49 protein-coding genes, 1 tRNA gene, 1 pseudogene and 1 riboswitch (1 of these 52 running past the window's edge) are annotated in these 56,645 nt (G+C 74.3%); of the genes and pseudogenes, 25 read left to right on the forward strand and 26 right to left on the reverse strand.

Translation table 11 applies throughout. From position 1 onward, the window contains the following. From AB0O53_RS12665 to AB0O53_RS12675, 3 genes are all read left to right on the forward strand, one after another. A protein-coding gene (locus AB0O53_RS12665; RefSeq protein ID WP_350992232.1) for a GNAT family N-acetyltransferase crosses the window boundary here: on the forward strand, positions 1–555 show its 3' portion. It extends 3 nt beyond the left edge of the window; 555 of the gene's 558 nt are visible here — the last part of the coding sequence; its start codon lies off the left edge, out of view; its stop codon occupies positions 553–555. Between the two features lie 80 nt (positions 556–635). Next, a complete protein-coding gene (locus AB0O53_RS12670; protein ID WP_350992230.1) occupies positions 636–1,535 on the forward strand; it encodes an arginase family protein in 900 nt (299 codons plus the stop codon). 64 nt (positions 1,536–1,599) lie between these two features. Next, entirely contained in the window at positions 1,600–3,567 is a 1,968-nt protein-coding gene (locus tag AB0O53_RS12675) for a DUF5107 domain-containing protein (protein WP_350992228.1), read from the forward strand. 37 nt (positions 3,568–3,604) lie between these two features. Here AB0O53_RS12675 and AB0O53_RS12680 read toward each other — a convergent pair whose 3' ends face one another. Further along, complete coding sequence (locus tag AB0O53_RS12680) at positions 3,605–4,435, reverse strand: methyltransferase domain-containing protein (RefSeq protein WP_350992226.1); 831 nt, start codon at positions 4,433–4,435, stop codon at positions 3,605–3,607. A 191-nt stretch (positions 4,436–4,626) separates the two neighbouring features. Between AB0O53_RS12680 and AB0O53_RS12685 the strand changes: the two genes are divergently transcribed. From AB0O53_RS12685 to AB0O53_RS12700, 4 genes are all read left to right on the forward strand, one after another. Further along, a complete protein-coding gene (locus AB0O53_RS12685; protein ID WP_350992224.1) occupies positions 4,627–5,199 on the forward strand; it encodes a TIGR03086 family metal-binding protein in 573 nt (190 codons plus the stop codon). A 135-nt stretch (positions 5,200–5,334) separates the two neighbouring features. After that, positions 5,335–6,552 carry an aminotransferase class I/II-fold pyridoxal phosphate-dependent enzyme gene (locus AB0O53_RS12690; RefSeq protein ID WP_350992222.1) on the forward strand — a complete coding sequence of 406 codons (1,218 nt, stop codon included), beginning with the start codon at positions 5,335–5,337 and terminating at the stop codon, positions 6,550–6,552. Between the two features lie 85 nt (positions 6,553–6,637). Then, positions 6,638–7,774 (forward strand): MBL fold metallo-hydrolase, encoded by a 1,137-nt coding sequence (locus tag AB0O53_RS12695; protein WP_350992221.1) that lies wholly within the window; start codon positions 6,638–6,640, stop codon positions 7,772–7,774. Between the two features lie 180 nt (positions 7,775–7,954). Further along, complete coding sequence (locus AB0O53_RS12700) at positions 7,955–8,926, forward strand: virginiamycin B lyase family protein (protein ID WP_350992219.1); 972 nt, start codon at positions 7,955–7,957, stop codon at positions 8,924–8,926. Between the two features lie 37 nt (positions 8,927–8,963). Here the strand turns inward: AB0O53_RS12700 and AB0O53_RS12705 are convergent, their stop codons facing one another. Together AB0O53_RS12705 and AB0O53_RS12710 are read right to left on the reverse strand one after the other, a co-directional pair. After that, positions 8,964–9,599, reverse strand: a complete 636-nt coding sequence (locus tag AB0O53_RS12705; RefSeq protein WP_350992655.1) for a DedA family protein — start codon at positions 9,597–9,599, stop codon at positions 8,964–8,966. A gap of 20 nt (positions 9,600–9,619) precedes the next feature. Continuing rightward, complete coding sequence (locus tag AB0O53_RS12710; RefSeq protein WP_365195063.1) at positions 9,620–10,396, reverse strand: MBL fold metallo-hydrolase; 777 nt, start codon at positions 10,394–10,396, stop codon at positions 9,620–9,622. A gap of 143 nt (positions 10,397–10,539) precedes the next feature. Between AB0O53_RS12710 and AB0O53_RS12715 the strand changes: the two genes are divergently transcribed. From AB0O53_RS12715 to AB0O53_RS12740, 6 genes are all read left to right on the forward strand, one after another. Continuing rightward, positions 10,540–10,944: a hypothetical protein gene (locus AB0O53_RS12715; protein ID WP_350992215.1), complete on the forward strand. Its 405-nt coding sequence runs from the start codon at positions 10,540–10,542 to the stop codon at positions 10,942–10,944. A gap of 113 nt (positions 10,945–11,057) precedes the next feature. Next, positions 11,058–13,307, forward strand: a complete 2,250-nt coding sequence (locus AB0O53_RS12720; RefSeq protein WP_365195065.1) for a phage holin family protein — start codon at positions 11,058–11,060, stop codon at positions 13,305–13,307. A gap of 75 nt (positions 13,308–13,382) precedes the next feature. Continuing rightward, positions 13,383–14,756 carry an amino acid permease gene (locus tag AB0O53_RS12725; RefSeq protein ID WP_350992211.1) on the forward strand — a complete coding sequence of 458 codons (1,374 nt, stop codon included), beginning with the start codon at positions 13,383–13,385 and terminating at the stop codon, positions 14,754–14,756. A 54-nt stretch (positions 14,757–14,810) separates the two neighbouring features. Next, the gene (locus AB0O53_RS12730; protein ID WP_350992209.1) at positions 14,811–15,245 is read left to right on the forward strand and encodes an SRPBCC family protein; all 435 of its coding nucleotides are present in this window, start codon (positions 14,811–14,813) and stop codon (positions 15,243–15,245) included. Between the two features lie 94 nt (positions 15,246–15,339). Then, complete coding sequence (locus AB0O53_RS12735) at positions 15,340–16,401, forward strand: ATP-binding protein (RefSeq protein WP_350992207.1); 1,062 nt, start codon at positions 15,340–15,342, stop codon at positions 16,399–16,401. After that, positions 16,344–18,221, forward strand: a complete 1,878-nt coding sequence (locus AB0O53_RS12740; RefSeq protein WP_434094370.1) for a vWA domain-containing protein — start codon at positions 16,344–16,346, stop codon at positions 18,219–18,221. The genes AB0O53_RS12735 and AB0O53_RS12740 overlap by 58 nt, the downstream gene beginning before the upstream one ends. Positions 18,222–18,286: 65 nt before the next feature. Here AB0O53_RS12740 and AB0O53_RS12745 read toward each other — a convergent pair whose 3' ends face one another. Both AB0O53_RS12745 and AB0O53_RS12750 read right to left on the reverse strand, forming a co-directional pair. Continuing rightward, positions 18,287–19,882 carry an RNA polymerase sigma factor gene (locus tag AB0O53_RS12745; protein WP_350992203.1) on the reverse strand — a complete coding sequence of 532 codons (1,596 nt, stop codon included), beginning with the start codon at positions 19,880–19,882 and terminating at the stop codon, positions 18,287–18,289. Between the two features lie 216 nt (positions 19,883–20,098). Further along, positions 20,099–20,860, reverse strand: coding sequence for a methyltransferase domain-containing protein (locus tag AB0O53_RS12750; protein ID WP_350992201.1), 762 nt, complete (start codon positions 20,858–20,860; stop codon positions 20,099–20,101). A gap of 57 nt (positions 20,861–20,917) precedes the next feature. Then, positions 20,918–21,020, forward strand: a riboswitch (ZMP/ZTP riboswitch). Between the two features lie 89 nt (positions 21,021–21,109). Here AB0O53_RS12750 and AB0O53_RS12755 point away from each other — a divergent pair. After that, positions 21,110–21,955 carry a bifunctional 5,10-methylenetetrahydrofolate dehydrogenase/5,10-methenyltetrahydrofolate cyclohydrolase gene (locus AB0O53_RS12755; RefSeq protein WP_350992653.1) on the forward strand — a complete coding sequence of 282 codons (846 nt, stop codon included), beginning with the start codon at positions 21,110–21,112 and terminating at the stop codon, positions 21,953–21,955. 63 nt (positions 21,956–22,018) lie between these two features. Here the strand turns inward: AB0O53_RS12755 and AB0O53_RS12760 are convergent, their stop codons facing one another. From AB0O53_RS12760 to AB0O53_RS12775, 4 genes are read right to left on the reverse strand one after another with little or no spacing between them, the layout of a single operon-like run. Next, positions 22,019–23,161 carry a DUF6545 domain-containing protein gene (locus AB0O53_RS12760; RefSeq protein WP_365195070.1) on the reverse strand — a complete coding sequence of 381 codons (1,143 nt, stop codon included), beginning with the start codon at positions 23,159–23,161 and terminating at the stop codon, positions 22,019–22,021. Beyond that, positions 23,158–24,681, reverse strand: a complete 1,524-nt coding sequence (locus AB0O53_RS12765) for an NAD(P)/FAD-dependent oxidoreductase (RefSeq protein WP_365195073.1) — start codon at positions 24,679–24,681, stop codon at positions 23,158–23,160. The genes AB0O53_RS12760 and AB0O53_RS12765 overlap by 4 nt, the downstream gene beginning before the upstream one ends. A gap of 16 nt (positions 24,682–24,697) precedes the next feature. Then, the gene (locus AB0O53_RS12770; protein ID WP_350992195.1) at positions 24,698–25,339 is read right to left on the reverse strand and encodes a toxin-antitoxin system, toxin component; all 642 of its coding nucleotides are present in this window, start codon (positions 25,337–25,339) and stop codon (positions 24,698–24,700) included. Next, the gene (locus AB0O53_RS12775; protein ID WP_365195076.1) at positions 25,336–26,361 is read right to left on the reverse strand and encodes a hypothetical protein; all 1,026 of its coding nucleotides are present in this window, start codon (positions 26,359–26,361) and stop codon (positions 25,336–25,338) included. The genes AB0O53_RS12770 and AB0O53_RS12775 overlap by 4 nt, the downstream gene beginning before the upstream one ends. A 258-nt stretch (positions 26,362–26,619) precedes the next feature. On the opposite strand from AB0O53_RS12775, the gene AB0O53_RS12780 reads away from it, so the two are divergent. Continuing rightward, complete coding sequence (locus AB0O53_RS12780) at positions 26,620–27,036, forward strand: hypothetical protein (RefSeq protein ID WP_350992191.1); 417 nt, start codon at positions 26,620–26,622, stop codon at positions 27,034–27,036. On the opposite strand, the gene AB0O53_RS12785 is transcribed toward AB0O53_RS12780, so the two are convergent. Both AB0O53_RS12785 and AB0O53_RS12790 read right to left on the reverse strand, forming a co-directional pair. Then, entirely contained in the window at positions 27,022–27,816 is a 795-nt protein-coding gene (locus tag AB0O53_RS12785) for a helix-turn-helix domain-containing protein (RefSeq protein ID WP_350992189.1), read from the reverse strand. The two genes, AB0O53_RS12780 and AB0O53_RS12785, sit on opposite strands and share 15 nt — an antisense overlap. Before the next feature lie 46 nt (positions 27,817–27,862). Then, positions 27,863–29,674, reverse strand: coding sequence for a hydroxysqualene dehydroxylase (locus AB0O53_RS12790; RefSeq protein ID WP_350992187.1), 1,812 nt, complete (start codon positions 29,672–29,674; stop codon positions 27,863–27,865). A gap of 175 nt (positions 29,675–29,849) precedes the next feature. Here AB0O53_RS12790 and AB0O53_RS12795 point away from each other — a divergent pair, with 175 nt between their 5' ends. Beyond that, complete coding sequence (locus AB0O53_RS12795) at positions 29,850–30,155, forward strand: 4a-hydroxytetrahydrobiopterin dehydratase (protein WP_350992185.1); 306 nt, start codon at positions 29,850–29,852, stop codon at positions 30,153–30,155. 29 nt (positions 30,156–30,184) lie between these two features. Continuing rightward, positions 30,185–30,919, forward strand: coding sequence for a class I SAM-dependent methyltransferase (locus AB0O53_RS12800; protein WP_350992651.1), 735 nt, complete (start codon positions 30,185–30,187; stop codon positions 30,917–30,919). A 61-nt stretch (positions 30,920–30,980) separates the two neighbouring features. On the opposite strand, the gene AB0O53_RS12805 is transcribed toward AB0O53_RS12800, so the two are convergent. The 7 genes from AB0O53_RS12805 to AB0O53_RS12835 form a co-directional block, all read right to left on the reverse strand. Beyond that, positions 30,981–31,406, reverse strand: coding sequence for an RICIN domain-containing protein (locus tag AB0O53_RS12805; protein ID WP_350992183.1), 426 nt, complete (start codon positions 31,404–31,406; stop codon positions 30,981–30,983). 10 nt (positions 31,407–31,416) lie between these two features. Next, entirely contained in the window at positions 31,417–32,265 is an 849-nt protein-coding gene (locus tag AB0O53_RS12810; RefSeq protein WP_350992181.1) for an aldo/keto reductase, read from the reverse strand. A gap of 134 nt (positions 32,266–32,399) precedes the next feature. Then, the gene (locus AB0O53_RS12815; RefSeq protein WP_350992179.1) at positions 32,400–33,185 is read right to left on the reverse strand and encodes an ABC transporter ATP-binding protein; all 786 of its coding nucleotides are present in this window, start codon (positions 33,183–33,185) and stop codon (positions 32,400–32,402) included. Beyond that, entirely contained in the window at positions 33,182–35,950 is a 2,769-nt protein-coding gene (locus AB0O53_RS12820) for an ABC transporter permease subunit (protein WP_350992177.1), read from the reverse strand. Before AB0O53_RS12820 ends, AB0O53_RS12815 begins: the two co-directional genes overlap by 4 nt. Positions 35,951–35,959: 9 nt before the next feature. After that, positions 35,960–37,228 (reverse strand): ABC transporter substrate-binding protein, encoded by a 1,269-nt coding sequence (locus tag AB0O53_RS12825; protein WP_350992175.1) that lies wholly within the window; start codon positions 37,226–37,228, stop codon positions 35,960–35,962. 124 nt (positions 37,229–37,352) lie between these two features. Continuing rightward, positions 37,353–39,176, reverse strand: coding sequence for an AMP-dependent synthetase/ligase (locus AB0O53_RS12830; protein WP_350992173.1), 1,824 nt, complete (start codon positions 39,174–39,176; stop codon positions 37,353–37,355). A gap of 330 nt (positions 39,177–39,506) precedes the next feature. After that, positions 39,507–40,358, reverse strand: a complete 852-nt coding sequence (locus tag AB0O53_RS12835; RefSeq protein ID WP_350992171.1) for a LysR substrate-binding domain-containing protein — start codon at positions 40,356–40,358, stop codon at positions 39,507–39,509. 154 nt (positions 40,359–40,512) lie between these two features. Here AB0O53_RS12835 and AB0O53_RS12840 point away from each other — a divergent pair, with 154 nt between their 5' ends. From AB0O53_RS12840 to AB0O53_RS12850, 3 genes are read left to right on the forward strand one after another with little or no spacing between them, the layout of a single operon-like run. Beyond that, a complete protein-coding gene (locus tag AB0O53_RS12840; RefSeq protein ID WP_365195084.1) occupies positions 40,513–41,553 on the forward strand; it encodes a bile acid:sodium symporter family protein in 1,041 nt (346 codons plus the stop codon). Positions 41,554–41,562: 9 nt separating this feature from the next. Beyond that, the gene (locus AB0O53_RS12845) at positions 41,563–41,994 is read left to right on the forward strand and encodes a (2Fe-2S) ferredoxin domain-containing protein (RefSeq protein WP_350992167.1); all 432 of its coding nucleotides are present in this window, start codon (positions 41,563–41,565) and stop codon (positions 41,992–41,994) included. A gap of 1 nt (position 41,995) precedes the next feature. Beyond that, positions 41,996–42,454: a hypothetical protein gene (locus tag AB0O53_RS12850; protein ID WP_350992165.1), complete on the forward strand. Its 459-nt coding sequence runs from the start codon at positions 41,996–41,998 to the stop codon at positions 42,452–42,454. On the opposite strand, the gene fdhD is transcribed toward AB0O53_RS12850, so the two are convergent. After that, positions 42,444–43,274: a formate dehydrogenase accessory sulfurtransferase FdhD gene (gene fdhD, locus AB0O53_RS12855; protein ID WP_350992163.1), complete on the reverse strand. Its 831-nt coding sequence runs from the start codon at positions 43,272–43,274 to the stop codon at positions 42,444–42,446. The two genes, AB0O53_RS12850 and fdhD, sit on opposite strands and share 11 nt — an antisense overlap. Before the next feature lie 206 nt (positions 43,275–43,480). Here fdhD and AB0O53_RS12860 point away from each other — a divergent pair, with 206 nt between their 5' ends. Further along, the gene (locus AB0O53_RS12860; protein ID WP_350992161.1) at positions 43,481–44,422 is read left to right on the forward strand and encodes a beta-ketoacyl-ACP synthase III; all 942 of its coding nucleotides are present in this window, start codon (positions 43,481–43,483) and stop codon (positions 44,420–44,422) included. Here AB0O53_RS12860 and AB0O53_RS12865 read toward each other — a convergent pair. Next, entirely contained in the window at positions 44,409–45,608 is a 1,200-nt protein-coding gene (locus AB0O53_RS12865; RefSeq protein WP_365195088.1) for a low temperature requirement protein A, read from the reverse strand. The two genes, AB0O53_RS12860 and AB0O53_RS12865, sit on opposite strands and share 14 nt — an antisense overlap. Before the next feature lie 278 nt (positions 45,609–45,886). Between AB0O53_RS12865 and AB0O53_RS12870 the strand changes: the two genes are divergently transcribed. Next, a tRNA-Leu gene (locus AB0O53_RS12870) sits at positions 45,887–45,971 on the forward strand. Between the two features lie 404 nt (positions 45,972–46,375). Here the strand turns inward: AB0O53_RS12870 and AB0O53_RS12875 are convergent. Then, positions 46,376–47,095, reverse strand: a pseudogene (locus tag AB0O53_RS12875) (IclR family transcriptional regulator domain-containing protein); the annotation flags it as partial. A gap of 800 nt (positions 47,096–47,895) precedes the next feature. After that, positions 47,896–48,453, reverse strand: a complete 558-nt coding sequence (locus AB0O53_RS12880; protein ID WP_350992157.1) for a sigma factor-like helix-turn-helix DNA-binding protein — start codon at positions 48,451–48,453, stop codon at positions 47,896–47,898. 462 nt (positions 48,454–48,915) lie between these two features. On the opposite strand from AB0O53_RS12880, the gene metG reads away from it, so the two are divergent. Beyond that, entirely contained in the window at positions 48,916–50,631 is a 1,716-nt protein-coding gene (metG, locus tag AB0O53_RS12885; RefSeq protein WP_350992155.1) for a methionine--tRNA ligase, read from the forward strand. Between the two features lie 111 nt (positions 50,632–50,742). On the opposite strand, the gene AB0O53_RS12890 is transcribed toward metG, so the two are convergent. Beyond that, positions 50,743–52,434 (reverse strand): protein kinase domain-containing protein, encoded by a 1,692-nt coding sequence (locus AB0O53_RS12890; RefSeq protein ID WP_365195093.1) that lies wholly within the window; start codon positions 52,432–52,434, stop codon positions 50,743–50,745. A gap of 148 nt (positions 52,435–52,582) precedes the next feature. Here AB0O53_RS12890 and AB0O53_RS12895 point away from each other — a divergent pair, with 148 nt between their 5' ends. Further along, positions 52,583–53,170 (forward strand): hypothetical protein, encoded by a 588-nt coding sequence (locus AB0O53_RS12895; protein WP_350992151.1) that lies wholly within the window; start codon positions 52,583–52,585, stop codon positions 53,168–53,170. A 46-nt stretch (positions 53,171–53,216) separates the two neighbouring features. Continuing rightward, on the forward strand, positions 53,217–53,993 hold the full coding sequence (locus tag AB0O53_RS12900) for a bestrophin-like domain (protein WP_365195097.1): 777 nt from the start codon (positions 53,217–53,219) through the stop codon (positions 53,991–53,993). 98 nt (positions 53,994–54,091) lie between these two features. Here AB0O53_RS12900 and AB0O53_RS12905 read toward each other — a convergent pair whose 3' ends face one another. The 3 genes from AB0O53_RS12905 to AB0O53_RS12915 all read right to left on the reverse strand — a co-directional run bounded on the left by AB0O53_RS12905 (position 54,092) and on the right by AB0O53_RS12915 (position 56,548). Beyond that, positions 54,092–55,261: an MAB_1171c family putative transporter gene (locus AB0O53_RS12905; protein WP_350992148.1), complete on the reverse strand. Its 1,170-nt coding sequence runs from the start codon at positions 55,259–55,261 to the stop codon at positions 54,092–54,094. Next, positions 55,258–55,815: a toxin-antitoxin system, toxin component gene (locus tag AB0O53_RS12910; RefSeq protein WP_350992147.1), complete on the reverse strand. Its 558-nt coding sequence runs from the start codon at positions 55,813–55,815 to the stop codon at positions 55,258–55,260. The genes AB0O53_RS12905 and AB0O53_RS12910 overlap by 4 nt, the downstream gene beginning before the upstream one ends. 64 nt (positions 55,816–55,879) lie before the next feature. Beyond that, positions 55,880–56,548 carry a helix-turn-helix domain-containing protein gene (locus AB0O53_RS12915; protein WP_031157952.1) on the reverse strand — a complete coding sequence of 223 codons (669 nt, stop codon included), beginning with the start codon at positions 56,546–56,548 and terminating at the stop codon, positions 55,880–55,882. Between the last annotated feature and the right edge of the window lie 97 nt (positions 56,549–56,645).

Below are 56,645 nucleotides of genomic sequence, written 5' to 3' on the forward strand. Positions count from 1 at the left end.
AGCATGTCGACCTACGCCCGGGAGGGTGGCCGCGTCGGGCTGCGGCCCTACCGGCTCGCCGACGGGCCCGAGTTCACCGCGCGCGTCCGCGAGAGCCGGGACCTCCACCGCCCCTGGCTGTTCCCGCCCGCCACCGTCGAGGAGTACGAGCCCTACGCGACCCGGCTGATCGAGGGCGACGTCCGCACCGGGTTCCTCGTGTGCGAACTCGGCACCGGCGCCCTGGCCGGATTCGTCAACGTCAACAACATCGTGCGGGGTGCCTTCCAGTGCGGGGCCCTCGGCTACGGGGCCTTCGCGCACGCCGCCGGCCGCGGGATCCTGCGCGAAGCCCTCGCACTGGTCCTCGACCACGCCTTCGCGCCCGCCGGGGAGGGCCTCGGCCTGCACCGGCTGGAGGCCAACGTCCAGCCCGGCAACACGGCATCGATCGCACTGGTCCGCGGCGCCGGCTTCCGGCTGGAGGGGCTGTCCCCCGACTTCCTCCACGTCGACGGCGCCTGGCGCGACCACGAGCGCTGGGCCGTCACCGCCGGGATGCCGCGCGCGCGGTGACCCCGACGGCGGCGCCCGGGGCCGGGCCGCGTCCGTGACGGTTCCTTCCGCCGCGGCGCGGCATCGCGCAGGATGAGGGGATGCGCACCCTCGTACTGCTCGACGCCCCGTCCAACCTGGGTCTGCGGCCGCCCGCGCCCGGGACCGTCCCCGGTGTCTACAAGCTCGCGGGCGCCCTGCGCGAGCAGGGCCTGCTCGGCAGGCTCGGGGCGCGCGAGGGCGGTGTCGTGGTCCCGCCCCGCTACGACCGGGGCGACTGGAGGGAGGGCGACGGCGTCTTCAACGCCGACGCCCTCGCCGCATACACCGTGGCCCTCGCCGACCGGATCGAACGCCATCTGAAGGCCGGGGAGTTCCCCGTCGTCCTCGGCGGGGACTGCTCCATCCAGCTCGGCGCCTCCCTCGCCATGCGCCGGACGGGCCGCTACGGCCTGGCCGCCGTCGACGGTTCCGCCGACTTCCGCCACCCGGGCAACACCGCCGTCAACGGGCCGGTCGGGGCCGCGGGCGGCGAGGAGCTGGCCCTGGCCACCGGCCGCGGGCAGGCATCCCTCAGCGACCTGGAGGGGCTCGCGCCGTACCTGCGGGACGAGGACGTCCGGCTGTTCGGCATCCGCGACGGGGACGCGGACCTCAGGGAGCTGGCGGAGGCCGGGATCTTCACCGCCACCGTCGGCGAGATCCGCCGCCGGGGCGCCGCGGCCGTCGCCCGCTCCGCGCTGGACGGCCTGCACCCGCCGGTGACCGACGGGTTCTGGGTGCACCTGGACGCCGACGTGCTCGATCCCGAGGTGATGCCGGCCGTGGACAGCCCCGACCCGGGGGGCCTGCTGCCGCAGGAGGTCGCCGAACTGCTCGGCGTACTGGTGGGGTCACCGCGCTGCGTCGGGCTGAACGTCACCATCTACGACCCGGACCTCGACCCGGACGGCCGTGCGGGCGCGCTCCTCGCGGATCTGGTGGCGGGGGCCTTTGCGTAATCCTGACCGGTGGTGATCTGCGGAACCCCTGTGCACCGGCCGCCGCGGCGTGTTCCATTTCCTCATGGCCACCACCGTCCGACGTGCCGTACTGACCCTCCCCGCAGCCCCGTTGGGCTCCGACAACCCGCTGCCCGCCCTGCGCGCGCCCGACGGCGTGCACGTCCTGGACGAGCGCTCCCGCGACGGCCTGCCGCGCGAGATGGCCCGCCAGATCGGGTACGAGCCGCTGCGCTCGCTGCTGCCCGTACGCATCCGCGACGGGTACCGGCGGGAGCGCACGGAGCGCGAGTTCGAGGCCGTCGTCATCGAGAACGAGCACCTGCGGGTCACCGTGCTGCCGGGCCTGGGCGGGCGCGTCCACTCGCTCGTGCACCTGCCGACCGGGCGCGAACTGCTCTACCGCAACCCGGTGTTCCAGCCCGCCAACTTCGCGCTGAACGGCGCCTGGTTCTCCGGCGGCATCGAGTGGAACACCGGCGCGACCGGCCACACCACCCTGTCCTGCGCCCCGCTGCACGCCGCACTGGTACCCGCCCCGGACGGCGGCGTGATGGTCCGGCTGTGGGAGTGGGAGCGGCTGCGCGACCTGCCCTTCCAGGTGGACCTGTGGCTGCCCGCGGACTCGCAGTTCCTCTACGTCGGCGTCCGCGTGCGCAACCCGCACGAGCGCCCCGCCCCCGTGTACTGGTGGTCCAACATCGCCGTCCCCGAGGACCCGGGCAGCAGGGTCCTGGCACCGGCCGACGAGGCCTGGCACTTCGGGTACGAGCGTTCGCTGCGCCGCATCCCGGTGCCGGAGTGGGAGGCCGCGGACCGCACGTACCCGCTGCGCAGCGAGTACCCGGCGGACTTCTTCTACGAGGTCCGGGACGGGGACCGGCCCTGGATCGCCTCCCTGGACGCCGACGGGCGCGGGCTGGTGCAGACCTCCACCGCCAGGCTGCGCGGGCGCAAGCTGTTCGTGTGGGGCGCGGGCGGCGGCGGCCGGCGCTGGCAGGAGTGGCTGACCGAGCCGGGCACCGGCGGCTACGCGGAGATCCAGGCCGGGCTGGCCCGGACCCAGCTGGAGCACGTACGGCTGGAGGGCGGGGCGGAGTTCAGCTGGCTGGAGGCGTACGGCCCGCTGTCGGCGGAGCCTGCCGCGGTGCACGGCGCCGACTGGCCGGCGGCCCGCGGTGCGGCGCAGGACGCCCTGGAGGCGGCCCTGCCCCGGGAGCGGGTGGACGCCGCGTACGAGGCGTGGCGCGGCAGCGCCGACACGGAACCGGGGGAGAGGCTGGCGGCCGGCTCGGGCTGGGGCGCGCTGGAGGTGCTGTGCGCGGGCCACCGGCTGCCGGGCACGCCCTTCGAGGAGTCCACGCTGGGCGAGGAGCAGGAGCCGTGGCTGGAGCTGTGGCGCACGGGCGTCCTGCCCGCCCCGCGCCGGGTGGTGCCGCCGGGGCCGAGCCTGGTCGCGGCGCACTGGCGGGACATGCTGGAGACGGCTCCCGCGGACCCGCTGACGGAGTACCACCTGGGGGTGGCGCAGTGGCACGCGGGCGACACCGCCCAGGCGGTACGCAGCTGGGAGCGCGGGCTGGCGCTGGCCCCGTCGCAGTGGCCGCTGCTGCGCTGTCTGGCGGCGGCGGACGCGCTGGCGGGCGACGCCGCGCGGGCCGCCGACGGCTTCGCGGCGGCCTTCGAGGACCTGGCGGGGGAGAGCCGCGGCGGCGAGCCGTGGACGGCCGCGGAGTCGGCCCTCGGCCAGGAGGCGATGGCCGCGCTCCTCGCGGCGGGCCGGCCGGCCCAGGCCCGGGCCGTCTGGGACCGGCTCCGGCCGGCGCTGCGCGAACAGGGCCGCTTCCGGCTGCTGGCGGCCCGGCTGCTCGCGGCGGAGGGCCACGTGCGGGCGGCCCGCCGGGTCTTCGAGGACGGCTTCGAACTGCCCGACCTGCGGGAGGGCGAGGAGACCCTGTCCGAGGTCTGGTCCGCCCTCACCGACTGCCCGCTCCCCACCCACTACGACTTCCGCATGCGCCCGCCGGTCTGATCCCCGGCCCGGGGGCTGCGGGCCGGCCGCCGCGGGGTCAGGCTCGGCACAGGACCTCGGCGTTCAGGACCGAGAACCAGGCGTCCGGGTCGGCGCCCCAGGTGTGCCAGGCCTGTGCGGCCGCTTCCAGGTCCGCGGGTGTCGCATGGCCGCCGCGGACGGCGATGTCCGCGTACGAGGAGGCCTTCGTCCGGTCGGCCCACAGGGCAGACCACCAGGCGGTCTCCTCCGGGGTGGCGAAGCACCACGCGGTCGCCGAGGAGGTCACGTCCGTGAAGCCGGCCCGCCGGGCCCAGGCCCGCAGCCGGCGGCCCGCGTCCGGTTCGCCGCCGTTGGCACGGGCCACCCGCCGGTACAGGTCCAGCCACCCGTCCAGCCCCGGCGTCGCCGGGTACCAGGTCATCGCCGCGTAGTCGGCGTCGCGGGCGGCGACGACCCCGCCCGGCCGGCACACGCGCCGCATCTCGCTCAGTGCCCGTACTGGATCCCCGACGTGCTGCAGCACCTGGTGGGCGTGGACCACGTCGAAGGAGTCGTCGGGGAAGTCCAGGGCGTGCACGTCCGCGACGGCGAAGGACACCGCGTCGCCCAGCCCGCGCTCCGCCACGTGGGCGCGGGCCTGGGCCAGGACGTCCTCGGCCGCGTCCACGGCGGTGACCCGGCCGCCCGGTGCGACCCGTTCCGCCAGGTCCGCCGTGATGGTGCCCGGTCCGCAGCCGACGTCCAGCACCGACAGCCCGGGGCGCAGCTCGCCGATCAGGTAGGCGGCGGAGTTCTCGGCCGTGCGCCAGCGGTGCGAGCGCAGGACCGACTCGTGGTGGCCGTGCGTGTAGACGGCGGTCTCCTTGGCGGCGTTCGTGGCGTCCATGGCTCTGCCCCTCCTCGTCGAAGCGTTGGTGCCACCGTAGGCGATCTGTTCGTCATCTGAGATATGCGTTTTGACATGTGGACACCATTCTTGATTCGCAAGGAGGAGGCGAGGGTCGGTGGCAGGGCCGTGCGGGGGCGAGGAGAGTGGCACCAGGGGGATGTCACCCCGGGTTGAGGGCGGTGGGAGCCATGTCCGACACGCTGCTCGAACGGCACGCCGAAGCGCTGAGGCTCTTCGGCGAGCGGGTGCGCGCCGTGCGGGACGACCAGTGGGGGGCGTCCACCCCGTGCACGGAGTGGACGGTGCGGGACCTGGTCAACCACGTCACCGGGGAGCAGCTCTGGATCCCGCCGCTGATCACCGAGGGCCGCACCCTCGACGAGCTGGGGGACGCCTTCTCCGGGGACGTACTGGGCGACGACCCGGTCGCCGCGTGGGACAGGGCCTCGGGCGCCGCGCACGCCGCCTTCGCCGCGTCCGGTGCGCTGGAGCGGACCGTACGGCTCTCCTACGGGCCCGCGCTCGGCTCGGCGTACTGCTCGGAACTGACCGCCGACTGCGTCGTGCACACCTGGGACCTCTGCCGCGGCATCGGCGCCGACGACCGGCTGCCCGACACCCTCGTCGAATTCTCGATCAAGGAGGTCATGCCGTACGCAGACGCCCTCGCGGCCGGCGGCATGTTCGCCGAGCCGGTCGAGGTCCCGGCGGGCGCGGACGCGCAGACCCGGCTGCTGGCGATGGTGGGGCGGACGGGCTGAGGCGGGCGGGCGGTGGCCCGACCGGCCCGACCGGGTGCGTACGACAACGGGCATATGCGGCTGAATAATCGTATAAAGGTCAGGGTTGGCGGAGTGCGACGCGGCGAACGCGGAAGGCGGACAGCGGTGGAGGGGATGCAGCGCACGGCGGCGGAGGGCCGCGGCCCGGTCCGCTACGGCCCGCCCGCGCCGCAGCCGGGCCTGCCCGTGCTCGCCGAGCTGATCTCCGTCCTCGGCGCGGCCGCCGGACGCTCCTCCCCGCAGCCCCCGGGCGGCGGGCCGTCGCTGCGCGAGGCGGCCTGCCGGTACTGGCGCCGGCGCGGGCTGGCCACCTCACCGGAGAACGTGGCGGCGGGCCCCGGCGCCCCGGCGCTGCTGCTGGCGCTCATCGGGGCGTACGGGGGCGACGTGATGCTGCCCCGGCCCTGCCCCGCCTGGTGGACGCCCCAGGTCAGGCTGCTCGGTCGGCGGGCCTACCACGTGCCGACCCCGGCCGAGTGCGGCGGCGTGCCCGACCCCTACGCGCTGCTGGAGACCGTACGGCGGGTGCGCGCCGAGGGCGGCGATCCGCGGGTGCTGCTGCTCTCGGTCGCCGACGACCCGACCGCGACCGTCCCGCCGCCCGAGCTGGTGCGCGAGGCGTGCGAGGCCGCCGAGTCCGCCGGGCTGTTCGTCGTCAGCGACGAGAGCTGGCGCGACACCGTCCACCGGCCCCACGACGACCTGGTCCTGAGTCCCGCGGAGATGCTGCCCGAACGGGCGGCGGTCCTCGTCGACCTCTCCGGCGCGTACCTGCCGGCCGGCTGGCCCGCCGCCGTGGTCCGCTTCCCCGCCACCCCGCGCGGGGCCCGGCTGCGCGCCGGCACCCTCGACGTCCTCACCGCCACCGGCGCGGTGGTCGCCGGCCCCGTCGCCGGCGCCGCGGCGCACGCCCTCGACGAACCCGACGCCATCGCCGCGCGCGCGTACGCGGCCGCCCGCCTGCACGGCCTGGTGGCCGCCGCCGCGCACCGCGAGATCCGCGCGGCGGGAGCCCTGGCCCGGCCCCCGCAGGCCGGACGGCACCTGTACGCCGACCTCACCCCGCTGCGCGCCGGGCTCGCCCGGCACGGCGTCGGCGACGCCATGGAGCTGGAGGACTGGCTCGGCGCCCGGCTCGGCGCGCCCACCCCCGGCGGACAGCGCTTCGCGGACGAACTGGGCTCACTGCGGGTCCGGTTGTCCACCGGGCCGCTGCTGGGCGCCACGCCCGAGGAGCGGCTCGCCGTGCTCACCGCCCGGGATCCGCTCGTGCTGCCGCACGTACGCAACTCCCTGGACCTCCTCGGATCGGTCCTGGCCGGGCTGGCCTGACCCCACCGGGCCCGCCCGCCGGCCCGGCCCGCCGCGACCCCGCACCCGCATCCGCGCCCGCGACCAGGTGAACGGAGACCTCCCGATGAGCGACCGGACGGACGCCGCCCCCGCACCCGCCCCGGCCGCCCCCGCCGCGGGGCCCGTATGCCGTGCCGGCACCCGGCCGGCTCCCCGCCCGTCCGGCGCGCGCCCACTCGGCGAACACCGCCGCTGGCCCCGCTCGTTCGCCGACCGGCTGACCACCCCGCTGCCCGGCGTCCGCGCCTTCGCCCGGCTCGCCCGCGAGGGCGCCTTCCGGCCCGGCCCCGAAGGGCTGCGCGGCATCCCGGACCTGCCGTACGAGCCGGGGCCGCTGCCCGCGACGGCCGCCGGCGCGGTGTCCGTCACCTGGGCCGGGCACGCCAGCTGGGTCCTGCGCACCGGCGGACTGACCGTGCTGACCGACCCGGTCTGGTCCCGGCGGATCCTCGGCACCCCCTCCCGGATGACGCCCGTCGGGGTGCGCTGGGAGGACCTGCCGCCGGTGGACGCGGTCGTGATCAGCCACAACCACTACGACCACCTCGACGCCCCCACCCTCAGGCGGCTGCCCCGCGACACCGCCCTCTTCGTCCCGGCGGGCCTCGCGGGCTGGTTCCGCCGCCGCGGCTTCACCCGGGTCACCGACCTCGACTGGTGGGAATGGGCCGAACTGGACGGCGTACGCTTCGAGTTCGTCCCCGCCCACCACTGGTCGAAGCGGTCCCTGATCGACACCTGCCGGTCCCTGTGGGGCGGCTGGATCCTCACCGACACCCTGAGCCCGGTCCCGAGGAAGGTCTACTTCGCGGGGGACACGGGCTACGGCCGGTGGTTCCACGAAATCGGCCGCCGCCACCCCGGCATCGACCTCGCCCTGCTGCCCGTGGGCGCGTACGCCCCGCGCTGGTGGCTCGGCGACGTCCACGCCGACCCGGAGGAAGCCGTCCGGGCGTGCCTGGACCTCGGGGCGCGGAGGATGGCCCCCATGCACTGGGGCGCCTTCGTGCTCTCCGCGGAACCGGTCATGGAGCCCCTGCACCGCACCCTGGCCGCCTGGGACCGGTCGGGACGGCCCCGGGAGGACCTCTGGGACCTCCCGGTCGGCGCCTCCCGCACCCTCCCGGACCCGGAGCCGGACCCGGAGCCGGGCCCGGACGCGGACGCGGACCCGGATCGGGGCCCCGGTCGTCCCGCGTGATCCGGCTCCGCGCCACGGTCGCGTCGATCTCCTCCGCCGGCGCCCCGTCGCCCACGCCACCGGGCATTGGAGTGGCCGGTGCGGCCCCCGGTGGCGTGGCTCCCGCACCCCCGGGCGGCGGTTCCTATGGTCGGCGGGGGTACGGCACCGGGCCGACCGTCCAGATCAGGTGGGTGAGTCGTGGAACGCAAGACGGCCGAGTCGCGAACGATCGATCCGCCGGCCCCCGCGGGCCGCCCGGCCGTCCGGCGGTGGACCCGGCGCCTGGCCGTCGCCGCGGGACTGCTGGCGCTGTGCGCGCTGGCGGGCGGGGTGGCCGGAGCCGCGCAGCCCGGCGGCGCGGGATCGCCCGCCGGTCCGCCCCTGTACGTGTCCGACTACGGCAACAACCGCGTGGTCGCCCTGCCCGCGGACGGCGGCGACCAGAGCACCGTGCCCCTCGACGGCCTGGTGCGGCCGACCGGCCTGGCCTGGGACGCGGCGGGCCGGCTCTACGTCGCCGACACCGGCAACAACAGGGTGGTCGTCCTGCCCCCGGACGGCGGGCAGCAGGCGGTCGTGCCCACCGCGGGCCTCTCGCGTCCGCTGGGGCTCGCCGTCGACCCGGCCGGGAACCTCTTCATCGCCGACAGCTTCAACGACCGGGTCGTGAAGGTGGCCGCGGACGGCAGCGGCCAGAGCACCGTCCCCACCACCGGGCTGCTGCACCCCTGGGGGCTGGCGATCGCGTCCGACGGCGGCCTGTACGTCTCCGACTTCGTCAACGACCGGGTCGTCAGGATCGCCGCGGGCGGTGGCGGTCAGACCACCGTCCCCACCACCGGCCTCTCGCAGCCGACCGGGCTGGCCCTGAACGCCGCCGGCGACCTCTACATCGCCGACAGCGGCAACAACCGTGTCGTGAAGGTGCCCGCCGGCGGCGGCCCGCAGAGCACGGTGCCCGTCACCGGCCTGAGCTCTCCGCTGGGCCTCGCGCTCGACGGGACCGGCGGCCTCTACGTGGCCGACGGCTTCAACAACCGCGTGGTGCGGGTCCGGGAGACGGGTGGCGGCCAGGTCACGCTCCCCTTCACCGGCCTCAACACCCCGACGGGCCTGGCGTTCCCGCCGCCGGCCGCCCGGCCCGACCACGGCCGCCACGACGCGCCCTAGGTCGTGTCGTCGAAGTCCCGTCTGGCCGGCGGCCCGCTCAGGGCCTCCGGCGCAGCCGGCGCCAGGCCGCCGGGCCCGCACTGATCAGCAGTGCCAGGCCGACCGCCACGGCCACGCCCTTCCACGGCTCCGAGAAGAGCGAGCCGCCCAGGATGCCGATCAGCCCGTACGTGGCCGCCCAGGCCAGGCACGCGGGGGCGTCGCCGCGGGCGAACCGGCGCAGCGGGAGTTCCGCCAGCAGGCAGGCCAGCATCACCGGGATCCGGCCCGCCGGGACCAGTCGTGAGAGCACCAGCACCGTCACCCCGTGCTCGTCCAGCCGGGCCTGTGCCTGCGCCAGCCGCTCGGGCGTGGCCCGGCCACGCAACGCCGCCAGCCACCGCGAACCGTTGCGGGACCGCACCCCGCGCTGCCCGAGCCAGTACAGCGCCAGGTCCCCGGTGAAGGCGGCCAGCGCCGACACCGCGAACACCAGCAGCACCCCGTACGGCGCCTGGTGGTGGAACGCGACCACCGCCGCCGAACTCACCAGCGCCCCGGTGGGAATCACCGGTACCAGCGCACCCAGCGCGACCAGCACGAACAACGCCGGATAGCCCACCGCCTGCTGGGTGGTCTCCGGCGGCACCTGGCCGCCGGCCCCCGCCGCCCCCGCGGCCGCCGCCGCTGCCACCGCCGTGAGGTCGTGGAGCGTCACGGCAGCCGCACCCGTTCACCGTGCCCGGGCACCCGTACGGTCACCTTCGGCGCGAGCCGGCGGGCCCGCCGCTCGAACTCCTCGCCCGGCGCGTGGAACTCGTGCGGCCGTACCGCGTCCATCCCCACCGGCCAGTACGTCCCGTAGTGGACCGGCACCGCCGCCGCCGGCGCCAGCTGCGCCAGCGCGTGCGCCGCCCGCCCGGCGTCCAGGTGCCCCGGCCCCAGGTACGGACCCCAGCCGCCCACCGGCAGCAGGGCCACGTCCACCGGCCCCACCTCCTCGGCCATCGTGTCGAACAGCCCGGTGTCCCCGGCGAAGTACGTCCGGGCGGCGCCCAGGACCACGTACCCGAGCGCCGGCGCGCGGTGCGGCCCGAACGGCAGCCGCCGCCCGTCGTGCCGGGCGCTCACCACCCGGACCCGCACGCCCTCCGCCACGCCGACCTCCTCGCCCGGCGCCGTCTCCGTCACCGCCAGCCCGCGCAGCCCGGCGAGCCGGGCCAGTCCCGGGACCGCCCGCCGCGCCCCCCGCGGCACCAGGAGCCTGGTTCCGGGCGCGAGCCGCCCCAGCGACGGCAGGTGCAGATGGTCCGCGTGCAGGTGCGAGACGAGCACCACGTCCGCCACCGCCGCCTCGGGCGGCGGGAGCGCCCCGCGGCGCCGCCGCAGGTGCGCGAGCCGCCGCGTGAACAACGGGTCCGTCAGCAGCCGCACCCCGGAATCCTCGACGGTGCACGTCGCATGGCCCCACCAGGTGATCTCCACCGGCACCAGGCCCTCCCTCCCTCGCCGTCCCGTCGGCCTCGGGGTGTGTCCTACCCATGATGCCGGGCCGGAGGCCCCCGCCAGCGCGTCGGAATCCGAACCCGGCAGCCCCTCCTCTCGGGCGGCGGATCGGAGTAGGGTCCGGCGGCATGGAAGAGTTGCGCGTGGCCGCGATCGCCAGCCTGGCCCCGCTCGAAGACCTGGACGCCGACCCCTTCGCCGTGGACACCCGTGGCCAGCACGCCGTGTGCGCGCGCTGGGCGGCCGACCGGGGCTACACCGTGACCAAGCAGCTGCTGGTCTACGGGATGCGCGCGGACCACTGCGGGTTCTGGTCCGAGATGTCCATCGGGCGCGTCGACCTCTTCGTCGCGGCGAACCAGCGGGTGCTCGCCCGCGCGCTGCGCTGCGTCGAGGAGTTCACCGCCGAGTGCGAACGGCGCGGCGTGCGCCTGGAGACGGCGGGCGGCGAAGAGCCCCGGTACACCTCCGCGATGAAGGCCGAGGTGCACCGGCGGCTGTCCATGCCGACCGCCGGCTACGACGGCACCTGACCGCCGTCGCCCCGCCGCCCCGCCGCCCGCCCCGTAGGCGTCCCCCCGCCGCCCGGCCGCCCCGCCCCCGCTGTGCGAGCCTGGAAGCGCGAGACGAACCAGGGGGTGGCACGGTGCGGCGACGACGGTGGCGGACCACGGGCAACGCCCTGGTGCGGGTGGCCCTCGTCTGGGCCGTCTCCACCCTGACGATGCTCGCCCTGGCCGGGATCCTCCCGGACTTCCGGCTGCAGTCCGACGACGGCGACAGCATCACGCAGATCGGCCTCACCGCGGCCTGGGGCGCCGGCGCCTTCGGCCTGCTGAGCGCGCTGGTCTGGCCCGTGGTCGTGCGGGCCCTGCTGCTGGTGCCCGCCCTCGTGCTCGGGCTGCTCGTCTTCTTCCTCAACGGCTCGCTCCTGCTGCTCGCGCTCAGGCTGATCCCCGACGGGCGGGGCGAGGCCGCCCCCGAGACCGCGGTCGTCGTCGCCGCCGTGATGTCCGCGGTGGCCTCGGCGACCTCCACCGCGCTCGCGGTGCGCGACGACGAGGCCTACCGGCGCCGGCTCTACCGGCTCGCCGACCGGCGCCGCCGCCGGCAGGGCCCCGGGGCGGCGTCCCGGTCCGGGGCGGCCGTGCCCGGCCTGCTGGTCCTCCAGCTCGACGGGGTCGGGTACGAGGTGCTGCGCGAGGCCTGCAACAGCGCGCTGATGCCGACCGTCGCCGGCTGGCTGGAGCGCGGCCACCGCGTCACGTCCTGGCGGACGGACTGGTCGAGCCAGACCGGCGCGAGCCAGCTCGGCATCCTGCACGGCTCCACCTTCGACGTGCCCGCCTTCCGCTGGTACGAGAAGGACACCCGCGAGGTGATGGTCTGCAACCGGCCCACCAGCGCCGCGGAACTCCAGCGGCGGGCCATCGGGCGCACCGGCGACGGCGGACTGCTCACGCTCGACGGGGCCAGCCGGGGCAACCTCTTCAGCGGCGGCGCGGACCAGCTGGCGCTGGTGCTCTCGGTCTCGGCGCGGCGCGGCCGGGCCAACCGGTCCCGCTCCGGGTACTTCGCGTACTTCTCCGACCCGGCCAACGCCGTCCGCACGGCCCTGTCCTTCACCGCCGACGCGGTCCGCGAGATCGTCCAGTCCCTGCGGGCACGGATCCGCGGGGACCGGCCCCGGGTGTCGCGCGGCGGTCTCTACCCGCTGATCCGGGCCTTCGCGACCGTGGTCGAACGGGACGTGGTCGTCGCGGCGGTGATCGGCGACATGCTCGCGGGGCGCTCCGTGGTCTACGCCGACCTCGTCGCCTACGACGAGGTCGCGCACCACTCGGGCCCGCGCGGCCGGGACACCGACCAGGTGCTGGAACGCCTCGACCGCAGCCTCGCGCTGATCGCCCGGGTCGCCGAGCACGCGCCGCGCCCGTACCGGATCGTGCTGCTCTCCGACCACGGCCAGAGCCCGGGGGAGACCTTCCTGGCGCGGTACGGGCTGACCCTGAAGGACCTGGTGCGGGCGGGCTGCGGCCTGCCCGTCTCCCGCAGGGCCGGCCGTACCCGCAGCGGCGCCGAGGCCCGCGCGGCGGTCCTCGCGGCCCTGCACCGGCCGGTGGAGGGCGGCGAGGAGGCCCGCCCGGGACCGGGCTCCGACCCGGTGGTGCTGGCCTCCGGGAACCTCGCCCTGATCTCCTTCCCGGACGTCCCCGGCAGGGCCTCCCGGGCCCGCATCGAGCGCACGCACCCCGCGCTGCTGGCGACCCTGGCCAACCACCCCGGCGTGGGCTTCCTGCTGGTGGACGGGGTGGTACTGGGCCCCGGCGGGGCCGAGGCCCGGCTGGACGTGCCCGGTGAGGCGGAGCGGCTGCTGGCCCCCTTCGGGCCGGGCGCGGCCGCGGCCGTCCGCCGGACCGACGCCTTCCCGCACGTCGCCGACATCATGGTGAATTCGGCGTACGACCCGGACACGGGCGCGGTGCACGCCTTCGAGGAGCAGATCGGCTCGCACGGCGGCCTGGGCGGGGAGCAGGGACACCCGTTCCTGATGTGGCCCGCGGAGCTGTCGGACCCGGGGGAGGAACTGGTCGGCGCGGAGGCCGTGCACGGCGTACTGCGGCGCTGGCTCAGGGAGGCGGACGGCCCCCAGGTACCGGTGGCCGCGCCGGGGGAGGGGTGGGCGCGGGAGCCCGCGCCCCGCGACGCGGAACGCTACGCGGCCGCCCCGCCTGCCCGGGCCGAGGGGCCGGTCCGCGGGGAGGCCTCCGGGCAGGTATCCGACGAGATCTCCGGGGAAGCCTCCCGAGAGGCGCCGCAGGATTCCCCGCCGGGAGGCCACATCAGCGGAATCCTTCCTTCCGAGGGGTCGCCCGCGCGGGACGAAACCCGCTGATTTGGTACGTCCCGCACGGTGGCCGACCATGTGTCGACCCGCCCACCATGTGAGACGACCCGAGGCGCACCACCGATGACCAGCACCGCAGCCCTGCCCGCCGAGGCCACCGCACCCCCCGAGCCGGGCCGCGACCCCCATGCCCGGCGCTTCGGCCTCCCCATCGCGACCTGCCTGGTCATGGGCAACATCATCGGCGGCGGGATCTTCCTCCTCCCCGCCTCGGTCGCCCCGTTCGGCACCATCAGCCTCGTCGCCTTCGCGGTCCTCACCCTCGGCGCGATCGCCCTCGCCCTCGTCTTCGGCCGCCTCGCCCACCGGCACCCGCAGACCGGCGGCCCGTACGTCTACGCCCGCGCCGCCTTCGGCGACTTCGCCGGCTTCCTCGCCGCCTGGAGCTACTGGATCACCTCCTGGGTCTCGAACGCGGCGCTCGCCGTCGCCTCCGTCGGCTACCTTTCCGTCCTCTTCCCCGCCATCGGCGAGCACAAGTGGTCCATGTGCCTGGCCGCCCTGGCCATGCAGTGGCTCCCCGCGCTCGCCAACCTGGCCGGCACCCGCTACGTCGGCGCCGTCCAACTCGTCGCCACCGTGCTGAAGTTCGCCCCGCTGCTGCTGGTGGCCGTCGGCGGCCTGTTCTTCTTCGACCCCGCCAACCTCGGCCCGTTCCAGGCCACCGGCCAGAGCCCGGCCGGCGCGCTCTCCGCCTCCGCGGCGATCCTCCTCTTCAGCTACCTCGGCGTGGAGTCGGCCGCCGTCAGCGCCGGAGAGGTCCGCGACCCCGCCCGCAACGTCGGCCGGGCCACGATCCTCGGCACCACCGGCGCGGCCGTCGTCTACCTGCTCGGCACCCTCTCCGTCTTCGGCCTCGTCGCCCACGAGAAGCTGGTCTCCTCCGAGGCCCCCTTCACCGACGCCGTCAACGCCATGTTCGGCGGCACCTGGGGCGGCACCCTCGTCGCCTGCGCCGCCGTCGTCTCCATGGCCGGCGCCCTCAACGGCTGGACCCTGCTCAGCGCCCAGACGCCGTACGCGGCCGCCAAGGACGGGCTCTTCCCGCGGGCCTTCGAGAAGAAGCGGCGCGGCGTCCCGGTCGTCGGCGTCGTCGTCACGACCTCCCTGGCCTCCGCCCTGACCGTCTACAACTACACGGCCGGCTCCGACGGCGTCTTCGAGATCCTCGTCCTCGTCACCACCTTCACCGCGACCGTCCCCTACCTGCTCTCCACCGCCGCGCAGATCTACTTCCTGCTCTCCGGCCAGGGCGAGCGCGTCCGGCGGGGACGCCTGGTCCGCGACGGCGCCCTCGCCGTCCTCGCCTTCGGCTTCTCCATGTGGCTGGTGGCCGGATCCGGGTACGCCGCCGTCTACCAGGGCGTTCTCTTCCTCTTCGCCGGCGTCGCCGTCTACGCCGTGATGGCCGCCCGCAGGCAGCGGACAGCGGTCTGACCTGCGCGGTAGCGTGGAAGGACAGCGCCTTCCAGGGGGCACGAAAGGGTCGCCATGTCCGCGATCAGAGAAAGCATCGAGATCGACCGCAGTCCCGAAGAGGTCTTCTCCTACGCGTCGGACGCCTCCCACCTGCCGGAGTGGCAGAAGAGCGCCGTGTCCGTCCGGGGCGCCGGGCACCCGGCCGTCGGCTCGCTCATCGCCGTACGGCGGCGGATCGGCCGGCGCGAGTTCCCGACGACCATGGAACTCACCGAGTACGACCCGCCCAGGAGCTGGCACCTGCACGGCATCGACGGCCCGGTCCGAGGCGACGTCCGCGGCACCGTCGAGCCCCTGGGCGACGGGACGCGCTCCCGGCTCACCCTGAGCCTCGACTTCGAGGGCCACGGCATCGGCAAGGTCCTCGTACCGCTCGTCGTGAAGCCGTACGCGCGCAAGGAGATGCCGCTGAACGAGGAGAAGCTCAAGCACCTCATCGAGACCTGAGCCGCACGCCCGGAAAACCGGATGCCGGGCGGTGTGCGGTGCGACCAGACTGGCCGCACCACACACCGCTCCGCCCCGAAGGACATCCCCACCCGTGCAGGCTGCCGTCACCGTCACCCCCGCCCAGATCCCCGAACTGCTGCTCGGCCTCGCGACCGTGCGGCCCGTTTTCCTCTGGGGGGCGCCCGGCATCGGGAAGTCCTCGCTCGTGCGGAAGTTCGCCGACTCCCTCGGCCTGGAGTGCGTCAGCCTCCTCGGTACGCAGCTCGCCCCCGAGGACCTGATCGGCGTACCGCAGATCCGCGACGGCCGCTCCGTCTTCTGCCCGCCCGAGGCCATCGCCCGCGACGAGCCGTACTGCCTCTTCCTCGACGAGCTCAACGCCGCGAGCCCGGACGTCCAGAAGGCCTTCTACTCGCTGATCCTCGACCGCCGGATCGGCTCCTACGAACTGCCCGCCGGATCCATCGTCATCGGCGCGGGCAACCGCGCCACGGACAACGCGCTGGCCCGGCCCATCGCCTCCGCCCTGGTCAACCGCCTCACCCACGTCCACCTCCGGGCGTCCGCGCAGGACTGGCTGGTGTGGGCCGGCGAGCACGGCATCCACCCGTGGGTGACCGACTACCTCACCGACCGCCCCGACCACCTCTGGTCGCAGCCGCCCAAGACCGAGGAGCCCTTCTCCACCCCGCGCTCCTGGCACATGCTCTCCGACGCCCTGCACTCCTTCGGCACGGAACTGGACGAAGCGACCCTCAAGGTGGTCGCCCACGGCACGCTCACCCCCGCGCACGCCGTCTCCTTCTGCGGCTACGCCAAGATCGTCCGCCACACCTTCGGCATCGAGGCCATCCTGAAGGGCGACGCCTCCTGGCCCGCCCGGCTCCAGGACCGCGACCTGCTCTACTACCTCGCGGAGGCCTTCCGCGGCCGCCTGCTCAAGGAGCTCCCGGCCCAGAAGGAACACGTCTCGCCCGCCCTGCGCCAGCACACGTACCGCTTCAAGGCGCTCCTGGTCCAGCTCGCCGAGATCTCCGTCGAGGTGGCGCAGACCGTCATCGCCGACGACGCCGACGGCCTGCCCGTGCTGCCCGGATGGTTCCTGATCGAGGCGGCCCGCGACATGCCCCGCCTCGTCGAGGCCCGCCGGTGAGCCGCGGCGCGAAGGCCCGGGCGAAGGCGGCGGCGGCCAAGCCCGACCCGGCCACCCAGGCCTTCGCCGAGGGCCTGGCCCTCGTCAAGCAGAACCCGGCCCTCGGCGCCCTGAACGGCAAGATCTGCCGCGAGGCCGGCTGCCCGGAAGCCCCCGACGGGGGCCTGGCCGTCATCACCTCCAACGGCGTCGTCCACGTCCACCCCACCCGGCGGGCCGAACCCCGCGAGTGGGCCTGGACGATCGCCCACGCCCTGCTCCACCTCGGCTTCGGCCACGTCCCCGCCGCCGACGACGAGAACCGGACCCAGCCGGACCCCTTCGACCTCGCCGCCCGCTGCGCGGTCGTCAACCGCTTCCTGCTGACCTTCCCCGTCGGCCGCGCCCCCGACCACCTGCCGGCCGAGTACCCCGGCGGCGACGAGGACGAGCTCGCGGCCCGCTGGCGCCGCGACGGCATCCCGGCCGCCTACGAGCACTGCGGCACCGCCGGCCGCGGCCCCGACCAGGTGCTGACCACATGGCGGGCCTGGGGCGGCAGCGCGGCCCCCGACTGGCAGACCGCCTTCGCCGCCGCCCTGACCCGCAGCGTCTCCGCCGCCATGGACGTCGCCGGCGGCCGCCGCGACCGGACCACCGGCGAGCGGGTGGAGCAGCGCCCCTGGGACCGGGCCCTGAACTGGTTCGTCTCCTCCTACCCGCTGCTCGGCGGGCTCGCCGCAGGCCTGACCGTCGTCGCCGACGCCGAGCTGGCCCGCGCCCAGGACATCGCGATCGCCGCCGTCAGTGCCACCGCCGGGGAGATCTACATCAACCCGCTGCGCAGCTTCGAGGACGAGGAGTGGCGGTTCATCCTGGCCCACGAGATGCTGCACGCCGCCCTGCGCCACGGCGAGCGCCGCGGCGGCCGCGACCCCTACCTGCACAACGTCGCCGCCGACTACGTCGTCAACGACTGGCTGGTGGAGATGCGGATCGGCAGCATGCCCGAGGGGCTGCTGCACGACCCGGAGCTGCGCGGGCTCTCCGTCGAGGAGGTGTACGACCGGATCGCCCGCGACCTGCGCCGGATGCGGCGCCTGGCCACCCTGCGCGGCAAGGGCGCCGGGGACATCCTCGGCGAGCCCCTCGCGCACGGCGCGGGGCGCCCGTACGCGGACCTCGACGAGTTCTACCGGCGCGGCCTCGTCCAGGGCTTCGACCTGCACGTCCAGGGCGGGCGCGGCCTGCTGCCCGCCGGGCTCGTCCAGGAGATCCGGGCCCTCGCCCACCCGCCGGTGCCCTGGGACGCCCGGCTCGCCCGCTGGTTCGACGAGTACGTCCCGAGGCCGCAGGCCGTACGGTCCTACGCCCGCCCGGCGCGCCGACAGGCCTCGACCCCGGACATCCCGCGCGCGGGCCGGTACTTCCCGCCCGAGGAGATCGCCCGCTGCACCTTCGGCGTGGTCCTGGACACCTCCGGGTCGATGAACGCAGCCCTGCTCGGCAAGGCGCTGGGCGCGATCGCCTCGTACGCCGAGGCCCGGGACGTCCCCGCGGCGCGGGTCGTGTTCTGCGACGCGGCGCCGTACGACGCGGGCTACGTGCCGCCGACCGAGATCGCGGGCCGGGTCCGCGTCCGCGGCCGGGGCGGCACGGAACTCCAGCCGGGCATCGACCTGCTCCAGCGGGCCGAGGACTTCCCGCCGGCGGCGCCGCTCCTGGTGATCACCGACGGCTGGTGCGACACCCTGCGCATCCGCCGCGAACACGCCTACCTGATCCCCGAGGGCGCCTCCCTCCCCTTCACCCCCAGGGGCCCGGTCTTCCGCCTGACCTGACGGCCGCAACGACGAGGCCCCCGCCCCGCCGGGCGGCGGAGCGGGGGCCTCGTACGGGAGCCGACTCAGTCGAGGTAGTCGCGCAGCACCTGCGAACGCGACGGGTGGCGCAGCTTCGACATGGTCTTCGACTCGATCTGGCGGATGCGCTCACGGGTGACCCCGTACACGCGGCCGATCTCGTCGAGGGTCTTCGGCTGGCCGTCGTTGAGGCCGTAGCGCATGGAGACCACGCCCGCCTCGCGCTCCGAGAGCGTGCCCAGGATCGACTGGAGCTGCTCCTGGAGGAAGGTGAAGGAGACCGCGTCCGCGGGCACGACCGCCTCGGAGTCCTCGATGAGGTCACCGAACTCGCTGTCGCCCTCCTCACCCAGCGGGGTGTGCAGGGAGATCGGCTCACGGCCGTACTTCTGGACCTCGATGACCTTCTCCGGGGTCATGTCGAGTTCCTTGCCCAGCTCCTCCGGAGTGGGCTCCCGGCCGAGGTCCTGGAGCATCTGGCGCTGCACGCGGGCGAGCTTGTTGATGATCTCGACCATGTGGACGGGGATGCGGATCGTGCGCGACTGGTCGGCCATGGCACGCGTGATCGCCTGCCGGATCCACCAGGTCGCGTACGTGGAGAACTTGAAGCCCTTGGTGTAGTCGAACTTCTCCACGGCGCGGATCAGGCCGACGTTGCCCTCCTGGATCAGGTCCAGGAAGAGCATGCCGCGGCCGGTGTAGCGCTTGGCCAGGGAGACCACGAGACGGAGGTTGGCCTCCAGCAGGTGGTTCTTGGCCCGGCGGCCGTCCTCGACGAGGATCTCCAGCTCGCGCTTGAAGGCGGGCTTGTGGTCCTCCTCCTCTTCGAGCTTGTACTCGGAGAAGAGACCGGCCTCGATGCGCTTGGCGAGCTCGACCTCCTGCTCGGCGTTGAGGAGCGGCACCTTGCCGATGAGCTTGAGGTAGTCCTTGACCGGGTCGGCCGTGGCACCGGCGACCATGACGGTCTGCGCCGGGGCGTCGTCCTCGTCGTCGTCGGACAGCACGAAGCCCTGGGCGCCGGCCTTGGGGGCCTCCTCCTCGGCCTCGTCGACGAGGTCCTCCGCTGCCCAGTCCTCGCCCTCGACGACCGGGTTCTCGCCCTCGTCGGCGTCCTTGGCACTGGTCTTCTTCGCCGCGGCGGTCTTCTTCACGGCGGTCTTCTTGGCGGCGGTCTTCTTGACCGTGCGCTTCTTCGGCTCGGCGGCGGCCTCGGCCGGCGCCGCCTCCGCAGCAGCGGCGGCCGACGGAGCGGATATCGCCGAGGCCGTGGACGTGACCGTGGTGGCCGCGGCGGGGGCCGCGGTCTTGCGCGCGCCGATGGGGCGGGGCGCGGCGGCGGCCTTCTTGGCCACGGTGCGGGCGGGGGCGGCGGCAGCCTTGCGGGGCTTCTTCGCGGCAGCCTTGGTGGCGGGGGCCGCGCTGACGTGAAGGGCGACACCCTCCTCGTCGAGGACCTGGTTCAGGCTGCGCAGGACCCGCTTCCACTGGTCCACCGGGATGCGGCCGGCCTCGAAGGCCTGGCGCACGTCGTCACCGTTGATGTGACCCTGCTCGCGGCCGCGCTCGACGAGCGCGACGAGGGCCTCGGATTCGGCGATCTCCGGAGGGAACGTACGGGACGGGCTGAGCGACACAAGGAGCCTCTCGTTGCGAACAAATATGGGGTGGGCGGGACATCATCGCGCGAACTCGGGAAACAGACCCGAGGGGGGTCTGTATTCCGGGGCCGCGCGAGGACACCTGTCGGTTCATCGCATGCCCGAGTCGATTCGTTACGCGCTGAATTGAGTGACCTGCGCCACGCTACGACCGGGCAACCGGATCCGGCGCGGATCCGTCCGCCCTCCGCGTCAGCCCGTTTTGCGGGCTTCGATCAGGAAGCGGGCGGTGTGCGCGACGAACGGGCCGTCGCGCTCGATCCGTTCGTGCAGTTCGCGCAAGCGGTCCCGGTACTGCCCGACCGTGAAGCCCGGCACCATCCAGATCACCTTCCGCAGAAAGTAGATCACGGCTCCGATGTCGTGGAACTCGGTGCGCAGGCGCTCCGAGCGCAGGTCCACGACCTCCAGGCCCGCCTTCGTGGCGTCCGCCACCGCGTCGTCGGGGTGCCGGGCGCCGCGGACCTCCTCGGGCTGGGGCCCGAGAAAATATTCGACGAGTTCGAAGACGCTCGCCGGGCCGACCTGCTGCGAGAGATACGTTCCGCCCGGTGTCAGCACCCGGGCGATCTCGTCCCACCAGATGGTCACCGGGTGCCGGCTGGTCACCAGCTCGAAGGCCTCGTCGCCGAAGGGCAGGGGCGGCTCGTCGGAGTCCGCGACCACCACCGCGCCCAGCGGGTGCAGCAGCCGGGTCGCCCGCTCGACATTGGGCGGCCAGGACTCCGTGGCCACCATCAGGGGCGGCAGGGGCCCGGAACCGGCGAGGACCTCGCCGCCACCGGTCTGGATGTCCAGGGCCGACCGCACGCCGGCCAGGCGCTCGGCCATCAGGCGCTGGTACCCCCAGGAAGGACGCTGCTCGGTGGCCCGCCCGTCGAGCCAGGAGAAGTCCCAGCCGTCCACGGACACGGATTCGGCCTCGGCGACAAGATGGTCGAAAGTACGCGTCATGCACCGATCGTCGCAGGCCGGGCGCCGGGCGACCACCGATTTGGTCGACTACAGTGGTCGGCGGGCCGTGACTGGCGTTCGGGTGGATCACCACCGGGGAGCGGCCCGGCGTACCGGAGGACCTCCCGTACGCCCGCTGCCGCGCGCCTGGGCGAACCGCGATCCGCGCACCGCGCACCGCAGCGACGTTCAGGAGATCCCGTGACGACCGCCCAGCAGACCGCCCCCGCCGCCGGCACCGCCCGACTCATGGACGGCACCGCCCTCGCCCGCCGTATCTCGGAGCAGACCGCCGCCCTCGCGGCGAAGATCACCGAGCGCACCGGCACCGCGCCCTGCCTCGCGACCGTACTGGTCGGCGAGGACCCCGCCTCCGTCACCTACGTCCGCATGAAGCAGAACCGCTGCGCGAAGGCCGGGATCACCTCCCGCCACGTGGAGCTGCCGGCCTCGACCACCACGCAGGAGCTGGTCGCGGCGATCACCGCCCTGTCCGAGGACCCGGAGATCAGCGGCATCCTGCTCCAGCACCCCGTCCCGCACCACATCGACGAGCGCGCCGCCTTCGAGGCGATCGCCCCCGGCAAGGACGTGGACGGGGTCACCATGCACTCCTTCGCGGCCATGGGCTTCGGCCTGCCGGGCTTCGTCTCCTGCACCCCGGGCGGCATCATGCGCCTGCTCGCCGCGTACGACGTGGACCTGACCGGCAAGCACGCCGTGGTCGTCGGCCGCAGCGCGATCCTGGGCAAGCCGGCCGGGATGCTGCTGCTGGAGCAGAACGCCACCGTCACCTACTGCCACTCCCGCACCCGGGACCTGTCCTCGATCGTGCGCCAGGCGGACGTGCTGGTCGCGGCCGTCGGCAAGGCCGAGTTCATCCGGGGCGAGGACATCAAGCCGGGCGCGGTGGTCCTGGACGCCGGCTACAACGAGGGCAACGTCGGCGACGTCCACTTCGAGTCGGCGGCGGCCCGGGCCTCGCTGATCACGCCCGTGCCGGGCGGTGTCGGCCCGATGACCATCGCCGTCCTGCTGGAGCAGACCGTGCAGGCCGCCGCGGCGCAGGCCGGGCTGGACCTCGCCGAGCTCTGATCCGCCCCGCCGACGCGCGAGCGCCCCGGACCCCGGTCCGCCCCGCTCGCGCGTTCCCGGCCCTCAGCCGGACGTGCGGAACGCCCGGGCCAGGGCGGTCAGGGGGCGGTTGCCCAGGCGGTGCGGCTCCGGCAGCGGTGCCGGGGCGGTACCGGAGCCATGGGCCGCGCCGCCCTTGAGGCGGCACGCGGCGGCCAGTACGGCCGCGTCGGCGACGGTGGCGGCACGCGCCTGGTCCAGGCCCCGGCCGCGGGCCTCCTCGTACGCGGCGGCGTGCACCAGGGGGTCGAACCAGCCGGCCAGCGCCAGGATGCCGTCGTCGATCACCGACTCGCGGTGGACGAGCCGGATCCGCACCGGGGACCACCAGGCCAGCGGTACGGTCCGGCCCTGGGCCGCGGCGAAGGGGCGCAGCGCCTTCCACAGCGGGCGCAGCCGCCGGTACTCGCCGAAGGCCGTCCAGGTCGCCGACCCGCCGATCAGCGGGACGACGAACCCGGCGCCGAGCAGCAGCGCCGAGGCCGAGGCCAGGGGCGGCGCCACGTCCGTGGACAGGTACACGCAGTCACGGCCGACCCAGCGCGCGGCCACCGCGGCCCATTTCAGGACGAGGCAGGCCAGGTCCAGCAGCCCCGCGAGCACGATCAGGGCCAGCCCCGTGCGCAGCGGGCGCAGCGAGCGGTCCGCCCGCACGAACCACTTGGCGCACAGCCAGGTCAGCGCCGCCGTGCCCAGCGTGTGCGCGACCAGGAAGCAGACGATCATCTCGCGGATCCACGGCGTCGTGGCGTAGTACACGTCCAGGTCCCGAAGCCGCTCCACCGGCGCGTCGCCGATCACGAACAGGACGACGATCGCCGCGGTGGCCGTGCCGAACACGGCCGCGGTCAGCCGGGTGGCCCGGCGCACGGCCGCGGGCGGCCCGCCGCGCCACTGCAGGATGAGGATGACGCACAGCCCGGAGAACGCCGTGAGCAGGCCGAACACCAGGGGCGCGGAGAAGTTGACCACGCCGGTACGGCGGTTGACCGCGGCGATGGTCGGCGGCGAGGCCAGGAAGGTGATCGGGGCGCCGACGACGAGCAGCGCGCAGGCGGTCCGGTTCAGCGGCTGGTCCCAGTCCCGGCGCAGCTTCGGAAGCTTGATCAGCAGCGCCAGGACCATCAGGGAGCCGGGCAGGAGGAGCAGGAGGGTCTGGCCGGTCATCGGGCCTGTCCGACGGGGTCGGCGGGGCCGACCGGATCGGTTGCCGGACCGGTGGGGGCCGCGCCGCCCCCACCCCCACCCCCTCTGCCGGAGCCGGAGCCGGAGCCGGTGCCCGCCCCGGGCGCCGGGTCCAGTCCGGCGACGGCCCGCTCCGCCGCGGTGAGCGGCGGCGCCTTCAGCGCACCCCGGTCGGAGGCGCGCACGACGTGCCAGACCACCGAGGGACGCAGCCAGTGGGTCGGCTCGATGCTCATGGTGAGGACGTTGAACAGGGCGGCCGTGAGCGCCTCGTCCGTGGTGGCTCCCGTCATCAGGCGGTTGACGTAGCCGTTGAGCACGTTGGTGCCGGCGCGCGGCTTCATCCCGGTGGCGCCCGGATAGAGGATGTCCTGCGACGTGGCGAGCTCCCAGGCGGTGGCGACCTGGGGCGCGATCACGCGCTGCGCCTCGCGGCCGATCCCCGGGTGGGCCAGGCCCTTGCCCCGCAGCAGGGTGCGTACGGCCAGCAGCCCCTGGGCGGCGACGGTCATGCCCTGTCCGTACAGCGGGTTGAAGGTGGCGACGGAGTCGCCGACGGCGAAGAAGCCGTCGGGCAGCTCGGCCTTCTCGAAGTAGACCCGGCGGTTGGCGGTGCCCTGGGTGACGGCGACGTCGGTGAGGGGCTTGCGGCCCTCCAGCAGCTCGCCGACGATCGGGTCGCGGACGGACTTGGCGAACGGGATGAAGGCGTCGGGGTCGCCCGTGGGCTGGCCGCCGCGGGTGCCGGACAGGGTGGCCTGCCACTGGCCGTTCTCGATGGGCACGATGGTGGCGGTCTGCCCGGGGACGGGCACCCGCGGGTCGGACTGCACGTTGACGATGGGGAAGCCCATCTCGTGGGCGCCGGCGGGGGCTTCGAAGATCCGGGTCGCGTAGACGAGCCCGGAGTCGACCTCGGCCTGCCGGATGCCGCTCACGCCGAGCGCCTGGAGCCACGTCCGGGCCCGGGACCCGCGGCCGCTGGCGTCGACCACGAGATCGGCCGTCACCAGCCGGTCCTGCTCCTCGGGGGTGTCGACGCGGACGCCGGTGACCCGGGCCGCCGTGCCCTCCAGGCCCCGGACCCGGCTCCGCTGGAGGGTGGACACGCCGACGAGGCCGGTGACCCGGGCGCGGACCACCGAGTCGAGGAGGTCGCGGCTGCAGGAGATGTTGAACTGCTTCTCCCCGCAGCGCGGGATCCAGCCCTGGGCGGTCTTGGTGACCAGGTCGGTGGGCAGGCTGCGGCGGATGGCGCCGGCCTTCGTCCAGTCGTCGGTGATGCCGGGCAGGATGCGCTCGATGGCCCGTGCACCGCCCGACCACAGCAGATGGGTGTGCCGGGCCTGCGGAAGGCCTCGGCGCGGCGCGGGCCCCTCGGGCAGGGGGTCGGCGTCGATGACGGTGACCGTGGCGTGCTCGGCGAGGACAGCGGCCGCGAGGAGGCCGGCCAGACTGCCGCCTATGACGACGGCGTGGCGGGGCGGTGAGGACTGGTTCATCGTGGCGGGCTCTCTGTCAGGGCCGTGCTGAGGGCATCGGCGTGAGGGATGCGGCGACCGGCTGGTGCTGGTCACGGCGCGGCACGGGGCTTCCCCAGCCGAGTGAGGACTTGATGCGTTCGATCGCCTCGGGGAACTGCTGCTCCCGGGGCGACGGCAGGTAGGAGCGCAGGAGGGTGCCGAGGTGCAGGCCGAAGGTCTCGGCCCGGATCTCGGCGGGATCCCCCTGGTCGGCGCGTGCGGCCGCCTGCCGGACCACCGAGTCCAGTCCGGCGTCCGAGGCGAGCAGTTCGGCGAGGCGGCCGGGGCGTCCCTCGCCCGCCAGGCGGGCGGCCACCAGCATGCCCGGACCGACGCTGGAGCAGGTCCCCTCGTCCAGGTGCCACAGCTCGTGGCACGCGATGACGAGCTGGTGCTCGGGCCGGGTGTGCTGCTCGACGACGATCAGGTCGACGTCGTCGAGCTCCAGCCACAGTCCGCTGGCGGTGTCGGGCGGGAAGGAGGTGAAGTGGAAGTCCACCTTCCGATCGCCGCCGCGCCGCCGGGTGTAGGCGGCACACAGCGCCCCGATGATCTCCCCGACATCGGCCGGGGCCGTCAGGCGTGCGCCCTCCAGCAGTTCGGAGCCCAGCTTGCGCATGGCCCGTGTGGTCCTCATGGTGTTTCTCCCTCGGCGGCGGCGCCCTCGGTCGGCGCCCCGCCCTTCGTGCCCGGAACCCCGAGCTGCCCCTCGCGTGCGAGGAGGTCGTCCAAGTGGTCGGCCAGTGACTTCCAGCCCTGGGGCGAGAGTCGGCCGGCCCGCGTGACGATGCTGCGTACGTCGTGCGCACGCAGCACGGCCAACATCGGATTCTCGCGCGCCCGTTCCACGCACTCCAGTTCGCCCTCGATCAGCGCGAGCGCGGTGGCGAGCGCCTCGGTGTCGTCGGCCAGCAGAAAGCCGCCGTCGACCCCGTAGAAGCGCTGGATCCCGGCAGCCGCGGCGAGGTTCGGCATCCCCTCGCCCTGGGCGAGCCGGGTCAGCGACTGCCCCGACGCGTCGAAGGACCTGGCTATGGCCGTCAGCGAGTGCGCCTGGCCGTCGCCCCGCGGCCGGGTGCGCCTCAGGTGCTCGAACCGCTGGTGGACCTGCTCCTTCAGGGGGAGCCGGGGCGGCCTGCCGTCGAGGGTCTGCCGTACGGCCTGGGGCGTGATGCCGGTCAGGTACGAGAGGTGCTCCAGGTCCTCGCGGCCGTCCGAGACGGTGGTGGCCGAGAGGGCGAGGGCCCGTTCCACCGCGCTCTTGCTGTCGGCCAGCAGGAAACCCGCGTAGACGCCGAAGAAGCGCTGCACGCCGGCCGCATGCCCCATCCGCAGCAGCCCGGTGCCCGCGTTGAGCGGTCCCAGGGAGGCGCCGGGCGCGTCGAAGTCGTGGGCGATGGCGGCGAGCGGCCATTCCCGGCCGTGCTTGTCGCGGCGGGTCGCGCGCAGCAGCCGGAACCTCTCGTGCACGCGCAGCTCCAGCGGCACGTCGGCGGCCATGCCCGCGACCACGCAGGGGATGCGCCGGGGTTCGACGCCCGACAGATGGCTCAGCCGCGCCACCGCCAGCACCTGGCCGGGGTCCCGGCCGCACCGTTCCGCGAGTGCCCCGACGCGGCGCCAGATCGCGGCGAGGTCGGTTCGATCGGCGGCTCGCACCTGCGGAATCTCCATATGTCGACAAGGCGTTCGAGTGGATCGGGCTGCGTGAAGCCTAGCCCCCCACCTCCGGCCGAACCACGGGAACCCCAATGTTTCCTGCCGCCCACCTCAAAAACCGTTGGCATGACCTCGGAGGTAATCGACCGGCGGTCAGGGGGCGCGGCACAGTGGGGGCGTCGGGTTCCGGGGCCGCGCACTCGGTTCCGGGGCCCGGCCCCCACCTGGCCGTTCGACCTCGACGGAGGCTGATTCCCCATGTCCGCGACCCTGCTCGCCGGCTTCGCCCGTACCTCCGTGCCGCAGCTCGCGCTGCGTCGCTTCCTCGCCCTCGACGCCGTCGTCACCACCGGCAACGGCCTCGCCTACGTCGCCTTCTCCGCGCCGCTCGGGCGGCTGCTCGGGGTCGGGCAGGAGCTGCTCCTGGCCCTCGGTGTCGTGCTCGTGCTGTACGGCGCCGCCGTCGGGCTGCTGGCCTCGCGCAGCCGGCCCCCGGTGCTCGCCGTGAAGGCCGTCGTCGAGACCAACTACGCCTGGGCCGCCCTGAGCCTGGTGGCCCTCGCCGTGTGGTTCTCGCCGACCGTCGCCGGGACCGTGTGGATCCCGGCGCAGGCCCTGACCGTCGCCGGCTTCGCCGTGCTCCAGCAGCTGGCCCTGCGCTCAGTCGCCGAGTGAGCGCAGGTACTTCACCGTCGCCGGGTCGGCCGGGAGCATCGTCTCGATGGCCAGCTCGGCGACGGTCACGTCCATCGGCGTGTTGAAGGTCGCGATGGACGACACGAAGGACAGCAGGTGGCCGTCGTGCTCGATGACCAGCGGGAGCGCGATGTACGGGACGGGCTCCTCCGGTTCGCCGTCGCCCGGGCGGTCGGCCACCGGATAGGCGGAGACCTCCTCGTACAGGGCGCGCAGCGGCTCGGAGCGGGCCAGGGCGATCTGGCGCTCCATCTGCGCGAGCAGGTGCCCGCGCCACTCCCTGAGGTTGCGGATCCTCGGCGCCAGCCCCTCGGGGTGCAGGGTGATCCGCATCGCGTTCAGCGGCGGTGTCAGCAAGTGCTCCGGCAGACCGTCCAGCAGCATCAGGATGCCCCGGTTGGCGGCGACCACGTCGTACACCGCGTCCACGACCAGCGCCGGATAGGGCTCGTATCCGGTCAGCAGCCGCTCGATGCCCTCGCGCAGGGTCTCCATCGACGGGTCGTCCAGCGCGGTCTGCGCGTAGTGCGGGGCGTAACCCGCCGCCAGCAGGAGGGAGTTGCGCTCCCGCACCGGGACGTCGAGGCGGTCGGCGAGCCGCAGCAGCATCTCCTCGCTCGGCCGGGAGCGCCCCGTCTCGATGAAGCTGATGTGCCGGGACGAGGAGTCGGCGCGGCCCGCCAGCTCCAGCTGGCTGATGCCGCGCCGCTCCCGCCATGTGCGGAGCAGGGCGCCGACCGTGGGCGTCGAGGTGGTCATGGCCCCGACGGTAGCCGAGCCCGCCGGGCCGGGGACCCCGGCGCGATCAGCCGACATCGAAGACGTTGCGCAGGCCGAGGCGGTACCGCCACAGGTCGTGCCGCTTGGCGGACTCCATCTCCGGCGACCGGTACAGCGGCTGCACCGTGCACCGCCGCGCCGTCGAACCGTCCCGGTCCAGCAGGCTGTTGACGGCGGCGCGGGCCGAGGCGTTGGCGCCCTCCATCGTCGCGAGGTCGATGTCGACGGCGACGTAGTCCCCGCTGAGGAAGAAGTTCGGTACGCGCGTGCCCGCGCTCGGCCGGTTGCGCAGGGTCCCGACCGGGTGGATGAGGAGCTCGTCCTCGTTGGTGGGGTTCGGGGTGCCGAGCCCGTCCACTCCGGGGTCCAGGAACCACGAGTGCAGCTTCGAGTCGGACAGCGGGGTCCTGCCGGTGTCGTTCAGCGAGGCCTTGAGCTGGGCCCACACCTCGCGCGCCACCTCGTCGCGGGTGCACTGCTTGGCCGTCTTCCCGTACAGGATCCCCGGCTTGTCCCACTCGGAGATGTCCACCGACAGGCAGTCGACCGCCGCCCCGTCGCCGTAGTCGGCGGGGAAGTTCCGCGCCGGCCAGTGCTCGGCCTGCTGGATCGCCGTCAACGACCACGGCGAATCGATGCAGTTGAGGTGGCCGTGCACCAGCGGTGCCCGCTCCGTGAGGTAGAACTGGATGCCGGTCATCCAGTCGGTCCGCAGCCTGTCGCAGCGCCCCAGCATCGGGTCGGCGGCCCGCAGTCCCGCGCTCCAGGTGCGCCGGGCGTGCTCGACGGGCAGCGCGCTGACGTAGTGGTCGGCGGTCACGGTCTGCCGGGTGCCGTCCGGGCCCTCGACCGCGACCCCGCTGACCCGGCCGCTGCCGTACCGCACCTCCCGCACCGTCCAGCCGATCCTGAACTCCACCCCGAGGGAGCGCAGGTGGGCCTCCCACGGATCGATCCACGCCTCGTTGGTCGGCAGGTTGAGGATCCGGTCCGGCGGGCCGTCCGCCCCGCGGCCCAGCAGGTTGAAGACGAAGGCCTCGCCGAGGGTGCCGACCGTACGCGTGGACGCCTCCTCCGCCTTGGTCGCCACGATGTTGCGGGTGACGCCGACGGCCAGGATGCGCTGGTACTCGTTCGACATCCGCGCGGCCCGGGTGAACTCCCACCACGGGACGTCCTCCCAGACCTCGGTCCGCCGTTCGTCGCAGCTGGTGAGGAAGACGAGCACGCGGTCGACGAAGTACGCCGTCTCGTGCAGCGGCAGCCGCACCAGGGTCTGCAGGATGCCGGAGAGGGCGCGCCGCACCTCCTCGGGCGTCAGGGCGGCGGGGGAGTGGCCGGGCCAGGGGATGGGGCCGCGCAGGTCCTCGCGGCCCCCGGAGCGGGCGAACATCATCTCGGGCGGGGCCACCAGGTTGTCCCACACCCCGTTCGCGTTGCCCGCGAACGGGATGCGCCGCATGGTGTCGGGCAGGTTGTGGTAGATGCCCGGGATGAAGCGGAAGCCGTGCTCGGCGGGCAGCGGCCTGCGGCCGCCCCGGGCACTGCCCGGCACGTCCATGCTGCGGGCCTTGCCGCCGAGCGCCCGGCGCTCGTAGACGGTGACGGCGTAGCCGCGCTCGGCGAGCTCGTGCGCCGCGGTCAGGCCCGCCACCCCGCCGCCGAGGACGGCGACGCGCCGGCCGTTCGGCGCGGGCGGCGCGGCCTGCGCGGGCGGCGCCGCGGCGGCGGTCGCCGCGGATGCCGCGGGAGCCGCCAGGGCCGCCGCGGCCTGGGTAGACAGGGCGGCGCCCGTGCCCGCGATGAACGTACGCCTGGAACTCCCGGTGCCGGCCATGGCGAATGCCCCCTCGTTACCGCTGGTAACAGTCCGTCCGGCGCAGGAGCCTAGGGGGCGTGCGCCAGGGGCGGAAGGTGCAGAAGTACCCGAGCGCACTATGGCGCGAAAGGTTCGATCCGGCCTGCACTGTGGGAACCTTGACCACACGTCACGGGGAAAAGGAGCCGGGTGCATGCCGAGTGAACCGCTGTCGCAGAAGGAGATCGAGGACCGCCTGAGGGAACTCCCCGGCTGGGCCTTCGAGAACGACCGGATCATCCGTACCTACCGACTGGGCACGCACTTCGCGGCCAGCGCCCTGGTCTCCCACATCGCCTCCGTCCAGGAGGAGTTGAACCACCACTCCGACCTGACGCTCGGCTACAACACGGTGCGGCTCTCCGTGAACAGCCACGACGCCGGAGGCGTGGTGACGGAGAACGACTTCGCCCTCGCCGAGCGCGTAGAGTCCCTCGCCCCCGCCCACGGCGCGAGCTGATGACCACGCACATACCGACCGCGCGACCCCTGCTCGACTACGACGCGGAGGCCGAGTTCTACGACGCCTCCCGCGGCGGCACCCCGCGCGCCGAGGCCGCCGCCGCGGCCGTCCTCGGCCTCCTCCCGGCCGACGCGGGCACCCTCCTCGACCTCGGCTGCGGCACGGGCATCGTCACCGCCCGCCTCACGCGCCCCGGACTCCGCGTCCTGGGCGCCGACGCCTCCCACGGCATGGCCGCCGCCGCACTGCGCCGCGGCGTCCCCGTGGCCCTCGCCGACGCCGTCCGGCTGCCCGTGAGCACGGGCTCGCTGGACGCCGTCACTGCCGTGTGGCTGCTGCACCTGCTGCGGGAGCCCGGGCTGGTGCCGGCGGTCATCGCCGAGGCCGCCCGCGTCCTGCGGCCCGGCGGGGTCCTCATCGCCACCGTGGACAAGGACTCGGCCCACGACGTCGGCAGCGACATCGACGCCGTCTTCGCCGCGCACCTGACGCCGACCCCCTCGGACGCCTCCGGTGAGGTCGAGGCCCACGCGGCCCGGGCGGGCCTGCGCCCCGGCGGCGAGGCGTACTTCACCGGCCACGGCCAGGGCCGCACCCCGCGCGGCTCCGCCGAGGCGCTGCTCGCGGGACGGTACGCCTCGCGCATCGTCCCGCGCGGCATCACAGCACCGGAGCTGGCCGCCCGGCTGGAACTGCTGCCCGACCAGGACACCCCGCGTCCGGAGCCGACGTACCGGCTGCGGAGCTTCGTACGGGTGTGACGCGCGGGGCCGGTGCCGGACCGGGCCGGGGCGGCGCCGCGGCCCGGCACCCGGCCCGGTGCTACGCCGGCTCCAGCCGCCACCACTGGGACGGGGAGTCGGTGTCCTCGCCCTGCCGGACCCGGCCCTCCGCGTCGGCCTCCAGCGGCAGGCCGCTGATACAGGCGATCAAGGACACCACCCCCGGGGCGTCGAGGTGCTCCTCGACGATCCACTCCTGCGCGCCGAAGGCGTTGGCCCGCCACACCTGCACCCGGGCGCCGCTCTCCGTCGACGCGTTCGCCACGTCCAGGCGCCGCTCGTTGTCCTCGCTCACCACGTGGAAGATCCCGCCGCCGCTGTGCACCGGCGCGACCAGCCACCGGCGGGCGGCCGTCGGGGCCGGCGGCCCGTCCGGGCCGACCCGCACCCGCGAGGCGCCCTCCAGCTGGAGCACCAGCCCGCTGTCCACGTTGCGGATCCGGTAGGTCCCTTCGGGAAGGTTCACCCGGTCGTCCTCACACGTCGAATTCGGCCGGGTCCGGCCCGATCCGGCGGCCCGCCGCGCCCGCGCCCAGGGCGTCCAGCGCGGCCATCTGGGCGGCGTCCAGCTCGAAGCCGAAGACGTCCAGGTTCTCCCGGATGCGGGCGGGGGTCACGGACTTCGGGATCACGACGTTGCCGTGCTGGAGGTGCCAGCGCAGCACCACCTGCGCGGCGCTGCGGCCGTGCGCCTCGGCGACCGCGGTGACGGCCGGCAGCGTCAGGAGCTCCTTGCCCTGGCCCAGCGGGGACCAGGCCTCGGTGACGATGCCGCGCGCCGCGTGTTCGGCGCGCAGCGCGGCCTGCGGGTGCAGCGGGTGCAGCTCGACCTGGTTCACGGCCGGCACGAGGGCGCTCTCGGCGGCGATCCGGTCCAGGTCCTCGGTACGGAAGTTCGACACGCCGACCGCCTTGGCGCGGCCGCTCGCGGCGATCTCCTCGAAGGCCTTCCAGATGGCGACGAAGTCGTCGCGCATCGGGCGCGGCCAGTGGATCAGGTACAGGTCGACGTGGTCGAGGCCCAGCTTGGTGAGCGAGTCGTCGAAGGCGCGCATGACCTCGTCGCGGCCCCACGTCTGCTTCGGGCCGTTCCACAGCTTGGTGGTGACGAACAGTTCCTCGCGCGGCAGCCCGGAAGCGGCGACGGCCTTGCCCGTGCCCTTCTCGTTGCCGTAGATGGCGGCCGTGTCGATGCTGCGGTAACCGGCCTCCAGGGCGGTCCCCACGGCGTGCTCCGCCTCCGCGTCCGGCACCTGCCAGACACCGAAGCCGAGCTGGGGCATGAGCGTGCCGTTGTTGAGCTTGATGGCCGGGACCTGGTTCACGTCGGGTCGTTCCCTCACGTCGGCGCGTTGGTGCGCGGTGGGACAGCGTCGTACGAGGGGCGACAACCGGCCCCCCGTACGACGTATTCCCGCCACCCCGGCCGTGTCCCTCGGTCAGCCCCCGGGTACGCCCCTCAGGTGGCTCCGAGGTACGCCTCCCGCACCAGCGGGTCCGCCCGCACCTCGGCCGGCGTGCCCTCGGCCAGCACCGTTCCGAGGTCCAGGACGACGACCCGCGTGCAGAGGTCCATCACGAAGGCCACGTTGTGCTCGACCAGCAGCACCGCGCAGCCCTCCTCCTCCGCCAGCCGCCGCACCACCGCCGCGAGCCGCTCGCGCTCCGGCGCCGACATGCCGGACGCCGGTTCGTCCAGCAGCAGTACCCGCGGCGGATCGGCCACCGCGCGCGCCAGCTCGACCATCCGGGCCTGGCCGACCGGCAGAGCGCCCGCGTACGAGGACCCCAGCGCGCCGATCCCGCAGTCGGCCAGTACCCGCTCGCCGCGCACCCGCCGCTCCCGCTCCCGGGCGCGCCGGGCCGGGAGGGCGAGGAGGTCGGCGGCCGGCCCGCCCCCGCCGCCCCGCCACTCCTGTGCCACGAGCACGTTGTCGGCCACGCTGAGCTGTCCGAACAGCTGCCGGCGCTGGAACGTCCGGCGCATCCCGTGGCGGGCCCGCCAGACGGGGGAGCGGCGCGTGATGTCCACCCCGTCCAGCAGGACCCGGCCCCGGTCGGGCCTGCGGATCCCCGACAGGACGTCGAACAGCGTGGTCTTCCCGGCCCCGTTGGGGCCGATCAGGCCGCACACCTCGCCCGCCCGGATCCCGAGGTCCACCCCGCTCAGCGCCCTGACTCCGCCGAAGCGCACGCCGACGCCGCCCGCGTGGAGCACGTGGCCGTCCAGGTCCTCGCCGCTCATGTCCCCATCCCCAAGTAGGCCTCGGTGAGCCGGTCGGCCTCCACCTCGTCGCGCGGGCCGCACCAGGAGACCCGGCCCTGGGAGAGGTAGGCCACGGTGTCGGCGACGCCCAGGATCCCGGCGGCCTTCTCCTCCACCAGGAGCAGCGCGGTCCCGGCGTCGCGGAGCTCGGTGAGCAGCGCGTACACCTCCTGCACCACGCGCGGCGCCAGCCCGAGCGAGGGCTCGTCGGCGATCAGCACGGCGGGCGGCCGCTGCAGCAGCGGAGCCAGGGCCAGCATCTGCTGCTCCCCGCCGGACAGGGCGCCCGCGCTCACCCCGCGGCGCTCGGCGAGCCGCGGGAAGCGCTCGTAGACGGCGGCACGGGCGCCGGCCTCCGGCAGGTACAGGGCCAGGTTCTCCTCGATGGTCAGGGACGGGAAGATCCCCCGGCCCTCCGGGGCGAGCACCACGCCGGCCCGCGCCCGGCGCACGGCGCCGTCGCCCGTGGCGTCCCGCCCGGCCACGTACACCGCACCGGCGTCGGCCGGCAGCAGCCCGGCCGCGACCCGGCACGCGGTGCTCTTCCCGGCCCCGTTCGGCCCGAGCACGGCCAGGATCTCCCCGCGCCGCACGGTGAGATCGACCCCGTGCAGCACCAGACCCCCGTCGTACCCGGCGGTGACGCCGCGCAGTTCGAGCGCGGGCCCCGCGGGCCCCGCGGGCGCCCGGGTCCCCTCCGCCCCTGCGGGGTGCGAGGAGCGGGGTACGGGGAGCGGTCCCGGTGCGGGAACGGGCGGGGCCGGGGCGGGCGCCGGGGAGGGCGGGGCCGGGGCCGGGGAGGGCGGGGCCGGGGCCGGGGAGGGCCCCGCGGCGACCCGCGCCCGCCGCCGGGCCAGCCGGACCGGCACGGCCGCGCAGTACCCGTCGGGGTCGTTGGCGAGGGCCAGCCCGGCCAGGCCGAACAGGATCACCGGCAGGTGCGCGGACCCGGTCACGTAGTCGGACAGCAGCCGCGGGGCCACCGCGTACACCAGCCCCGCCACCACCGCGTACTGCGGCCGCCGCACACCCGCCGCGACCACGACCGCCAGCCACACCAGGCCCGTCATCGCCGTGAAGTCGGTCGCCGTGATCCGGGTGTTGTACGACGCGTACAGCACGCCCCCGAAACCGGCCAGTCCGGCGGACAGGGCGAACAGCAGCAGTTTCGTGCGCAGCACCGAGACCCCCGAGGCCGCGGCCGCCGCCGGAGCCGACCGTACGGCCAGCATGGCGCGCCCCGAGGGGGATGCGCGCAGCGCGCTCAGCCCCGCGGCCACCAGCGCGACGAGTACCACCAGGGCGACTCCCAGCGCGCGGTCGTCGGACAGGTCCACCGGCCCGAGGACGGGCCGCGGGATCGACCAGCCCGTGTCGCCGTTGCGCAGCCACCGCAGCTGGAAGAGCACCTGGTCGGCGAGGAACGCCAGGGCCAGCGTGGCCAGCGCCAGCGACCTGCCGCCGAGCCGGAGCGCCGGCAGGGCGACCAGCGCCCCCAGGAGCGCCGCCGCGCACGTGCCCACCGCCAGCGCGGCCGCGAAGGGCCAGCCCCGGCTCATCAGCAGGCCTGCCACGAGCGCCGCCCCCGTCACGAAGGTGCCCTGCGCGAGGGACACCATCGCCCCGAGCCCGGTCACCACCGTGAAGGACATGAACACCAGTGCCACGGCCAGCCCTTGGGCCAGCAGCCCGCTCCAGAAGGGTGTCGTCACGGTGTAGAACGCCGTGCACAGCAGCGCCGCGCCCGCCGCCCACACCCCCCACCGCCGCCCCCACGGGGCACCGGCCAGGTGGTCCACCGGCGGGGCGTCCGCGGCCGCGACCCCCGCGGTCCGGGCCCTGCGGGTCAGGACGAGCAGCCCGCCGAACAGGATCAGGAAGGGCACCGCCGTACGGAAGCCGGTGATGGACTCGGCGAAGGACGCGTACCCCGCGACCAGGTTCTGCAGGACCCCCAGCCCCAGCCCGCCCGCGAAGGCGAGCGGCACGGACGCGAACCGCCCGATGACCGCCGCTGTGGCCGAGACGAACAGGAACAGCGTGAAGTCGTGGGCGGAGAGCCCCAGCAGCGGCGTCGCCAGTACGCCCGCCAGCCCGGCCAGCGCCGAGGCGATCATCCAGGCCACCGACGACAGCCGGTCGGCGCTGATCCCGCGCAGCTCGGTCAGCGAGCGGTCGTCGACGGCCGCCCGCAGCCGCAGCCCGGTCCGCGTGTGCCGCATCAGCACCCACAGGGCCACCGCCACCAGCGCCGTGACCACCCAGGTGATCAACTGGTCAGAGTCGATGCCGACGCCCTCCGTGAGCTGCCAGGACGTCGCCGGACTCGGCCCGACGCCCGGCAGCCCGAACTGGTTCTCCGCCGGTTTCACCGGGACGCCCGCGTCCGCCAGCAGTTCGACCGCCCACAGCCCGGCGGCCGGCAGTGCCACCAGCAGCCCGATGGTCGCGACGATCTGCGCCGTCTCGCCGACCCGTGCGAGCCGCCGGAACATCAGCCGGTCCAGCCCCCAGCCCAGACCGGGGGCCAGGACGAAGACCACCAGCAGCGCCGCCGGGACGGCCGGCCAGCCCAGCCCCGAGTGCAGTTCGTAGAAGGTGAGCGCGCACAGGTAGGCGGTGGCCCCGTGCGCGAAGTTGAACAGCCCGGACGCCGAGTACGAGAGCACCAGCCCGGTGGCGAGCAGCGCGTACAGGGCGCCGGAGACCAGACCGCTCAGCACGAAGACGAGCAGATCCCCCATGCCGCGCCCCTACTTGAAGGGGATGGGCTCGTAGCACTTGAACGGGACGGAGACCTCGTACGCGCCGTTCTTCAGCTGTACGAGGGCCCCGCAGCCGAAGCTGTCCTTCTGCCCCTTGGGCAGCGCGCGGTCGCCGACGAGCGTGCCGGTGTCGGAGAAGCCCTGCGCGGCGGCCTGGAAGGACTCGACGGTCAGGTCCTTGCCGGCCTTCTGCGCGATGGACACGAACAGGTCGGCCGACATGTACCCGGTCAGCATGTGCATGTTGAGCGGCACGTCCTTGCCGCCCGCGGCCGCCCTGATGTCGGCCTTGAACTGCGCCATCTTCGGGTCGGCCGACTCGAAGGGCTGGAACTGCAGCAGGACGTGGACGCCGTCGAGGGCCTGCCGGGTGGCGTCCTGGGCGAGCAGCCCGGGGTCGTAGTCGGTGGGGTCGGAGAGCAGTCCCTTGTACCCGCTGCGCTTGAGCGCGGTGAAGAGCCCGATGTTGTTCGGGGTCTGCATGACGGAGACCACGGCGTCCGGGGCCTTGCCGCCGTTGCTGGAGAGGATCTCCTTCACGTACGCGGACCAGTCGCTCGGGACGGCGGTGCCCGGTACGGAGGCCTTGGCGTAGGAGACCTCGAACCCGGCGCTGGCGAAGCCCTGCTGGAAGGTCCGGATGCCGAACTTCCCGGCGTCGCTGTCGTTGGCGATGACCGCGACGGACTTGCCCCGGGCGCCGCCGAGGATCTGGCCGATGCCCTCGGGCCAGGTCTGGTTCAGGGTGCCGCCGGGGGTGGGGACCAGGCAGCCGTTGAAGCCGTAGATGTACGTGGGGCCGCAGAAGGAGGGCAGGGTGCCCCAGCCGAAGGTGGGCACCTTCTCCTGCTCCAGGAAGTCGGCGCCGGAGAAGGTCACGGAGCTCATGGGGGACACCGCGAAGACCTTGTCCTGCTGGACGAGCTTGCGGGCGGCGGCCATGTTCTTCGCGGGGTCCTGGCCGTCGTCCTCCGCACCCAGGTATTCGATCTTCCGGCCGTTGATCCCGCCCTCGGCGTTGGCTCTCAGGTAGCGGGCCCTGGCGCCGAGGTCGGTGTCCTTCTTGCTGTAGCCGCTGGCCGTGGTCATGGAGACGATGCCGCCGACCTTGATCGAGTCGGCGCTCACCCCGCGCGTGTTGCCGGGCGCGGCACCGGACGCGCCCGGAGAGGTGCCGTTGGTGGAGGCGGAGTTGCAGGCGGAGACGAGCGCGATGGCCGCCGCCGCGGCGGCCAAGGTGCGGATCGGTCGCAACATGTCGGGGATCCCCTCCGGTCGGAATCCCCGCATTCTGTGTGTGACCTGACGGATCGTCAATATCCATGGCGAAGTGAAGTGACGAACCGTCAGATGCCTTCCCCGTACGCTCCGGAGCGGCGGCTCACGTCCGGTAGAGCGCGGCGACCTCCTTCTCGTACGCCTTCTCGATCGCCCGGCGCTTGAGCTTCAGCGAGGGGGTCAGCAGCCCCCGCTCCTCCGTGAACTGCTCGCCCAGCACCCGGAAGGTGCGGATCGCCTCCGCCTGCGACACCAGGGTGTTCGCGGCCACCACCGCCCGGCGGACCTCCGCCGTCAGCTCCGGGTCGCTCACCAGGTCCGCGGCCGGCATCTGCGGTCTGCCGCGCATCGACAGCCAGTGCGCTATGCCCTCGGTGTCCAGGGTGAGCAGCGCCGCGATGTACGGCCGGTCGTTGCCCACCAGCACGCACTGGGCCACCAGCGGGTGCGAACGGACCCGCTCCTCCAGCGCCGCCGGGGCGACGCTCTTGCCGTTGGACGTCACCAGGATGTCCTTCTTGCGCCCGGTGATGGTCAGGTAGCCGTCCTCGTCCAGCCGCCCCAGGTCCCCGGTCGCCAGCCAGCCGCCCCGCAGCACCGCCTCCGTGGCGCGCGGGTCGCCCAGGTAGCCGGAGAAGATGTGCCCGCCGTGCAGCCAGACCTCCCCGTCGTCCGCGATGTGCACCGTGCTGCCCGGGATCGGCCGGCCCACCGTCCCGTACTTCGTCGCCTCCGGGGGGTTCGCCGTGGCGGCCGCGCAGGACTCGGTCAGCCCGTACCCCTCGAACACCGTGATCCCGGCCCCGTCGAAGAACAGCCCGAGCCGGCGCGACATCGCGGACCCGCCCGACATGGCGTACCGCACCTGCCCGCCCATCGCCTCGCGCACCTTGCCGTAGACGAGCTTCTCGAAGAGCTGGTGCTCCATCCGCAGCGCCGCCGACGGGCCGGGCCCGGTGCCGAAGGCCTTCTGCTCGCGCGCCTGCGCGTACCGCACGGCCGTCTCCACGGCCCGGTCGAAGGGCCCCGTGCGCCCCTCCGCCTCCGCCTTGCGGCGGGCGGCCGCGAAGACCTTCTCGAAGACGTACGGGACGCCGAGCACGAAGGTCGGCCGGAACGCCGCGAGGTCCGGCATCAGCTCGGCCGCCGCCAGCACCGGCTGGTGCCCGAGCTTGACCCGCGCCCGGACGGCCGCCACTTCCACCATCCGCCCGAAGACGTGGGCCAGCGGCAGGAAGAGCAGGGTCGACGGCCGCTCGCCCTGCCTGCCGCGGAACACCGACTCCCAGCGCGCCACCAGCGTGTCGGCCTCGTACATGAAGTTGGCGTGCGTGAGCACGCATCCCTTGGGCCGGCCGGTGGTCCCCGAGGTGTAGATCACGGTGGCCGTCGCATCGGGCGTCACCGCGCCGCGGTGGCGGTGCACGACGTCGTCGGCCACCGAACGGCCGTCGGCGACGAGCGCGTCCACGGCCCCGGCGTCCAGCTGCCACAGCCGTCCGAGGTGGGGGAGGCGGTCGATGACCGACCCCACCGTCATCGCCTGGTCCTCGTTCTCCACGACGCAGGCCGTGCAGTCGGTGTCGAAGAGGATCCAGTGCACCTGCTCGGTGGAGGACGTCGGGTAGACGGGGACGGGCTGGGCGCCGATCGCCCACAGGGCGAAGTCGAAGAGCGTGAACTCGTACCGGGTGCGCGACATGACGGCCACCCGGTCCCCGAAGCGCACCCCCTGGGCCAGCAGCCCCTTGGCGAGCGCCAGCACCTCCGCGGCCAGCTCGCCCGAGGTCACGTCCCGCCACACCCCGTCGGTCTTCCGCCCGAGGACCACCCGGTCCGGCTCCTCCCGGGCGTGCTGGAAGACGACGTCGGCCAGCCCGCCGACGGGCGCGCCCGTGACGATCGGTGGGACGGTGATCTCGCGCAAGTCCCCGCTCCTCTCCGCGCGCCGCGGTGAACGTACCTCAGCGCCCAGGGGGGTTGATCGACGTTCGGATACCTCCACAAGACCTCCCCAGTGATCACGCCGTTCACGCCGCTGACGTGCGGGTCAGAGGGCGCGGGCGGGACTGCGTGCGCCCGGCGGTGGCCCCCGTGCGCCGGGTGGCGGGCGGGTGCGCCGGGTGGCGCGCCGGGCGGTCCGGCGGCGGGGCGGTCCGGCGGCGGGGCGCGCCGGGCGGTCCGGTGCGTGCCCCGGGAACTGCCCGTCGGGGCGGCAGCCGGCCCACCGGTGCGGCGGGGCGCCGGTCCGCGGCGGTCAGCCGGTACGGGTGAGCCGGTCGGCCCCGGAGAGGACCGCCGCGGCCAGGGCCTCGGCCGCGGGCGACGCACGCGGCCCGCGCAGCAGCGCGAACTCCACCGGCCCCAGCTCCGGCAGCCCGCCGACCCGCACCAGGCCCGGCGGGATCAGCCCCCGCGCGTGCGCCATCACCCCCAGCCCGGCCCGGGCCGCCGCCACCAGCCCGCTCAGGCTGCCGCTCGTGCACGCGATCCGCCATGCCCGGCCGTCGCGTTCGAGCACCTCCAGGGCGCGCGCCCGGGTGATGCCCGGCGGCGGGAAGACGATCAGCGGAACCGGCCGCTCGGGATCCACCCGCAGCCCCTCCGCGCCGATCCACACCATGCGGTCCCGCCAGACCAGCCGCCCCCGCTCGTCCCCCGGCCCCCGCCGCTTCGCCAGCACCAGGTCGAGGCGCCCCGCGTCCAGCCGCTCGTGCAACGTGCCCGACAGCTCCACCGAGAGCTCCAGGTCCACCTCGGGGTGCTCGTGCCGGAAACCCTCCAGGATCTCCGGAAGCCGCGACAGCACGAAGTCCTCCGAGGCGCCGAACCGCAGCCGCCCCCGCAGCCGCGTCCCCGTGAAGAAGGCCGCCGCCCGCTCGTGCGCCTCCAGGATCGTCCGCGCGAAGCCCAGCATGGCCTCGCCGTCCTCCGTCAGCTCCACGCGGTGTGTGTCCCGCAGGAACAGCGGCCGCCCGGCCGCCTCCTCCAGCCGCCGCACGTGCTGGCTGACGGTGGACTGCCGCACGCCCAGACGCCCCGCGGCCTGCGTGAAGCTCAGCGTCTGGGCCACCGTGAGGAACGTCCGCAACTGCACCGGGTCGTACATCCCCCCATCCTAGGCCGATCATCGCGATCCGTGATGACAGTCAGAACGGTGTACGGGTTTCGCGATGAGCGCGGGGCCCCGACCATGAAGGGGCACCGTGAAGGGACGCAGAGCACGGTCCCCACCCGCCCCGACAGCAAGTGAGCACCCGCGCATGCGCCGCCCGCACCTCCCCGCCCGGCTCCCCCTGGACCCGTACGTCCTGGCCCTGCTCGGCACCGTCGGCCTCGCCGCCCTGTTCCCCGCCCGCGGCGCGGCCGCCACGGCCGCCGACGCCGCCGCCACCGCGGCCGTGGCCCTGCTCTTCTTCCTCTACGGCGCCCGGCTCTCCGCCCGCGAGGCGCTCGACGGACTGCGCCACTGGCGGCTGCACCTCACCGTGCTCGCCTGCACCTTCCTGCTCTTCCCCGTCCTCGGCCTGGCCCTGCGCGCCCTCGCCCCCGGCCTCCTGCCGCCCGCGTTCCAGAGCGGCCTGCTCTTCCTCTGCCTGGTCCCCTCGACCGTCCAGTCCTCCATCGCCTTCACCTCGATCGCCCGCGGCAACGTCCCCGCCGCGATCTGCGCCGGCTCCTTCTCCAGCCTCGCCGGCATCGTCCTCACCCCCCTGCTCGCGGCCGTCCTGCTCGGCGGCCGCACGGGCGGCTTCTCCCTCGACTCCCTCCTCAAGATCACCCTCCAACTCCTGCTGCCCTTCCTCCTGGGCCAGGCCCTGCGCCGCTGGGTCGGCGGCTTCCTCACCCGCCACAAGAAGACCCTCGGGTACGTCGACCGCGGCTCGATCCTGCTCGTCGTCTACGCCGCGTTCAGCGCGGGCATGGCCGCCGGCATCTGGCAGCAGGTGAGCCCGCTGCGCCTGGGCGCGCTGATGCTGCTGGAAGCCGTACTCCTCACGGTGATGCTGCTCGCCACGTGGTACGGCGCGGCCCGCCTCGGCTTCGGCCGCGAGGACCGCATCGCCATCCAGTTCGCCGGGTCGAAGAAGAGCCTGGCCGCCGGACTTCCCATGGCCAGCGTCCTGTTCGGGGCCCAGGCCGGCCTCGCCGTGCTCCCGCTGATGCTCTTCCACCAGATGCAGCTGATGGTCTGCGCGGCCCTCGCCCGCCGCCGCGCCCAGGACCCCCGGCCCGAACTGCCCGCCGACCATGTGGCGGAGGTCTCCCGCCCGTCCCAACAGGTGGCTCCCCAGGGCCGGTAACGTGCGGTGGTGACCTGGATACGCCCGCTCGGCGCCCACGCCGAACGCCCCTGCACCCTGGTGGTCTGCCGCGGCTGCTGCTGCGGCGACCCCCGCAAGAACCCCGGCTCCGACCACGCCGGCCAGCTCGCCCGGCTGCGCGAGGCCGCGGCCGCCTCCGGGGGCCGCCTGGCCGTCCGTACGAGCGACTGCCTCGGCCCCTGCGCCCAGGCCAACGTCATCGTGGTCCAGCCCACCAGCGAGGCCCGCCGCCGCGGCGCCCGCGCGGTGTGGTTCGGCTGGGCCCTCGACGACACCGCCACGGACGAGATCATCGCCTGGGCCGAATCCGGCGGCCCGGGCTCCACCCCGCTCCCGGCCACCCTGGACCTCCACCGCATCGACCCGCCCGCCCCGAAGCCGGCGGCCGACGCCGGCCGCCGCGCCCGCCGCAGGCGCTGAGGTGCAGAACCTCGCTCGCGCGGTGCTCGTGCTGTTCGGCCTGCTGGTCCTGGTGACCGCGTACCTGGCCTTCTCGATCGAGGGCGACAGGCCCTCCGCGCCCCTGACGGCGCAGGACGTCACCGGTACCTGGCACGGGGACCGGGGAGCCCGGCTGGAGGTGACGGCCGACGGCCGGGCGCGCCTCACGGACGCCTCGGACTGGACGTGCAACCCGGCCGGGCAGCCGGCCGCGCTCACCGCGGAGGGCAGCTGGATCATGGCTCGGCATTCCGACGAGAGCCCGGGGATCCTGATCAGGTTCACCGTCGACGGGACGCCCCCGGCACCGGGCTGCTCCGACTGGTTCACCGTCCACGGAACCGGCAAGGGAGGCACGACCGGCGACGGCAGCGACGTGTGGGCCAGGTTCCTCGGCCACGGCGGCAAGGAGCGCTACCGGCTCGCCCCTACAGGGTGATCCGCTCCTCGCCCGCGTAGATGTTCATGTCCGGGCCCCGCAGGAAGCCGACCAGCGTCATGCCCGACTCCAGCGCCAGGTCCACCGCCAGCGAGGACGGCGCGGAGACCGCCGCCAGCACCGGGATGCCCGCCATCACGGCCTTCTGCGCCAGCTCGAAGGAGGCCCGGCCCGACACCAGCAGGACCGAGCCCGTCAGCGGGAGCCGTCCCGCCTGGAGCGCCCGGCCGACGATCTTGTCCACCGCGTTGTGCCGACCCACGTCCTCCCGCAGGTCGAGCAGTTCGCCGTCCGCCGTGAACAGACCGGCCGCGTGCAGGCCGCCCGTACGGTCGAAGACCTTCTGGGCCGCGCGCAGCCGGTCCGGGAGCCCGGTGAGGACCTCGGCCGGCACCCGTACCGGATCGGAGGCGACGACCCCGGGGAAGCGGCTCGCCGTCCGGACCGCGTCCAGACTGGCCTTCCCGCACAGCCCGCAGGACGAGGTGGTGTAGACGTTCCGCTCCAGCGTGATGTCCGGCACCGGGACCCCGGCGGCCAGCTGCACGTTCACCACGTTGTAGGTGTTGGAGCCGTCCTCCGTCGCCCCCTCGCAGTAGGTGACCGCCCGGACGTCGGACGCCGCGCCGAGCACGCCCTCGCTCACCAGGAAGCCCACGGCCAGGGCGAAGTCGTCACCCGGCGTGCGCATCGTGATGGCCAGCGGCCGGCCGTTCAGCCGGATCTCCAGCGGCTCCTCGGCCACCAGCGTGTCCGGGCGGACACCCGCCCCGCCGTTCCGGATCCGGACGACGCGACGACGTTCGGTGACCCTTCCCATGGTGATCAGCCCACCCCTTCTGTTTCTCGCCGATGCCCGACGTACTCATTCTCGCGGTTCCGCATCCGACCTGGTCCCGGGCAGGGAGCTCCTCGGGAAGCTCCAAAATCAGGGGCCGGAATCCTGTCGGGTCACACGCACCCGTACCCACCGGTAGCAGGCAAAGCTGGGTGATCCTGACTTGCCTACGAGGGGGGACCCCGCCCATGACCGGTTCACGCGTGGTGGCGCTAGGGCACTACCAGCCCGCGAAAGTGCTCACCAACGAGGACCTCGCGGCCATGGTCGACACCACCGACGAGTGGATCCGTTCCCGCGTCGGCATCCGCACCCGCCACATCGCGGGCCCGGACGAGCCGGTCGACGAGCTGGCCTACCACGCGGCCGGCAAGGCCCTGGCCGGCGCGGGCCTGACCCCGGACGACATCGACCTCGTCCTCGTCGCCACCTCCACCGCGATCGACCGCTCGCCCAACATGGCCGCGCGCGTCGCCGCCAAGCTGGGCATGGGCGGCAGCCCCGCCGTCATGGACATCAACGTCGTCTGCTCGGGCTTCACCCACGCCCTGGCCACGGCCGACCACGCCATCCGGGCCGGGTCCGCGACCCGCGCGCTGGTCATCGGCGCCGACAAGATGGCCGAGATCACCGACTGGTCCGACCGGACCACTTGCGTCCTCACCGGCGACGGAGCGGGCGCGGCCGTCGTCGAGGCCTGCGAGGAGCCGGGCATCGGCCCCGTGCTGTGGGGCTCGGTGCCGGAGATGGGCAACGCGGTCCGCATCGAGGGCTCACCGCCGGTCTTCGCCCAGGAGGGCCAGTCCGTCTACCGCTGGACCACCAGCCAGCTCCCGCCGCTCGCCCGCAAGGTGTGCGAGAAGTCCGGCGTCACCCCCGAGGAGCTGGCCGCGGTCGTCCTGCACCAGGCGAACCTGCGCATCATCGAACCGCTCGCCGCCAAGATCGGCGCCGTCAACGCCGTCGTCGCCCGCGACGTCGTCGAGTCCGGCAACACCTCGGCCGCCAGCATCCCCATGGCCCTGTCGAAGCTGGTCCAGCGCGGCGAGATCCCCTCCGGCGCCCCGGTCCTCCTCTTCGGCTTCGGCGGCAACCTCTCCTACGCGGGCCAGGTCATCAGCTGCCCGTGACGCTCTCGGCGGCGGTTCCCCGCGCCCGCGCGGCGGGGGAGCGGCCGCCCTCGGCGACCACCGCCCCGACCAGGACGACTGCCAGGGCCACCAGCTGGCCGGCTCCCGTCCAGCCGGTCCCCACGGGCACGGTGGCGAGCGCGAGCACCAGGGCCGCCGCGCGGTAGCGGGCCGGCCCGAGGCCCAGCACCCCCCGGAAGACCAGGTTCCCGGCGAGATAGAGGGCGACCCCGCCCGCCAGCGCCACCGCGGGGCCGGTGTGCAGGTGCTCGCCGAGGTGCCCGATCGTCTTCTTCACACCGGCCGCGAAGACCGCGATGCCCAGCAGCACGGGCAGGAAGGCGTAGTAGTACGCGGTCATCGCCAGCTTGAAACGCCGCTCCGGCGGGGTCTGCGCGAAGACCTCCTCGGCCCGGCCCTCGTCGCGCACGAAGTACATCCACCACATCGCGGACGCGATGGTGAGGGCCAGGAAGGCGCCGCCCGCGATACCGGCCGACAGGGGCAGCGAACCCACCCCGATGCCGATCGCGATCACCGACTCGCCGAACACGATGATCAGCAGCAGGCCGTGCCGCTCCACCAGGTGCGCCGCGTTCATCCCGCCGAGACGGTCGCCGACCGTCTGCTCGGCCGCCTCCGCCTCCGCCTCCGCCTCCGCCTGAGCCCCGGCCCCGCTCGCCGCGACCCGCTGCACGACCACCGGCGTCGCGAACTGCAGCAGCAGCGCCAGCAGCCACAGCCCCCAGGCCGGCAGCCCGTCGAAGAGCCCGGCGGCCGTCACCGCCAGCGCGCACAGCACGTTGGGCAGCGCGAACCACAGCACCCCGCGGCCGTGCGCCTGGGTGAACAGCGCGCCGTGCACCAGCACGACCAGCAGGTACCCCAGCCCGAAGGCCACGCCGCCCGCCCCGAAGGCGGTGGGCACGGCCAGCGCGCACACCATGAACGCGCCCATGGCCAGCATCAGCAGCACGCGCCGGACGGTCCGGTCCGGCGGCACCTGGTTCGTCAGGTGCGCGTACCCCCCGTACATCCAGAACAGCACGGTGAAGATGAGCACCACCTGCCCCGCGCCCCGCGGCGTCAGGTCGTCCGCCAGCAGCACCGTCAACTGCGTGATGGTGAAGACGAAGACGAGGTCGAAGAACAGCTCCAGCGTGCTGACGCGGTGCTCGGTTTCCATGCGCGGCTCCCCCCGGACGTGTGCGCAGCCATCCGACCGCCCGGCGCCGCCGCTGTCCACCCCGTTGCCGATATCCGGGGACCGGACCGTCCCGCCCGCCCCGGGGCCGCCCGCACCCCGCTCGCGGCGAGACGCCCCGCCCCGCCGCGCCCTCCGCGGCATGCCCGCAGGTCAGCCCGGCGTGGCGGACCGCCCACCGCCCGGATAAGTGGTCGGAGACCCGCCGATCCTTTGCTATTGTTGTCCATGTCGCCGCGGGAAACCGGGGCCGACCACCGGTCCGGGTGGCGGAATGGCAGACGCGCTAGCTTGAGGTGCTAGTGCCCTTTATCGGGCGTGGGGGTTCAAGTCCCCCCTCGGACACAAGCAAGAGCCCCACACATCGTGTGGGGCTCTTCTGTTTGTCCGCCTCCTGCCTCCCGCATGACCTCCGCCGGGACCCTTCACGTGCCCAGGACCACCAGGCCCGTCGGGCGGGTCAGGCTGCCCGGGGCCACCGACGTGAAGGTGTGGGGGAGGGACAGGCGCGGGGTGGCGCCGTCCGCGGCGGCTTCGAAGAGGTAGGCCGCCCCGGAGGTGGTGTCGCTGACCAGGTGCGGGCCCGGGCCCTGCGCCCCCGCCGCGGCCTCGGCGAGCGGGGTCGGGAAGAGCAGCCGGAGGTGGCGCAGGGTCTCCGGGGTGACCGGGGCCCGCATCGGCTCCGGCTCGGGCCGGCCCTGCCCGGGGCCGGGTTCCGCGGCCGGCGCCTCCGGGGGGATCGCGCCCGTCAGGAGCAGGGCCAGGAGCACCGGCACGGCCTTGCGGCGCAGTGCCTCGGTGGCCCGGCGCAGCCGGTGGGCGTGGCTCGCGGGCAGCGACAGCGCCAGACTCCCCGCGGCTCCGCCCGCGGAGATGGGAACGGCCGAGCAGACGACCTCCGGGGCGTACTCCAGCAGGTCGAAGACGGGTGCGCCCGGAGCCACCGCGTCCAGTGCGGTGAACAGGGCCCGGCTGTCGGTGATGGTCTGCGCGGTGAGCCGGGCGGGCCGGTGCCTGGCCACGTGGTCCGCGCGGCGGCCGTGGTCGAGCTGCGTCAGCAGGCACTTGCCGACCGCGCTGGCGTGCGCGGCGTCCCGGAAGTCGACCCATTCCCGCACCGGCGGGGTCGCCGGCCCGGCCGCCATCTGCGTGATGTGGACCTCGCCCCCCGCGTACCGGCTGAGGTACACCGCGGCGCCCGCGCTGTCCCGGGCCAGGGCCAGCGTGCGCTGGAGCTGCCCGGCCAGTCCGTGGCCGCCGGGGGCGGCGAGCCGGTCCAGGGCCGGGCCGCGCCCGTACACCCCCGCCCCCGGCCGGTACGCGTACTCCTCCTCGCACAGCATCGCCAGGAGCGGTCGCAGCTCCGCCTCCGCGAGGCCCGACTCGCGCGCGAGCTGGCCGACTCGGACCCCCAGCGGATGCCGCTCCAGGACGCGTACGACAGCCAGCGCGCGGCGGGCCTCCGCCAGCGCCTCGCCCGTACCGCCCTGTACGACGGTCCCGCGCGCCGCGGCCGTCAGCGCCGGGTGGCGCAGCGGGCCCGCGGCCGGCCGGCCCCCGGCCGCCGGGGCGACGGCCGGCGCGGGGACGGGCGGCGGGTGGAACGCGCCCAGCGCCTGAGACAGTCCGGTCCGGGGCAACGGCACGGGCCCCAGGTCCGGATCCTCCGTCTGGTCCACGTAGCGCAGGACGGCGGCCTGGGCGCACAGCCGGATCTCCCGCAGGTCCCGGCGTCCGCTCGGCCGGAACCCGCGGCGGCCCAGCTCCCGAGCCCAGTGCCGGGCGTCGTGGTGCTCGCCGCGCCGGGAGTGGTCGAGGAAGAGGCAGTAGGCGGCGGCGGCCGCCCGCGCGCTGCCGGAGGCCGCGGCGAACTGCCACCAGAACCGGGCGCCTTCGCGCATCCCGGAGAGGTGCAGCAGGCAGCCGAACACGACCGCGCCCGCCAGGTCGGTGCGCAGACCGGTGAAGGCTTCCAGGTGCGCGGCGGCGTCCGGTGCGCACACGGAGTCCAGGCAGATCGCCTTGAGGTCGCGCCGGGCCCGTTCGGCGTCGAGCGGGCGGTCCCGGACCGGGTCGCTCCAGGCGTGGGCCGCCCGGCGCCGGGCGCGGTGCGGGACGTGCGCGTGCGGGGTGGTGCGCAGCAGCCGGGCCTCGGCCGCGCCGAGGTCGTAGTGGCGGTAGCGGTCGCGGACGCCCGCCCGGGCGAGGAACTCGGCCAGGGAGCGGGGCGCCGGGTCGCCGTCGGGCCGCTCCAGGCGGTCGAGGCGCCTCATGATCCGGCTGGTTCGGCCGGATCCGCCGGATCGGCGGAGGTGTCGAGCAGCCGGGCGAGGCGCCGGTGGGCCTGCCCGAGCTGGGAGCGGACCGTGGCCTCGTCGACGCCCATCACGGAGGCGGCCTCACCTGGGGTGCACTGGAGCCCGTACCGCAGGAGCACGGCGTCGCGCTGGCGCTCGGCGAGCCGGGAGACGGCGGAGTAGAAGCGGATGGTGTCGGTCAGCACCTCGTACTGGTCGGCGTGCGCCTCCTTCAGGGCCGCCTCGAACGCGCTGATGTCCATCGGCTCCGGCTCGGGCTGCCAGGGGTGGGGCCGGTGCCGGCGGTCGACCAGGCAGTGCTTGAGGACCGTCCACGCGTAGGCGTCCAACCGGTCCATGTGGAGCATCCGCAGCCAGTCGCCCATGATCGAGTCGAACGTGGCGTCCACCGCCGCCTCGGCCGCCGCGTCCGAGCCCAGCTGCAGGTAGGCGAAGCGCATGTACGCGGGGCGCCGGTTGGCGTGGAAGGCCCAGTACGACAGGCGTGCCGTCGGGTCCCACTGGCTCATGGGAGTCGGCCGCCGACGCCGGCTCGGCAGCCCCACCGCCCCACCGGACTCCTCCGGTCCGCCATCGCTCACTGCTCCACCTCATCCCCTGGTGCGCAGAACAGGAAAGCAGTGAGGGCGCACTCGGAGGGCGCAGAGAAGAAACCTGGGAAGCATTGCGTCGCGGATGATCGAACCGTGATCGGTCCCGATCGTGCGAGGCGTCAGCCAGCACGTATGCATATGCCGCCTGCCGGTGCCGCCGTATCACGGGTCGGTCCTCCGGTCCGGCGCACCACCGTCCCGCTGTACCATGGGCCCGAGCGCGAGGGCCGTGACGCAAGAGGTCACTGTCCTCGCTTTTGCTTTACGTCCACCCGAAAACAAATGCGGCGCGTGGCCTTTCGGCGGTTCGATACGATGACCGCACTCACAGTCCGTGACGTCACGTTGCACCGCACATAGGAAATGGAGCATCCGAGGATGGCTCGACACCTGATCACCAGCGCGCTTCCCTATATCAACGGGATCAAGCACCTGGGCAACATGGTCGGGTCGATGCTTCCGGCGGATGTGTACTCCCGGTACCTCCGCCAGCGCGGCCACGACGTCCTCTACATCTGCGCCACCGACGAGCACGGCACCCCCGCCGAGCTCGCCGCCAAGGAGAACGGCATCCCGGTCGCCGAATTCTGCGCGCAGGCCCACGACGCCCAGAAGGCGGTCTACGACGGCTTCGAGCTGTCCTTCGACTACTTCGGCCGCAGCTCCTCGCCGCAGAACGCCGAGATCACCCAGCACTTCGCGCGCAAGCTCCAGGAGAACGGCTTCATCGAGGAGCGCGCGATCCGGCAGGTCTACTCGCCCGCCGACGGCCGCTTCCTGCCGGACCGCTACGTCGAGGGCACCTGCCCCCACTGCGGCTACGACAAGGCCCGCGGCGACCAGTGCGAGAACTGCACCCGCGTCCTGGACCCCACGGACCTGATCGAGCCGCGCTCGGCGATCTCCGGTTCCACCGAGCTGGAGGTCCGCGAGACCAAGCACCTCTTCCTCCTGCAGTCCAAGCTGCAGCACGAGGTCGAGGCCTGGGTCGCCGAGCACGAGGAGGAGTGGCCGCAGCTGGCCTCCTCGATCGCCCGCAAGTGGCTGACCGAGGGCCTGCACGACCGCGCCATCACCCGTGACCTCGACTGGGGCGTGCCGGTCCCGGCCGACACCTGGCCCGACCTGGCGGCCGAGGGCAAGGTCTTCTACGTCTGGTTCGACGCCCCGATCGAGTACATCGCCTCCACCAAGGAGTGGGCCGACGCCGACCCGGCGAACCGCGACTACAAGGCCTGGTGGTACGAGGCCGAGGACGTCCGCTACACCCAGTTCATGGCCAAGGACAACGTCCCGTTCCACACGGTCATGTTCCCCGCCACCGAGCTGGGCACCCGCGAGCCGTGGAAGAAGGTCGACTACGTCAAGGCCTTCAACTGGCTGACGTACTACGGCGGGAAGTTCTCCACCTCGCAGAAGCGCGGCGTCTTCACCGACCAGGCGCTGGAGATCCTTCCGGCCGACTTCTGGCGCTACTTCCTGATCGCCAACGCCCCGGAGTCCGACGACTCGTCCTTCACGTGGGAGCACTTCGCCGCCACCGTCAACAAGGACCTCGGCGGCACCCTCGGCAACTTCGTCAACCGCGTACTGACCTTCTCCCGCAAGAAGTTCGGCGACGAGGTCCCGGCCGGCAGCCCCGCGGGCGAGGCCGAGGCGAAGCTCGGCGAGCAGATCGCCGAGCTGCTGGCCGAGTACGAGGGCCACATGGACACCCTCCAGTACCGCAAGGCCGCGGCCGCCCTGCGCGCCCTGTGGTCCGCCGGCAACGCCTACCTCGACGAGAAGGCCCCCTGGCTGGAGGTCAAGACCGACCTCGACGCCGCGGCGCTCACCCTGCGCACCGCGATGAACCTCATCCACCTCTACTCGGTGGTCTCCGAGCCGTTCATCCCGGCCTCGGCGCGCGCCATGCGCTCGGCGTTCGCCCTCGCCGCCGACACCGCGACGTGGGTGACCCCGGAGCAGGCCAAGGCCCTCGACGCGGTCCCGGCCGGGACCCCGTTCACCGTGCCGCCGGTGCTCTTCGCCCGGGTCACCGAGGAGGACCTGGAGTCCTACCGCGAGCGTTTCGGCGGCACCGAGGCGGGCTGACACCCGCCGGGAGCCGTCCGGCCGGAGGGGCGCGACCACGGGTCGCGCCCCTCCGGCGCGTCCGGGGCCCGTACGCGTGCCCGCGCCCGGGCCCGGACGCGCGTCCGGGCCTCAGCCCCCGCCGGCGGCGAAGGTGCGGACCGCCGTGTCGAAGTAGGACCGGGCCTCGGCGGCGCGCCCGACCGGGGCGGAGACCCACACGTCGTACAGGCGCCCGCCCTCCTCCCAGCACAGGTCGCGGGTGTGCCGGGGGCCCTCGGCCGTCGAGAAGCCGTCCCAGGTGAACAGCCACAGGGCGGCCTCGTGGCCGTCGTGCGAGGTCACGGCGACCTCGGCGTCCCGGTAACCGGGGTTGTTCGTCGGCCCCTTGGCGTGGGAGCGCTGGTGCACGGCGAGCGGGCCGCCCGACTCGGGGGCGGAGACCTTGATGCCGATGCGGACGCTCTCGTCCGGCGCCATGTAGAAGACCCGCTGGCCGTCGGTCTTGCGCGTGAAGCCGTCGGGGACGGCGAGCGAGAATCCCGACGGGTCCCGGACGAACCCGTAGCCCGCGGGGGCCGCCGTACCGTCCGGCGTGCCGCCGGCCGCCTGCCCCGGCGCCGAGGGCACGGCCGCCGGCGCGGAGACCTGCGCGCCGGGCGGCGGGGCCGGAGCTCCCGCGGCTCCGCCCGCGGCACCGCTCGTCGCCGCGGGCCGGCCCGCGCGGTCGGCGGGGTCCTCCTCGTTCATCAGCAGCGCCGCGGCCGACACGCCCGCGCCCGCGATCGCGGCCACCAGCAGGCCGGCGATCAGTGCGGCGCCCGGCCGCCGCCGGGCGGGAACGCCGGGCGGCGGCGCCGTCACGGGCGCCGTCCGCGCGGCGGGCCGCGGCACCGGCTCCGGCTCGGCCCCGGGGGCCGGCTCCGCAGGGGGCGCCGGCCGGGCGTCCGAGACCTCGGGCACGCTGCGCCGGGCCGGCGCGCGGCCGGCCGCCGACGGTGCCAGCTCCCGCAGCATCTCCTCCGCGCGGTCCGCGCCGAGCCGTGCGGCCGGGTCGCGTTCCAGGAGCCCCCGCACCACCGGCAGCAGCGGCCCGCACGCGGCGGGCGGCCGGATCTCGTCGTAGACCACGGCGTGCAGGACGCCTCCGAGGGAGTCCCTGCGGAAGGGCGACACCCCGCTGGCCGCCGCGCACAGCAGGGCGCCCAGCGACCACAGGTCGGACTCCGGGCCGGCCGGCGACCGCGCCGACATCCGCTCGGGCGCCGTGTACTCGGGAGAGCCGACGAACGCCCCGGTCGCGGTCAGCGTCGTCGCCCCCGACACCTGGGCGATCCCGAAGTCGGTGAGGACGGCCCGGCCTCCCGGAGCCTCCAGCAGGACGTTGGCCGGCTTGATGTCGCGGTGCAGCACCCTGGCCGCGTGCGCCGTCCGCAGGGCGCCGAGCAGGTGGATCCCGATGCGGGCGGCCTCGGCGGTGTCCACCGGCCCGGTCCGGGCGAGCCGGTCGGCCAGGGAGCCGCCCTCGACCAGTTCCATGACGATGCACGGACGTTCGCCGTCCTCGACGACGTCGTGCACCACGATGATGTGGGGGTGCTTGACCTGCGCGGCCGCGCGCGCCTCGCGCAGCGTGCGCTCGCGCTGGAGCCGGGCCTCGTCCGCGGACAGCGCCGGGTCGAGCACCATCTCCTTGACGGCGACGCGGCGGCCGAGCAACTGGTCCGTGGCGCGCCACACGACACCCATGCCGCCGCGCCCGAGCCTGGCGTCCAGTCGGTAACGCCCGGCGATCAGACGGGCGTTCTCCCCCTCGGTCAGCATGGCGCCATCATGCCGCATCGCCGGCCGAGCCGTGTTCCCGGTTCCGCGCCGTTTCGATCTTCACCGGTCCGCCGCGTGTCGAAGCCGGGACGTGATCGTTTCTTCAGACGTAACCCTCATGTCTGCTGCGGAAACGGGAGGACGCGCGGTGACCGCTTGGCAGTACTTCGCCGGGGCGGGTCTGGTGGCGGCGCTCTGCCCGCTCCACGGCCATGTGGCGGTCGCGGGCGACGGTCCCGGCCGCGGGGCGCGCGTCGACCTGTGCGTGCCCGCCCCGGGGGCGAAGGGGCCCGGCGCACCGCCTTCCGGCCGGCCCTCGGTACGGGTCGCCGTGCCCGGTGCCGACGCCGGGCTCACCGTGCGCCACCCCGGGTGGATCCACCGGCCCGGACGGCCCGCGGCGGTGGTACCGCCCGGGCCGTCGGAGCCGTCCGCCGCCGGTCCGGCGCAGCCCTCGGGCGAGGCGGAGGCGGTGGCCGCGCCGGCGGAGCCGCCGCCGCCCGCGCCGGGGCCCGGGCAGGCTGCCGGGCCGGGCCCGGCCGAAGCGGCCGCCCCGCCCCCGCCCAGGGCCGCCGCCGCGCCCGTGAGCGCCTTCCACGTGCGTCCGTACCGTGCGGTCGCCGTGCAGCGGACCGGCCCGGGCGGGATGTCCACCGTGATGCTCATGGTCGTCGTCACCACCCCGGCCGTACTCGCCGCCGCCGCCCTGCGCCCGCGCTCCAAGGGCCGCGGCTGACCGCCGCCCCTCCGTCCGTCCACCGATCCACACCGGGAGAATCCACGTGTCCGAATGGCTGGTCCTGGCCATTGCCATGGCGCTCGTCTGCGCCCTCGTCCTCGCCATCACGGCGATCCGGCACCGCCGGGCCGCCGAAGACGAGGACACCAGCGAAACCCCCGACGTCATCGAGTACATGACGATGATGGTGGGCGTGGTCTACGCGATCGTGCTGGGCCTGGCCATCGCGGGCGTATGGGAGGCGCGCGGCGCCGCCGAGGACAGCGTGCGCCGGGAGGCCCAGGCGCTGTACGAGGTCACCCAGCGCGCCGACGTCTACCCGGCCGAGGTCCGCGAACGGATCCGCGGCGAGGTGGACGCGTACGTCTCCCACACCGTGGCCGTGGACTGGCCGCTGCTGACCTCCGGCGAGGGCGCGTCGGCCGAGGGCGGGGCCCTGCTCGGCAAGCTCCGTACGTCCGTCACCCACCAGAGCCCGGCCACCGAACTCCAGGCGCAGGCCTACCAGCCGCTGCTGGACCACATCGCGGCCGCCGACGAGGCCCGCCACTCGCGGACCCAGAGCTCGGAGTCGACGCTGCCGGGTGTGGTGTGGTTCGGGCTGCTGGTCGGCGGGGTGGTCACCGTCGGGCTGATCTTCACGCTGCAGATCCGCCGCTCGGGGCGGGAGCTGCTGCTCGCGGGCCTCTTCAGCGCGCTGATCGTGTTCCTGCTGTTCATGGTGTGGAGCTTCGACGCGCCGTACGGGCGGGACGGGATCGATTCGGCCGGTCCGTTCCAGGAGCTGTTCCCGAAGACGGCGGTGGCCGCGGGCCGTTGAGCGGGGCGGCGGCAGGGTCGGTGGCCGGTGCCCCCGCGGGACACCGGCCGGCTGCCGCGGCCGGAGGGCCACCGGCCGTACGGTCAGCCGGCCACCGGTCAGACGGTCACCCGGCGCCGGACCGCCTGGACCACCGGCGAGCGCCGCAGGGCGTCGGATATCCGCAGGAGGTCGCGCGGCCCGTCGGAGGTGTCGAGCAGCGTCTCCTCGTCCTCGCCGATGGTCTGCCCTTCCGGGTCCGCCGAGCGGGCCCGTACGGCGGCCGCGACCATGGCGGCGTCGCCGACGGCGCGCGCGGTCTCCTCGTCGGCCCCCTCGGCGAGGGCGCTGTCGTGGGCGTCGTCGCGCAGGTCCTTGTCGAAGTAGGGCCCGAGGTGCAGGAACCCGTCGTGGATGTCGGACTCCCGCTGGATCACCCGCAGTTCCGCCGCCGACCACCAGGCCATCTGCACGGAGGGCGTGCCGGCGGGTGCCGAGATCTGCACCTCCTGCCACAGCGCGCCGAGCCGGCGGTACGTGGCCCAGGTCTGCCAGTGGTCGGAGAGCCGCTGGCAGACGAGCGGGACCACGAAGCCCATCGCGCTGATCAGCGCTCCCAGCGAGGCGAGCGGCGGAGCCACGTAGGTGCTCAGGCCGTCGAGGTCGTGGCCGAGCCAGCGGGCCACCACGGCCGTCATCTTCGTGGCGTCGTAGCCGAGGTTGAAGAGGTAGCCGGCGACGATGATCATCAGCCCGATGCGCAGCCAGCCGCGCACCTTGAGCGACCAGCGCCAGCACAGGACCACCATCACCACTGCCGCCACGTGGTGCGCCAGCAGGTAGAGGGCGATCATGTGGCCGACGTAGGGCGTGTTGGCGTAGAAGGTGTCGAAGTCCCGCAGGCGCTCCTCGGGGGTCTCACCGAGGGCGAACAGCACGACCAGGGCCACGATCACGATGCTGTAGCCGAGGATCCAGCGGCGCGAGACGCGTCTGGTCCGTTCGGGGGACCCGCCCCGCCAGTTGACCATCAGCACCAGGCAGGAGGCGCTGAAGGCGGTGATCAGGCAGTAGACCAGCGGGGCGGAGAAGTTGACGACCCCGGTCCAGCGGTTGACCGCCGCGATGGTGGGCGGGGCGGCGAAGGCGAACACGGCCCCCGCCAGGGCCAGCAGGGCGACGACCGAGCGCAGGAGCGGGTCGCGCCAGTTGTGCCGCAGGGCCGGCAGCTTGAAGGCGAGCGAGATCGCCATCGCCGCTGCCGGTATGTAGTAGTCCTCACCGGTCAACGGTCGTTCCTCAGTCCCCGGTAGCCCAGCGAGGCCTCGATGCGGCCCGCGAGGTCGTCGCGCTGGACGGGGGTCCGGTGGCCCGCAGACCCGGCCAGCCAGTTCCTGCAGCGGCTGCCCAGCAGTAAGCCGAAGGTCTCGGCCTCGGTCTCCTCCTGGACGTCGGCGCGCGTGCGCGCGGCGACGCGGCGGACCGTCTCGCCGATGTCGGCCTCGTCGGACAGCAGCCGCGCGGCGACGGCCGCGCCGTCGACGTGGTGGCTGCAGTGGCCGGCCTTCATGTGCCACAGCTCGTGGCCCAGGATGACCAGTTGGTGGTCGGGCGCGGTGCGTTCCTCGATGACCACGAGATCGCGGTCCGCCATGTCGAGCCACAGACCGCTGGCCGTACGGGGCGGGAACGAAGCCATCCGGAAGTCGACCCGGCGGCCGCGGTGTCTGCTCATGCCCTCACAGAGGGCAGCGTAGAGTTCCACTGGTTCCACGGGGGCGGTCAGCCGGATGCCGGCCACCAGCTCCCCGCACAACCGCCGCTGCTCTCTGCCTATGCTCACCGTTCTCCCCGTCGGCGCGGATCCGGATCAGGACTCAAGGATCAGACCCAGACTTTCGACTGGGTCAGGATTCGTTCGGTTTGACGCTTTCGAGGAGCATGTCCAGCCATTCGGTCACCTTGTCCCGGTGCTTGTCGCTGGGCAGTTGGGCGGCGCGCCAGGCGATGCCCCGTACACCGTGGTTCTGCAGGAGTCTTGCCAGCGGATCGCCCGCCGATGCGCCCGAGGCCGGTACGGTTTCCCGCGCCCGCCCGGCGTAGTCCTGGAGGAGCTGTTGCTCGGTCCGCTGGAGCGCGTCGGTGAGGGCGTCGGCGTCGTGGGCCGTGAGGAACCCGGCGTGCACCCCGAAGAAGCGCTGGATGGCGTCGCAGTGCTCCATGGTGGGGCGGCGGTCGCCGTTGATGAGGGCGCCCGCCTGCTGCCGCGACATGCCCGCGCCGTCGGCGATCTCCTGCTGCGTGTAGCGACGGCCGTTCGGCTTGACGCGGGTGCGCCGGAGCAGGTCGAGACGCTGCAGGAAGCGGGCCTGGAGGTCGGGTTCGCCGGCCGGCCTGCCGTCGAGCAGGGTCTTCACCACATCCGTGGGAACCCCCGAAGCCTCCGAGAGGCGTCGCAGGTCGAAGACCTGGCTGAGGTCGCGGCCCATTTTGCCCGCGAGTTCGGCGACGCGGGTGATGGTCGCTGCCAGGGGTGCGTCGGCCACCGCGACGGGAGCCGGGAAGCCGTCTGTCACCAGTGGTTCTCCTAGATCGCGCGAAGTCGGTACGGCACATGGTCGGCTTCTGGAATCTAGCCGCTCTCGCCCCGAAGGGCTAGAACGTGCCACAGCT

Origin of the sequence: Streptomyces erythrochromogenes (assembly GCF_040684695.1) — a bacterium.
GTDB classification, from domain to species: Bacteria; Actinomycetota; Actinomycetes; order Streptomycetales; family Streptomycetaceae; genus Streptomyces; species Streptomyces erythrochromogenes_C.

Bases quoted from the DNA above. Each gene is read 5' to 3' on its own strand.
- AB0O53_RS12760 (WP_365195070.1), bottom strand. From the start codon at position 23,161: ATGACCGGCCAGACCCTCCTGCTCCTCCTGCCCGGCTCCCTGATGGTC.
- fdhD (WP_350992163.1), bottom strand. From the start codon at position 43,274: ATGGGAAGGGTCACCGAACGTCGTCGCGTCGTCCGGATCCGGAACGGC.
- AB0O53_RS12820 (WP_350992177.1), bottom strand. From the start codon at position 35,950: ATGGGGGATCTGCTCGTCTTCGTGCTGAGCGGTCTGGTCTCCGGCGCC.
- AB0O53_RS12860 (WP_350992161.1), top strand. From the start codon at position 43,481: ATGACCGGTTCACGCGTGGTGGCGCTAGGGCACTACCAGCCCGCGAAA.
- AB0O53_RS12695 (WP_350992221.1), top strand. From the start codon at position 6,638: ATGAGCGACCGGACGGACGCCGCCCCCGCACCCGCCCCGGCCGCCCCC.
- AB0O53_RS12790 (WP_350992187.1), bottom strand. From the start codon at position 29,674: ATGGCCGGCACCGGGAGTTCCAGGCGTACGTTCATCGCGGGCACGGGC.
- AB0O53_RS12890 (WP_365195093.1), bottom strand. From the start codon at position 52,434: ATGCTGACCGAGGGGGAGAACGCCCGTCTGATCGCCGGGCGTTACCGA.
- AB0O53_RS12815 (WP_350992179.1), bottom strand. From the start codon at position 33,185: ATGAGCGGCGAGGACCTGGACGGCCACGTGCTCCACGCGGGCGGCGTC.
- AB0O53_RS12670 (WP_350992230.1), top strand. From the start codon at position 636: ATGCGCACCCTCGTACTGCTCGACGCCCCGTCCAACCTGGGTCTGCGG.
- AB0O53_RS12685 (WP_350992224.1), top strand. From the start codon at position 4,627: ATGTCCGACACGCTGCTCGAACGGCACGCCGAAGCGCTGAGGCTCTTC.
- AB0O53_RS12880 (WP_350992157.1), bottom strand. From the start codon at position 48,453: ATGAGCCAGTGGGACCCGACGGCACGCCTGTCGTACTGGGCCTTCCAC.
- AB0O53_RS12755 (WP_350992653.1), top strand. From the start codon at position 21,110: ATGGACGGCACCGCCCTCGCCCGCCGTATCTCGGAGCAGACCGCCGCC.
- AB0O53_RS12795 (WP_350992185.1), top strand. From the start codon at position 29,850: ATGCCGAGTGAACCGCTGTCGCAGAAGGAGATCGAGGACCGCCTGAGG.
- AB0O53_RS12865 (WP_365195088.1), bottom strand. From the start codon at position 45,608: ATGGAAACCGAGCACCGCGTCAGCACGCTGGAGCTGTTCTTCGACCTC.
- AB0O53_RS12785 (WP_350992189.1), bottom strand. From the start codon at position 27,816: ATGACCACCTCGACGCCCACGGTCGGCGCCCTGCTCCGCACATGGCGG.
- AB0O53_RS12825 (WP_350992175.1), bottom strand. From the start codon at position 37,228: ATGTTGCGACCGATCCGCACCTTGGCCGCCGCGGCGGCGGCCATCGCG.
- AB0O53_RS12840 (WP_365195084.1), top strand. From the start codon at position 40,513: ATGCGCCGCCCGCACCTCCCCGCCCGGCTCCCCCTGGACCCGTACGTC.
- AB0O53_RS12715 (WP_350992215.1), top strand. From the start codon at position 10,540: ATGGAAGAGTTGCGCGTGGCCGCGATCGCCAGCCTGGCCCCGCTCGAA.
- AB0O53_RS12740 (WP_434094370.1), top strand. From the start codon at position 16,344: ATGGTTCCTGATCGAGGCGGCCCGCGACATGCCCCGCCTCGTCGAGGC.
- AB0O53_RS12725 (WP_350992211.1), top strand. From the start codon at position 13,383: ATGACCAGCACCGCAGCCCTGCCCGCCGAGGCCACCGCACCCCCCGAG.
- AB0O53_RS12770 (WP_350992195.1), bottom strand. From the start codon at position 25,339: ATGAGGACCACACGGGCCATGCGCAAGCTGGGCTCCGAACTGCTGGAG.
- AB0O53_RS12780 (WP_350992191.1), top strand. From the start codon at position 26,620: ATGTCCGCGACCCTGCTCGCCGGCTTCGCCCGTACCTCCGTGCCGCAG.
- AB0O53_RS12680 (WP_350992226.1), bottom strand. From the start codon at position 4,435: ATGGACGCCACGAACGCCGCCAAGGAGACCGCCGTCTACACGCACGGC.
- AB0O53_RS12750 (WP_350992201.1), bottom strand. From the start codon at position 20,860: ATGACGCGTACTTTCGACCATCTTGTCGCCGAGGCCGAATCCGTGTCC.
- AB0O53_RS12675 (WP_350992228.1), top strand. From the start codon at position 1,600: ATGGCCACCACCGTCCGACGTGCCGTACTGACCCTCCCCGCAGCCCCG.
- AB0O53_RS12690 (WP_350992222.1), top strand. From the start codon at position 5,335: ATGCAGCGCACGGCGGCGGAGGGCCGCGGCCCGGTCCGCTACGGCCCG.
- AB0O53_RS12765 (WP_365195073.1), bottom strand. From the start codon at position 24,681: ATGAACCAGTCCTCACCGCCCCGCCACGCCGTCGTCATAGGCGGCAGT.
- AB0O53_RS12835 (WP_350992171.1), bottom strand. From the start codon at position 40,358: ATGTACGACCCGGTGCAGTTGCGGACGTTCCTCACGGTGGCCCAGACG.
- metG (WP_350992155.1), top strand. From the start codon at position 48,916: ATGGCTCGACACCTGATCACCAGCGCGCTTCCCTATATCAACGGGATC.
- AB0O53_RS12730 (WP_350992209.1), top strand. From the start codon at position 14,811: ATGTCCGCGATCAGAGAAAGCATCGAGATCGACCGCAGTCCCGAAGAG.